The organism is Dactylosporangium sp. NPDC000521, from assembly GCF_042898305.1.
GTDB lineage: Bacteria > Actinomycetota > Actinomycetes > Mycobacteriales > Micromonosporaceae > Dactylosporangium.
Genome location: NZ_JBIAYW010000024.1, coordinates 1 through 56,724, shown reverse-complemented (window position 1 = coordinate 56,724; position 56,724 = coordinate 1). Strand labels below are relative to the sequence as shown.

54 protein-coding genes, 1 tRNA gene and 1 other RNA gene (1 of these 56 only partly in view) are annotated in these 56,724 nt (G+C 71.2%); 23 read left to right on the top strand and 33 right to left on the bottom strand.

The window, feature by feature from the left end; genetic code table 11:
- Both ACFY3L_RS45455 and ACFY3L_RS45450 read right to left on the bottom strand, forming a co-directional pair.
- On the bottom strand, positions 1–517 hold the 5' portion of the coding sequence (locus ACFY3L_RS45455) for a hypothetical protein (protein ID WP_389339523.1). The gene continues 2 nt to the left of window position 1, outside the view; only the first 517 of its 519 coding nucleotides appear in the window; the start codon lies at positions 515–517; its stop codon straddles the left edge of the window (only 1 of its three bases is visible, at position 1).
- An 82-nt stretch (positions 518–599) separates the two neighbouring features.
- The gene (locus ACFY3L_RS45450) at positions 600–1,382 is read right to left on the bottom strand and encodes a CAP domain-containing protein (RefSeq protein ID WP_389339521.1); all 783 of its coding nucleotides are present in this window, start codon (positions 1,380–1,382) and stop codon (positions 600–602) included.
- A gap of 227 nt (positions 1,383–1,609) precedes the next feature.
- On the opposite strand from ACFY3L_RS45450, the gene ACFY3L_RS45445 reads away from it, so the two are divergent.
- Positions 1,610–1,810: a PspC domain-containing protein gene (locus tag ACFY3L_RS45445; protein WP_389339519.1), complete on the top strand. Its 201-nt coding sequence runs from the start codon at positions 1,610–1,612 to the stop codon at positions 1,808–1,810.
- Positions 1,811–1,875: 65 nt separating this feature from the next.
- Positions 1,876–2,223, top strand: coding sequence for a DUF6401 family natural product biosynthesis protein (locus tag ACFY3L_RS45440; RefSeq protein ID WP_389339517.1), 348 nt, complete (start codon positions 1,876–1,878; stop codon positions 2,221–2,223).
- 223 nt (positions 2,224–2,446) lie between these two features.
- On the opposite strand, the gene ACFY3L_RS45435 is transcribed toward ACFY3L_RS45440, so the two are convergent.
- The 13 genes from ACFY3L_RS45435 to pdxH all read right to left on the bottom strand — a co-directional run bounded on the left by ACFY3L_RS45435 (position 2,447) and on the right by pdxH (position 16,479).
- On the bottom strand, positions 2,447–4,396 hold the full coding sequence (locus ACFY3L_RS45435) for an MFS transporter (RefSeq protein ID WP_389339515.1): 1,950 nt from the start codon (positions 4,394–4,396) through the stop codon (positions 2,447–2,449).
- A gap of 4 nt (positions 4,397–4,400) precedes the next feature.
- Positions 4,401–5,111: an LppX_LprAFG lipoprotein gene (locus ACFY3L_RS45430; RefSeq protein WP_389339513.1), complete on the bottom strand. Its 711-nt coding sequence runs from the start codon at positions 5,109–5,111 to the stop codon at positions 4,401–4,403.
- A gap of 78 nt (positions 5,112–5,189) precedes the next feature.
- The gene (locus ACFY3L_RS45425) at positions 5,190–6,665 is read right to left on the bottom strand and encodes a glycoside hydrolase family 3 protein (RefSeq protein ID WP_389339512.1); all 1,476 of its coding nucleotides are present in this window, start codon (positions 6,663–6,665) and stop codon (positions 5,190–5,192) included.
- Positions 6,666–6,751: 86 nt separating this feature from the next.
- Positions 6,752–7,216 (bottom strand): DUF4442 domain-containing protein, encoded by a 465-nt coding sequence (locus ACFY3L_RS45420; RefSeq protein WP_389339511.1) that lies wholly within the window; start codon positions 7,214–7,216, stop codon positions 6,752–6,754.
- 29 nt (positions 7,217–7,245) lie between these two features.
- Positions 7,246–8,304: a hypothetical protein gene (locus ACFY3L_RS45415; RefSeq protein WP_389339510.1), complete on the bottom strand. Its 1,059-nt coding sequence runs from the start codon at positions 8,302–8,304 to the stop codon at positions 7,246–7,248.
- Between the two features lie 57 nt (positions 8,305–8,361).
- A complete protein-coding gene (locus ACFY3L_RS45410; protein ID WP_389339508.1) occupies positions 8,362–9,681 on the bottom strand; it encodes an ABC transporter ATP-binding protein in 1,320 nt (439 codons plus the stop codon).
- 165 nt (positions 9,682–9,846) lie between these two features.
- A complete protein-coding gene (locus tag ACFY3L_RS45405; protein WP_389339506.1) occupies positions 9,847–10,713 on the bottom strand; it encodes a DUF4230 domain-containing protein in 867 nt (288 codons plus the stop codon).
- Between the two features lie 68 nt (positions 10,714–10,781).
- On the bottom strand, positions 10,782–11,942 hold the full coding sequence (locus tag ACFY3L_RS45400; protein ID WP_389339696.1) for an acyl-CoA dehydrogenase family protein: 1,161 nt from the start codon (positions 11,940–11,942) through the stop codon (positions 10,782–10,784).
- A 675-nt stretch (positions 11,943–12,617) separates the two neighbouring features.
- Positions 12,618–12,908 (bottom strand): type II toxin-antitoxin system VapB family antitoxin, encoded by a 291-nt coding sequence (locus tag ACFY3L_RS45395; RefSeq protein ID WP_033364898.1) that lies wholly within the window; start codon positions 12,906–12,908, stop codon positions 12,618–12,620.
- 67 nt (positions 12,909–12,975) lie between these two features.
- Positions 12,976–13,581 carry a nitroreductase family protein gene (locus tag ACFY3L_RS45390; protein ID WP_389339504.1) on the bottom strand — a complete coding sequence of 202 codons (606 nt, stop codon included), beginning with the start codon at positions 13,579–13,581 and terminating at the stop codon, positions 12,976–12,978.
- The gene (locus tag ACFY3L_RS45385) at positions 13,568–14,506 is read right to left on the bottom strand and encodes an aldose 1-epimerase family protein (RefSeq protein WP_389339502.1); all 939 of its coding nucleotides are present in this window, start codon (positions 14,504–14,506) and stop codon (positions 13,568–13,570) included. Before ACFY3L_RS45385 ends, ACFY3L_RS45390 begins: the two co-directional genes overlap by 14 nt.
- Positions 14,507–14,522: 16 nt before the next feature.
- On the bottom strand, positions 14,523–15,758 hold the full coding sequence (locus tag ACFY3L_RS45380) for an MFS transporter (RefSeq protein ID WP_389339500.1): 1,236 nt from the start codon (positions 15,756–15,758) through the stop codon (positions 14,523–14,525).
- Positions 15,759–15,837: 79 nt separating this feature from the next.
- Positions 15,838–16,479, bottom strand: coding sequence for a pyridoxamine 5'-phosphate oxidase (gene pdxH, locus ACFY3L_RS45375; RefSeq protein WP_389339498.1), 642 nt, complete (start codon positions 16,477–16,479; stop codon positions 15,838–15,840).
- A 162-nt stretch (positions 16,480–16,641) separates the two neighbouring features.
- Here pdxH and ACFY3L_RS45370 point away from each other — a divergent pair, with 162 nt between their 5' ends.
- The 4 genes from ACFY3L_RS45370 (at position 16,642) to ACFY3L_RS45355 (ending at position 21,269) form a co-directional block, all read left to right on the top strand.
- A complete protein-coding gene (locus ACFY3L_RS45370; protein ID WP_389339496.1) occupies positions 16,642–17,739 on the top strand; it encodes a citrate synthase 2 in 1,098 nt (365 codons plus the stop codon).
- 132 nt (positions 17,740–17,871) lie between these two features.
- Entirely contained in the window at positions 17,872–18,981 is a 1,110-nt protein-coding gene (serC, locus tag ACFY3L_RS45365) for a phosphoserine transaminase (RefSeq protein WP_389339494.1), read from the top strand.
- Positions 18,982–19,141: 160 nt separating this feature from the next.
- Entirely contained in the window at positions 19,142–20,257 is a 1,116-nt protein-coding gene (gene sepH, locus ACFY3L_RS45360; RefSeq protein ID WP_389339492.1) for a septation protein SepH, read from the top strand.
- A gap of 25 nt (positions 20,258–20,282) precedes the next feature.
- On the top strand, positions 20,283–21,269 hold the full coding sequence (locus tag ACFY3L_RS45355) for an aldo/keto reductase (protein WP_389339490.1): 987 nt from the start codon (positions 20,283–20,285) through the stop codon (positions 21,267–21,269).
- Between the two features lie 6 nt (positions 21,270–21,275).
- Here the strand turns inward: ACFY3L_RS45355 and thpR are convergent, their stop codons facing one another.
- The 5 genes from thpR to ACFY3L_RS45330 all read right to left on the bottom strand — a co-directional run bounded on the left by thpR (position 21,276) and on the right by ACFY3L_RS45330 (position 26,066).
- The gene (thpR, locus tag ACFY3L_RS45350; RefSeq protein WP_389339488.1) at positions 21,276–21,827 is read right to left on the bottom strand and encodes an RNA 2',3'-cyclic phosphodiesterase; all 552 of its coding nucleotides are present in this window, start codon (positions 21,825–21,827) and stop codon (positions 21,276–21,278) included.
- Positions 21,824–22,396 (bottom strand): hypothetical protein, encoded by a 573-nt coding sequence (locus ACFY3L_RS45345; protein WP_389339486.1) that lies wholly within the window; start codon positions 22,394–22,396, stop codon positions 21,824–21,826. Before ACFY3L_RS45345 ends, thpR begins: the two co-directional genes overlap by 4 nt.
- 1,108 nt (positions 22,397–23,504) lie before the next feature.
- Positions 23,505–24,281 (bottom strand): maleylpyruvate isomerase family mycothiol-dependent enzyme, encoded by a 777-nt coding sequence (locus tag ACFY3L_RS45340; RefSeq protein ID WP_389339484.1) that lies wholly within the window; start codon positions 24,279–24,281, stop codon positions 23,505–23,507.
- 34 nt (positions 24,282–24,315) lie between these two features.
- Complete coding sequence (locus ACFY3L_RS45335; protein ID WP_389339482.1) at positions 24,316–25,629, bottom strand: MFS transporter; 1,314 nt, start codon at positions 25,627–25,629, stop codon at positions 24,316–24,318.
- Complete coding sequence (locus ACFY3L_RS45330; protein WP_389339694.1) at positions 25,626–26,066, bottom strand: MarR family winged helix-turn-helix transcriptional regulator; 441 nt, start codon at positions 26,064–26,066, stop codon at positions 25,626–25,628. The genes ACFY3L_RS45335 and ACFY3L_RS45330 overlap by 4 nt, the downstream gene beginning before the upstream one ends.
- Before the next feature lie 105 nt (positions 26,067–26,171).
- On the opposite strand from ACFY3L_RS45330, the gene ACFY3L_RS45325 reads away from it, so the two are divergent.
- Together ACFY3L_RS45325 and ACFY3L_RS45320 are read left to right on the top strand one after the other, a co-directional pair.
- Positions 26,172–26,405 carry a DUF2530 domain-containing protein gene (locus ACFY3L_RS45325; protein ID WP_389339692.1) on the top strand — a complete coding sequence of 78 codons (234 nt, stop codon included), beginning with the start codon at positions 26,172–26,174 and terminating at the stop codon, positions 26,403–26,405.
- 9 nt (positions 26,406–26,414) lie between these two features.
- Positions 26,415–26,807: a VOC family protein gene (locus ACFY3L_RS45320; RefSeq protein WP_389339480.1), complete on the top strand. Its 393-nt coding sequence runs from the start codon at positions 26,415–26,417 to the stop codon at positions 26,805–26,807.
- Here the strand turns inward: ACFY3L_RS45320 and ACFY3L_RS45315 are convergent.
- Entirely contained in the window at positions 26,797–27,516 is a 720-nt protein-coding gene (locus ACFY3L_RS45315) for a DUF6597 domain-containing transcriptional factor (protein ID WP_389339478.1), read from the bottom strand. The two genes, ACFY3L_RS45320 and ACFY3L_RS45315, sit on opposite strands and share 11 nt — an antisense overlap.
- Entirely contained in the window at positions 27,503–28,354 is an 852-nt protein-coding gene (locus ACFY3L_RS45310) for a DUF3027 domain-containing protein (protein ID WP_389339476.1), read from the bottom strand. Before ACFY3L_RS45310 ends, ACFY3L_RS45315 begins: the two co-directional genes overlap by 14 nt.
- Positions 28,355–28,425: 71 nt before the next feature.
- Between ACFY3L_RS45310 and ACFY3L_RS45305 the strand changes: the two genes are divergently transcribed.
- The 3 genes from ACFY3L_RS45305 to ACFY3L_RS45295 all read left to right on the top strand — a co-directional run bounded on the left by ACFY3L_RS45305 (position 28,426) and on the right by ACFY3L_RS45295 (position 33,152).
- Positions 28,426–30,459 carry an MFS transporter gene (locus ACFY3L_RS45305; RefSeq protein ID WP_389339474.1) on the top strand — a complete coding sequence of 678 codons (2,034 nt, stop codon included), beginning with the start codon at positions 28,426–28,428 and terminating at the stop codon, positions 30,457–30,459.
- Positions 30,456–31,148, top strand: a complete 693-nt coding sequence (locus ACFY3L_RS45300) for a futalosine hydrolase (RefSeq protein WP_389339472.1) — start codon at positions 30,456–30,458, stop codon at positions 31,146–31,148. Before ACFY3L_RS45305 ends, ACFY3L_RS45300 begins: the two co-directional genes overlap by 4 nt.
- 1,185 nt (positions 31,149–32,333) lie before the next feature.
- Positions 32,334–33,152, top strand: a complete 819-nt coding sequence (locus tag ACFY3L_RS45295; protein WP_389339470.1) for a 1,4-dihydroxy-6-naphthoate synthase — start codon at positions 32,334–32,336, stop codon at positions 33,150–33,152.
- Positions 33,153–33,190: 38 nt separating this feature from the next.
- Here the strand turns inward: ACFY3L_RS45295 and ACFY3L_RS45290 are convergent, their stop codons facing one another.
- Entirely contained in the window at positions 33,191–33,589 is a 399-nt protein-coding gene (locus ACFY3L_RS45290) for a cold-shock protein (RefSeq protein WP_389339468.1), read from the bottom strand.
- A 50-nt stretch (positions 33,590–33,639) separates the two neighbouring features.
- Positions 33,640–34,278 (bottom strand): HAD family hydrolase, encoded by a 639-nt coding sequence (locus ACFY3L_RS45285; protein WP_389339690.1) that lies wholly within the window; start codon positions 34,276–34,278, stop codon positions 33,640–33,642.
- A 135-nt stretch (positions 34,279–34,413) separates the two neighbouring features.
- Here ACFY3L_RS45285 and ACFY3L_RS45280 point away from each other — a divergent pair, with 135 nt between their 5' ends.
- Positions 34,414–36,045, top strand: a complete 1,632-nt coding sequence (locus tag ACFY3L_RS45280) for a glycosyl hydrolase family 18 protein (protein WP_389339466.1) — start codon at positions 34,414–34,416, stop codon at positions 36,043–36,045.
- Positions 36,046–36,122: 77 nt separating this feature from the next.
- The gene (locus ACFY3L_RS45275) at positions 36,123–38,492 is read left to right on the top strand and encodes a helicase-associated domain-containing protein (protein WP_389339464.1); all 2,370 of its coding nucleotides are present in this window, start codon (positions 36,123–36,125) and stop codon (positions 38,490–38,492) included.
- 47 nt (positions 38,493–38,539) lie between these two features.
- Here ACFY3L_RS45275 and ACFY3L_RS45270 read toward each other — a convergent pair whose 3' ends face one another.
- Positions 38,540–38,791, bottom strand: a complete 252-nt coding sequence (locus ACFY3L_RS45270; RefSeq protein WP_389339462.1) for a hypothetical protein — start codon at positions 38,789–38,791, stop codon at positions 38,540–38,542.
- A 44-nt stretch (positions 38,792–38,835) separates the two neighbouring features.
- Positions 38,836–39,030: a hypothetical protein gene (locus ACFY3L_RS45265; protein ID WP_389339460.1), complete on the bottom strand. Its 195-nt coding sequence runs from the start codon at positions 39,028–39,030 to the stop codon at positions 38,836–38,838.
- 294 nt (positions 39,031–39,324) lie between these two features.
- Here ACFY3L_RS45265 and ACFY3L_RS45260 point away from each other — a divergent pair, with 294 nt between their 5' ends.
- Complete coding sequence (locus ACFY3L_RS45260) at positions 39,325–40,968, top strand: DNA repair helicase XPB (RefSeq protein ID WP_389339458.1); 1,644 nt, start codon at positions 39,325–39,327, stop codon at positions 40,966–40,968.
- A gap of 747 nt (positions 40,969–41,715) precedes the next feature.
- Here the strand turns inward: ACFY3L_RS45260 and ACFY3L_RS45255 are convergent.
- Complete coding sequence (locus ACFY3L_RS45255) at positions 41,716–42,777, bottom strand: aspartate-semialdehyde dehydrogenase (protein ID WP_389339456.1); 1,062 nt, start codon at positions 42,775–42,777, stop codon at positions 41,716–41,718.
- An 11-nt stretch (positions 42,778–42,788) separates the two neighbouring features.
- Entirely contained in the window at positions 42,789–44,054 is a 1,266-nt protein-coding gene (locus ACFY3L_RS45250) for an aspartate kinase (RefSeq protein WP_389339454.1), read from the bottom strand.
- A 120-nt stretch (positions 44,055–44,174) separates the two neighbouring features.
- Here ACFY3L_RS45250 and ACFY3L_RS45245 point away from each other — a divergent pair, with 120 nt between their 5' ends.
- The 4 genes from ACFY3L_RS45245 (at position 44,175) to ACFY3L_RS45230 (ending at position 48,553) form a co-directional block, all read left to right on the top strand.
- The gene (locus tag ACFY3L_RS45245) at positions 44,175–44,978 is read left to right on the top strand and encodes a hypothetical protein (protein ID WP_389339452.1); all 804 of its coding nucleotides are present in this window, start codon (positions 44,175–44,177) and stop codon (positions 44,976–44,978) included.
- A gap of 158 nt (positions 44,979–45,136) precedes the next feature.
- Positions 45,137–46,843, top strand: coding sequence for a 2-isopropylmalate synthase (gene leuA, locus ACFY3L_RS45240; protein ID WP_389339450.1), 1,707 nt, complete (start codon positions 45,137–45,139; stop codon positions 46,841–46,843).
- 321 nt (positions 46,844–47,164) lie between these two features.
- Positions 47,165–47,815 carry an HNH endonuclease family protein gene (locus ACFY3L_RS45235; protein ID WP_389339688.1) on the top strand — a complete coding sequence of 217 codons (651 nt, stop codon included), beginning with the start codon at positions 47,165–47,167 and terminating at the stop codon, positions 47,813–47,815.
- 483 nt (positions 47,816–48,298) lie between these two features.
- Positions 48,299–48,553 (top strand): hypothetical protein, encoded by a 255-nt coding sequence (locus ACFY3L_RS45230; protein WP_389339448.1) that lies wholly within the window; start codon positions 48,299–48,301, stop codon positions 48,551–48,553.
- A 6-nt stretch (positions 48,554–48,559) separates the two neighbouring features.
- Here the strand turns inward: ACFY3L_RS45230 and recR are convergent, their stop codons facing one another.
- The 4 genes from recR to ffs form a co-directional block, all read right to left on the bottom strand.
- Positions 48,560–49,153, bottom strand: a complete 594-nt coding sequence (gene recR / locus ACFY3L_RS45225) for a recombination mediator RecR (protein ID WP_389339446.1) — start codon at positions 49,151–49,153, stop codon at positions 48,560–48,562.
- 9 nt (positions 49,154–49,162) lie between these two features.
- Positions 49,163–49,483, bottom strand: a complete 321-nt coding sequence (locus tag ACFY3L_RS45220) for a YbaB/EbfC family nucleoid-associated protein (RefSeq protein ID WP_389339686.1) — start codon at positions 49,481–49,483, stop codon at positions 49,163–49,165.
- Between the two features lie 206 nt (positions 49,484–49,689).
- Positions 49,690–52,863: a DNA polymerase III subunit gamma and tau gene (locus tag ACFY3L_RS45215; RefSeq protein ID WP_389339444.1), complete on the bottom strand. Its 3,174-nt coding sequence runs from the start codon at positions 52,861–52,863 to the stop codon at positions 49,690–49,692.
- A gap of 97 nt (positions 52,864–52,960) precedes the next feature.
- An RNA gene (ffs, locus tag ACFY3L_RS45210) (signal recognition particle sRNA small type) lies at positions 52,961–53,054 on the bottom strand.
- Between the two features lie 55 nt (positions 53,055–53,109).
- Here ffs and ACFY3L_RS45205 point away from each other — a divergent pair.
- From ACFY3L_RS45205 to ACFY3L_RS45185, 5 genes are all read left to right on the top strand, one after another.
- A tRNA-Ser gene (locus ACFY3L_RS45205) sits at positions 53,110–53,194 on the top strand.
- Positions 53,195–53,639: 445 nt separating this feature from the next.
- Positions 53,640–53,909 (top strand): helix-turn-helix domain-containing protein, encoded by a 270-nt coding sequence (locus ACFY3L_RS45200; RefSeq protein ID WP_389339442.1) that lies wholly within the window; start codon positions 53,640–53,642, stop codon positions 53,907–53,909.
- 130 nt (positions 53,910–54,039) lie between these two features.
- The gene (locus ACFY3L_RS45195) at positions 54,040–54,198 is read left to right on the top strand and encodes a hypothetical protein (RefSeq protein WP_389339440.1); all 159 of its coding nucleotides are present in this window, start codon (positions 54,040–54,042) and stop codon (positions 54,196–54,198) included.
- Between the two features lie 842 nt (positions 54,199–55,040).
- A complete protein-coding gene (locus tag ACFY3L_RS45190; RefSeq protein ID WP_389339438.1) occupies positions 55,041–55,961 on the top strand; it encodes a helix-turn-helix domain-containing protein in 921 nt (306 codons plus the stop codon).
- Positions 55,962–56,012: 51 nt separating this feature from the next.
- The gene (locus ACFY3L_RS45185) at positions 56,013–56,216 is read left to right on the top strand and encodes a DUF397 domain-containing protein (protein ID WP_389339436.1); all 204 of its coding nucleotides are present in this window, start codon (positions 56,013–56,015) and stop codon (positions 56,214–56,216) included.
- 65 nt (positions 56,217–56,281) lie between these two features.
- Here ACFY3L_RS45185 and ACFY3L_RS45180 read toward each other — a convergent pair whose 3' ends face one another.
- The gene (locus tag ACFY3L_RS45180; protein ID WP_389339433.1) at positions 56,282–56,476 is read right to left on the bottom strand and encodes a DUF397 domain-containing protein; all 195 of its coding nucleotides are present in this window, start codon (positions 56,474–56,476) and stop codon (positions 56,282–56,284) included.
- Positions 56,477–56,724 lie beyond the last annotated feature (248 nt).

Genomic DNA, 56,724 nt, shown 5'->3' with positions numbered 1-56,724 from the left:
ACGTTTTCTTGGTGATCGCTTCCTGGAGCGTACGCAGCCGGGCGACGACGGCGGGCGCGTCGGTGATGCTGCCGCCGCCCTGGTAGTACACGAACGACACGCGCACGACGAGCTCGCCGCTGGCGGCCTCCACGTACGCCTCGCCGCCATCGGCGAACGAGAACGTCGTCGCGTCGATCTCCTTTGCGTCCTGCACCGCGTTCCTGTCGTAGGCCACCTGCTGCGCGGCGCCTGACGAAGGCCGGACCAGCGTCAGGAACAGGTAGAAGTCGCCGGAGGCGCCGTCGACCGCGCACGCCTTGAGCGAGTCGGTGTCGCGGCGCTCCTTGGTGCCCGGCGCCTCGCCGAGCGCCGCCTTGAGCTGGTCGTCGGTGGCGATGCCGCACATATCGGCGGTCTCGTAGACGGCGCCGTTGCGCTTCGCGTCCTGCGGCTTGCCCTGCCCTGCCGGGTCGTCGCCGCAGCCGGCGAGCGCCAGCACGACGCCCGCCGACAGCACGGCTTTACGAATGGTCACGCAGTGTTTCTACACGGTCCTTGCCCTGGCCTCCAGGCGCGGTTTCAGACGCGGCTCCAGGACCCGGCCTTTGGGCGCGGCCTCAGACGCGGCCGAAGTCCTGGGTCCAGTACGGGGTCCCGTCGGCCTTGTACGCGAGGCCGACACCGACCGCGACGCTGCTGCAGTTGAGGATGTTGGCCCGGTGGCCTTCGCTGTTGATCCAGCCGGTGACGACGTCCTGCGGCGTCCGGTAGCCCCAGGCGATGTTCTCCGCCGACGCCCCGGTGGTGTACCCGGCGGCGACCTCACGCTGCACGAACGTGCTGCCGTTGGACCCGGTGTGGCTGAAGAAGTTGTTCGTCACCATGTCGGTGCTGTGGTTGCGCGCCGCCGCGACCAGGCGCGTGTCGATGCGCAGGGCGCCGCAGCCGTTGGCCTTGCGGTAGTTGTTGGTCAGCGTCACGACCTCGGTCTCCAGCGAGCTGCTCTCCACCGGCTTGGTGGCGGGCGTCGTGGGCGCGGTGGTGGGCGTCTTGGTCGGCGCGGTCGTGGGCTTCTTGGTCGGCGTGGTCGTGGGCTTCTTGGTCGGCGTGGTCGTGGGCTTCTTGGTCGGCGTGGTCGTGGGCTTCTTGGCGGTCGACTTCTTCTTCTTTTTCTTCTTCTTCTTGGACACCGCGGCGGCGACGTTGGCACTCGCGACCGCGTCACCGGCGGCGGTGACGACCTGCGCGGCGGCGGGGGCGGCCGTCGCCGCGGTGGCGGGGGCGGCCGTCGCCGCGGTGGCGGGGGCGGCCGTCGCCGCGGTGGCGGTGAGCGTGAAGCCGAGCGGCGCCGCGAGCAGCACGGCGGCGAGGATGGTGGCACGGCGAGGGAACCGGGTCACGGTGGGAGAACCTTCCGTCGGTGAGCTTGACGGAGTTGGTATCGGGTGGCTCACACCGCTCGTGAGCAGGTCAACGAGCCCGCAACGGTCGGCAACCGATCGGCTACCCGTGCGGGTGGGTCCCTAGTGGACCGGCCGCCGAAGTTCGGTCAAAGGTTGGAGGGCGGCGCCTCCGGGCATTCCTACCGTTGAGCTACAACAACGATCCGCCCGTCGAAGGAGCAGCAATGTCCAGTCTGGTCAGGCCCCGGGACAACCGTTGGATCGCCGGCGTCTGCTCCGGCCTCGCCCGCCGGTTCGGCATGTCGCCCAATGTCATGCGGCTCATCTTCCTCATCTCGTGCCTGCTGCCGGGCCCGCAGTTCGTGGTCTACATCGTGCTGTGGGTCCTGATGCCCGACGAGTCGAAGTCGCCCAGTTACAACTGAGGTCCGCACGGGTGCGCTCCGGGTTCACCGGTCAACCGGCCGACTGACCGGTCGAACTCGGAGGCATGTTCAAAGACCTCGCCGAAGCCACCCGCCACACCGCCGCCCGCGCGACCCTGAACGGCTTGATGACCTGGCTCGGCGAGTCAGGCCTGGCGGCCGCCGCCGCCTCGGCCGGCCTCCAGGCCGCGGTCGACCAGCACGCCGCCTCGGTCCGCGACGCCCTCGGCGACCCGGAGCACGGCCCGAACGCCGTCGCCCTCGCCAGCTACGCAACCGGCGTCCGCGACGCCCTCATCGAGGCCCAGTGGCAGCTGTCACCGACCGCGGAGCTCGACTGGTCGAAGGCCGAGTGGCCCACGGTCCGCCTCATCGCCATCTGCGCCCTGGCCCGCTCCGCCGGCCACGTCTGACCCAGCTCCCCACACCCGCGAGCCGCCACCCCGCTTCTGCGTCCTGGCCCGCTCCGCCGGCCACGTCTGACCCAGCTCCCCACACCCGCGAGCCGCCACCCCGCTCAGGCACACCACGCCGCCGGCCACGGTGCGGGGCGTGGCCGGGATCCGGACGACGTTGCGCCGCCCTGGGTGCACAGCCTCTTCGGCATCACGCTCCTCGGCATCACGCTCCTCGGCATCACGGCGAGCCGGATGGCGGCGAGGCTGAGGGCTTGCGTGGGGCGCCGAGAAACGCGGCCGCGACGGCACCCGCGAGGCAGACGGCCGCGGTGATCAGGAAGATCTCGCGGTACTCGGTGTGCAGGGCCGACTGCAGCGCCTTCGCGTACGCGGACATCAGCCGCTGCTGCTCCTCGGCCGGCTTGCCGAAGACCAGCGGGAAGTCGAGCTTCGCGGTCAGCTCGTGGAAGCGGTGCAGCCCCCAGGCCGTCAGGGCGGCGACCCCGATCAGCATGCCCATCGTCCGCGCCACGACCACCGCCGACGAGGCCACCCCGTGCTGCGACGCCGGGGTCGCCCGCAGCGCCGCCGCCGACAGCGGCGCGATGACCAGCCCCAGCCCGAGCCCCGCGAGCGCGAGGTCGGTGTCCAACCGGGGCAGGATCCCCAGGTGCCGCGCGGCGAGCACGTCCTCCGGCCAGCCCGCGATGAGCAGATACGCGACCGCCGCCAGCACCAGCCCACCGACGGCGACCGCCCGCTCGCTCACCCGCCCCAGCCCCGCCCCCTTTGGTGTGTCCTCCGCCAGGGTGCCGGATGCCGCTGTCCCGCCGGCACCGGCACCGGCCTCGGCGCCAGGATCGGCATCGTCGGCACGGATCGCATCGCCCGCGGCCGGGAGGTCGGCAGTGCCGAGGGTGCCGGTGACGGGGCCGCCGGAGCTGAGCCGGCCCTCGCCGGCGAGCGTGGCGGCCGGGTCGAGCGTGGCGGCTGGGTCGAGCGTGGCGGCCGAGTCGAGCGTGGCGGCCGGGCCGAGCTTGGCGGCCGGGTCGAGCTTGGCGGCCGGGTCGAGCTTGGCGGCCGGGTCGAGCGCCCCCGCACCGGGAAGGACGTCCCGCATCTTCGACGGGCGGGACGGGCGGAGCAGCAGGCCGCCCAGGACCGCCCCGACGGGGAGGGCGACCAGGAAGCGGGTCAGGACCAGCGTGGCCTCGACGTCGGACTTGCGCAGGAGGGTCTGCGCCACCAGTTCCACGTCGACCAGGGTGACCATGAGAGCGACGCCGGCGCACCAGCTCGCCACGAGAACCGCGACGAACGGCAGCTTGGCGGCGCCGGTCAGGTCCAGCAGGCGGGTGCTGGCACGGCGCTCCCACAGCGCGAACAGCACCGTCACGACGGCGGCACCGGCGAGGACGGGCCAGCCCCACGAGGGCAGGACCGAGTGCTCGGGGTCGGGGTTGTACAGAGCGGCGACCACCGCGCCGAGCGCCACCGCCAGGAGCAGCCCGCCGACCAGGTCGGTCTTGCGGGGTGCGGACGAACGCAACGGGCCGCCCGGCACCGCGCGCCAGACGAGGACGATCGCGACGGCGACGAGCGGCAGGTTCAGCCAGAAGATGCCGCGCCAGGTGCCGAGGGCGGCGGCGACGGTCACCCCGTACAGCGGACCGAGGACACTGCCGAGCTCCTGCGCCGCGCCGATGTTGCCGAGGACCAGGTGGCGGCCGCGGTCGGGCCACAGGTCGCTGACGAGGGCGACCGTGACGGGCAGCAGCGCGCCGCCGGCGATGCCCTGCAGCGTACGACCGCCGGTGAGCAGCCAGATCTCACCGCCGGAGGCGGCCGTGAGCACAGATCCGGACGCGGCGGTGAGCGCGGAGCCGGCGGCGAACCCGAGCAGGCTCGCGACCAGCAGCGCCCGCCGGCCGAAGCGGTCGGAGAGCGACCCGAGCAGCGGCATCCCGGCGACGTACCCGAGCAGGAAGCCGGTCACGACCGGGGTGACCCGCTCCAGCCGGGTGTCGGCGATGTGCAGGGAGTCCATGATGTCGGTGAGGACCCCGACGACCACGTAGGCGTCGAGCGCGGCGAGCAGGACCGCCACCCCGCCCACGCTGACGGCGAGCCGCCGCCGTCCGCCGCCGGGCCCGGACACCGCCGCGGACGCCGGCGCAGTCGACGTCATCTGGCTACTTCGGCGGGGCGATGGTGACCGGGGCGTCGAACTCCTTGAACGTGATGGTGACCGTGCCGCCCTTGGCCTCGCCGACGGCGGGCAGGGTGAACGCGGCCTTCAGGAGCTTCTTGCCGTCCTTGGCGATCCAGAACCTGCCGGGCACGGAGCCGGTGACGCCGGGCACCACGTTGGCGAGGGTCTGCGAGGAGTTGTCGGTCGAGACTCGGTAGGACTCCTGACCGTCGACGCTCTCGGTGGCCTCGGTCTTGCCGTTGGTGGCGGTGCCCAGGACCTTGGCGATGCCGCGGTCGGGCGAGAGGATCGCCGACGGGTCATAGACCGACGCCGCGAGGGCGAGCGGGAGATGCTGGTAGTCGCCGGTCGGCCCCTTCAGCCACATGGTCTGCCCCACGATGGTGAACGCCATGTCGACCGTCGCGCCCATCTGCTCGACCTGGGCGGTGCCCTGCGCGTTGCCCTCCTTGGTCAGCACGCCATCGGCGCGCTTGAGTGCCACGCCGGCGATGGTGCCGTCGGCCGTGATGAGGAACTTCGCGGACGTGATCCCGCCCATCGCGGTCGCGGACTCCTTCAGCAGCCCGTCAGCGGCCGGCAGGTTGGGATCCGCCTTCCCGGCAGTGTCCTCATTGGACTTGCTGGTGCAGCCGGTCAGGACGAAGAGCACGGCCGTGAAACCGGCCAGCAGAGCACGAGTGCGGGGCATACCGGCATGCTAGACCGCGCAACGAAACAACGGGCGAGCCGTGACCCTGAGCAACGCGGATCTCACCGAACGACGGGTCTACCGCCCGGCGAGCAGCTCCGCGACCGCCCGGCCGGAGGCGGCCGTCGCGCCGAACGTGGCGATGTGCAGGTCGCCCCGCGGCACGGCGGGCACGCCCATCTCGACCACGACCGCGTCGGGGCGCACGGCGAGGGCGGCGTTCAGCGCGTCGGTGATCCACGGGTACCGGTGCGAGTCCCGCACCACCAGCAGCAACGGACGACCGATGGACGAGCGCAGCGCGTCGGGCAGGCCTTCCTCCGACGACAGCCGCACCCCGGAGGTGTCCGGCACCAGCTCGGCGAGCGGCGCGATGAGCCCCCATGGCGTCTCCGGCGCGATCGCGAAGTTGAGCTCCGGCTGGAACTCGATCACGTATGCGGGCGAGGCGAGCGGGAATGCGGCGTCCGGTGCGGTGATGCGCAGCGCCCGGCGGGCCGCGGACAGCCCGAGCGCGCCCGCCTGCGGGTCCGGCGGCGTGCGGGACGCGCCCAGCGACCAGGCGGCGAGCCGCGCGACCCGGGCGGCGGCGTCGGCGAGCCGCGACTCGGGCAGCTCGCCGGAGCGCACGGCGGCGACGATCGCGTCGCGGAGCAGGTTGGCCGTGTCCTCGTCGGCGTGGTCGCCACCGACGCAGATCGCGTCGGCGCCCGCGGCGAGCGCGAGGACGGTGGCCTGCGCGAAGCCGAAGCGGTCGGAGATGGCCCGCATCTCGATGCCGTCGGTGACGATCAGGCCCTGGAAGCCGAGCTCGCCGCGGAGCAGATCGGTCATGATCCGCGGGCTGAGCGTGGCCGGCAGGTCCGGGTCGAGTGCGGGGACGCGCAGGTGGGCGCTCATGACGGCGCGCACGCCGGCGGCGATCGCCGCACGGAACGGCACCAGCTCGGTCGCCTCGAGGTCGGCCCGCCCGGCCCTGATGATCGGCACGTCCAGGTGCGAGTCGACGCTGGTGTTGCCGTGCCCGGGGAAGTGCTTCGCGCAGGCGGCGACGCCCGCCTCCTGCAGGCCGGTGATCCACGCGGCGGTGTGCCGGGCGACGCGCTCGGGCTCGGCGCCGAACGCGCGGGAGCCGATGACCGGGTTGTTGGGGTCGGAGTTGACGTCCGCGTCGGGCGCGTAGTCGAAGGTGATGCCGACCGAGGCGAGGTCGCGGCCGATGTGGCAGGCGACCTCGCGGGTCAGCGCGGTGTCGTCGACGGCGCCGAGGGCGAGGTTGCCGGGCCACGGGCTGCCGCTGTGCGCATCGATACGGGTGACGTCGCCGGCCTCCTCGTCGATGGCGACGATGACGTCCTCGCGCTCGGCGCGCAGCGCCGCGGTCAGCTCAGCGACCTGGTCACGGTCGACGACGTTGCGAGCGAAGAGCACGACGCCGCCGAGCCCTTCGGCGAGGCGGCGGCGGACCCACGGCGGAGGCTCCTTGCCCACGAACCCGGGCTGGAGCACGGCATTCGCCATGCCGACCAGGTCGTCCCCCGTGCTTGCGTCCATGCGTCAACCACCCTTCGCGCCTGGCGAGAATGGTCACATCACAGCTCGGTAATAGTCAAGAAACCTTCCAGTAGTTAACGGCCCCGTCATCGATGAGGACGGATGGTCCAAACCACCGTCATCTCGGTCGTCACGGCACCGTCAGCCCTGGTGACTTCGATCGCGACGGGAAATTCGGGGCGCTCGCCGGCGGCCAGTTCCGCCAGGACCTCGCCGACGGGCCGGCCGAGCCGGGCGACGGCCTGGACCGGCCCGGCGGCCAGCTTGCGGTACGCGATGTCGGACCGCACCGCGAGCGGGGTGCCCAGCGCGAGGTGCTCGCCGAACGCCGCCATCACGACGGCCCCGGACGCGGTCTCGCCCAGCGTGAAAATTGCGCCGGCGTGCGGCCCGGCGACGTGGTTGTGCAGCCGCTCCTCGTCCGGGAGCGTGGCGGTGGCACTGATGTCGTCGCCGTCCACGCGCACGTCGGTGATCTCGATTCCGACGGTGCGTGCGAACGGGACTGCGGCGGTCAGATTGGTCGCCAGGGCCTTGGCATCAACGGTCATGCGCCGAGGTTACCGGCTGGTAGCAACCCTCAGAAGAGCTCGCCGATCGTGTGGATGATGTTGACGTAGAAGTTGCCCTCGATCGGCCGGAACACCTGGAACGGCTCGTGCGGCTCGCCGACGAACGGGCGAAGCGTCCACGCGAGCTGGGTGCCGACGAAGCCGAAGAGCAGGATCCAGACGTGCAGCAGCGTCATGCTGGCCGGGCGCTCGCCCGGCGCCAGGGCGACGGTTCCGGTGCGCAGCGCGGGCAGCGGCGGCGCCACCGGCAACGCGTAGCGGCCGTCGGGCAGCAGCAGCGACTGCTTCGGCGGGTACACCACCGCCGGCGCCGCCGCGGCCTGGACCGCCCCGTTGGCCTGCGGAGACGATGCCGCGGGCCCGGCCGACACCGACGCGGCCGGGACAGCCACCTTGTCATCGTTCGCGGCGTCGGTACCGGTGGGCGCCGGCGACACCGGCGCGTCCTGCGACACGTCGGCCAGCTCGGCCAACGCTTCCGCTTCGGCCCGCTCCCGCGCCTCCCGTGCCTCCTGCTCCGCGCGCCTCGCCGCCGCGACCGTGGCCGTGTGGGCGTTCAGCGCGTGCATGCCGCTGGTGAGGAACTTCAGCCCGACGAACGCCGTCATCGCCAGGATCGCCACGTTGAGGATCTTGTAGAACGAGTAGCTGAACGCCGTCAGCAGGAAGAACAGGCTGATCGGCGCGAACGCCAGCGAGAGCACCGCGGTCACCGTGATCGTGACCATGACCAGCGCGAGCGCCTGCCGGACCTGCAGCCTGGCGCCGAACACCAGGTTGAACAGGTACAGCGTCGGCAGGCAGATCGCGAGCGTCATCAGGAACAGCAGTGGCAGCTTCAGCGCCGACAGGCCCGCCTGAGCGAAACTGTGCGAGGCACCCAGCACCGCTCCGTAGCAGGCGAGCGCCAGCACTGAGCTGGTGAGCATCTGCAACGTCAGCTTGCCGAGGTCCCGCTCCTCACCGATCTGGCGCCAGATCGAGTCCCGGTCGCGGAGGATCCGCTCGATGATGAGCAGTCCGCTCCCGGGTTGTTGACCGCCGCCTGTCGTGCCGTAAGCCGCCATCGGAGCAATCCCTACTTCGGAGGGCCAGATCGCCGCAGGCTAGAGCAGCGGCATCACTCAGCGCCACCCCACATCGATGCGTTGTCCCCTTTCATCGAAAAAGTGCAGTGCTTCCATGCGCACGGCGACGGTCAGTGGGTGACCATGCGTAACCGCCGGGTACGGCGCGAGGCGCACCGCGAGCTCCGCCGGGCGGCGGTGGTGCCGGCCCGGGTCGCTCAGGACGCTGTCGCGCTGGGGAGCGCGCCGCCCGCCGCGGCCGTTGCCGGCGCCGACCAGCTCCAGGTCATCGGAGGTGCCGCGGCCGGTGAGCTTGCTGACGAAGCGCTTGAGCCCGCCGCCGTTGATCGGGATGTCGGTCGGCGGCGCGCCGATCTCGTCGACGATCACCGCGGTCGCGCCGATGTCCAGGAACGCGAGCGACTCGTGGCCGTGGTGCTCCAGGTACCGGATGCGCCCGCGCAGCACGTCGCCGCCGGTCGTGTCCGGCACCGGGGTCAGCGCCTCGGCGCGCACGCCGATGACGATCCGCTCGCCGTGGAAGTGCGCGACCTGACGCGAGCGCAGATCGTTCCACGGCAGGTGGAGCACCTGGTCGCCCATGTGCAGCGCGATGTGGCGGTCGAGGTGCACGTAGACCTCGGCCTCGAGCAGGTTCATCCGGGGGCTGCCCAGGAACGCGGCGACGTAGAGCGTGGCGGGCCGCCCGTACACCTGCGTCGGCGTCCCGACGTCCTGCAGGACGCCCTTGCGCAGGATCGCGACCCGGTCCGCCATGGTGAGCGCCTCGGCCTGGTCGTGGGTGACGTAGATGGTGGTGACGCCCAGCTCGCGCACGAGGCCGGAGATCTCCGCACGCAGCTCCGCCCGCAGGCCGCTGTCCAGGTTGGACAGCGGCTCGTCCATGAGGAAGAGCTTCGGGCGGCGCACGATGGCGCGGCCCATCGCGACCCGCTGGCGCTGGCCACCGGACAGCTGCCCGGGCTTGCGGGCCAGCACGTCACCGATGCCCAGCGCGCTGGCCACCTCGGCGACCTGCTCGGCGCGCGGCTCCGGCTCCACCCCCGACAGCCGCAGGGGGAAGCCGATGTTCTCCCCGACGGTCATGTGCGGGTAGAGCGCGAAGTCCTGGAAGACCATGGCGACCCCACGCTCACGCGGCGGGAGGTCGTTGGCGAGGTCGCCGTCGAGCATGATCGCACCGGAGGTGGGGTCCTCCAGGCCCGCGACCATGCGCAACAAGGTCGACTTGCCGCAGCCGCTGGGACCGAGGAGCACCATGAACTCGCCCTGTCCCACGTCAAGGTTCACTCGGTCGACGGCCACCGTGCCGTCGGCGAAGACCTTCATCACATCTTTGAGTGCGACGGTAGCCACCGTCACCTCCACCCCGAGTCAGCAGTGCATTCGCGGATAACTCAGTCACCCCGAGTCAAGTACTGTGACGAGGGGCACGCAAGTTGGTCCATCGGGTAAATGACCAGTGTTCAGCGTGTTACCGCGCAACTACTGGTAGGAAAGTTGGCAGTGACGGCCCGCCGCTCACGACGCGGGGAAGTTTACGGTCACCGACGTGTACCCGAGCGCCCCGAGGAACTGCTGCAGCATCTTCCTGGTGTTCTCCTCGGCCCGCTTGCTGAGACCGGCCTCCTTGGCGGCCGTGCCGATCTTGTCCTCGGCGAGCTTGTAGACCTCCTGCAGCCGGTTCGGGTCCGACTTGAAGGCGTCCGCCAGCCGGTTGAACAGCCCGCGATCCTCCTGGTAGACGTAGCTGCGGTCGTTGTTGATCCGCACCGGGCGCAGCTGCGGCGCCGGCAGGGTGATCTCGACCGTCCGCCGGTCCTCGGACTCCTTCACCGCGCCCTGGCCGATCCCGGCGAAGTCGACATAGACCTCCACCGACCCGGCGGCCACGAACAGGATCCGCTCGTTGAGCAGGAAGTCCGGGATGTACTTGCGGTCCTTCTGCACGTCGACGATGACCTCGAAGTTGCCCTCGGCCGCCACGTACTGGCTCAGGTCCTGCACCGACTTGAGCAGCGCGGGGCCGCTGCGGTCGGTCTGCTCCTTCGCGAACGGGTTCTTCAGGTCCGGGAACAGCCCGATCGTCTTGGCGCCCAGCACCAGCGCGACGATCAGCCCGATCGTCGCCACCAGCCAGAACAGGCCACGCATCGCCCCGCCGCCGGCCTTGACCGGCACGACGATCGGCGCGTCCCGGCGATCATCGCGCTCGCGGGGGTCGACCGGGTCACCGATCCTGGGCGACCAGCCCTTGGTCCTGCTCTCGCCGTCGGCCGGCCCGGACGCGATCTCGGGGTATTCGGAGGTTTTCGGGTCCGGCCCGCGCCGTTGCGTCGGCACGTCGTCCGAGTCGTCGGGGGTCACGGTGTCGTCGTTGCGGGCCATGCTGACTCCTCCGGGAGGATCTTCTTGCTATCACGGTAGAGGGGTCCGCAAAGAGCCGCGAATCGATCTCAGCCGAACGCCGCCAGCCCGGTCAGCTTCTGCCCGATGACCAGCTGATGGATCTCCGAAGTCCCCTCGTACGTCAGGACCGTCTCCAGGTTGGCCGCGTGCCGCATGACCGGATACTCGGCGCTGATGCCGTTGGCGCCGAGCACGGTCCGGCACTGCCGGGCGATCGCGAGCGCCTCCCGCACGTTGTTCAGCTTGCCGACGCTGACCTGCTCCGGCCTGAGCACCCCGGCGTCGGCCCGGCGCCCCAGGTGCACCGCCAGCAGGTACCCCTTCTGCAGCTCGACGGCCGCGTCGGCGAACTTCGCCTGGGTGAGCTGGAACCCGGCGATCGGCCGGCCGAACTGCTCCCGCGCCCCCGCGTAGTCCAGCGCCGTGTGCAGGCTGTCGCGGGCCGCCCCGAGCGCGCCCCACACGATGCCGTACCGCGCCTCGGTCAGGCACGACAGCGGCGCCTTCAGCCCCTTCGCCTCCGGCAGCAGCGCCTCCTTCGGCAACCGCACCCCGTCCAGCACGATCTCGCCCGTACACGAGGCCCGCAGCGACAACTTGTGCCTGACCTCGCGCGCCGTCACCCCCGGCGTGTCCATCGGCACCACGAACCCGTTGACGCCCACGTCAGTCCGCGCCCACACCACCGCCACGTCCGCGACCGGCGCGTTGGTGATCCACATCTTGGTGCCGTCGAGCACCCAGTCGTCGCCGTCCCGGCGGGCACGGGTGGTCATCGAGCCCGGGTCGGAACCGTGGTCCGGCTCGGTCAGCCCGAAGCAGCCGATCAGGTCACCCGCGGCCATGCCGGGCAGCCAGCGGTCCTTGTGCTCGGCGGAGCCGTACTTCCAGATCGCGAACATGGCGAGCGAGCCCTGAACGCTGACCAGACTCCGGACACCCGAGTCGCCGGCCTCCAGCTCCAGACACGCCAGCCCGTATGCGACGGCGCTGGCCCCAGCGCACCCGTAGCCGCTCAGGTGCATGCCGAGCAGCCCGACGGACGCGAACTCCTTTGCGAGGTCGCGGACCGGCACCTGCCCGCGCTCGTACCAGCCGGCCACGTTGGGCCGCACGTGGTCGTCGACGATCCGCCGCACCACGGCACGGATCGCCAGCTCTTCCTCCGAGTGCAGCGCGTCAACGTCCAGCAGGTCCAAGGGCCGCATCGTCATAACTAACACTGTAAGTCAACCGCCCACCCCCTGACCGCCACAGCCACCTCGGAGACGGCACGATCGACCTCCACCAAGAACGCACGCAGCACGCGCGAGGACACCCGGCGCGGCCGAGAAGGCAAGCGTGCAGGTGAGAACGCACAGCGCCGAGGGGAGGCAGGCGCGCGGACAGGAACACACCCAGCGCCGGAGAGGAATGCAATCGGGCGGCCAGGAACACACCCACCGCCGCCAAAGACACACCGCGCGGGTGAGAAGGCAAGCGCACGGGCGAGAAACACAACGCCGAGAACACGACCACGGCGGGCGAGACGAACGTGGACACACAACACCGCCACGAACGCGCACCACGGACAAGAACGCGGCGGCGCCGCACCAGCGGCGGGCGGGGCGAGACGGGCGGGGACACACGGCGGCGCCGAGGACGCACCGCGGGCAAGGACGCGCAGTGCGAGCCCTGGAGCGTAAGCGGCCGGGGTCGGACAAGGACCGCCTGGAAGGCGCGACGGCCCGACATGACGACCGCACGGGCAAGGCTGTGTCGACGGGGAACTCACACCACGCCGAGCACGGGCAGGGCCGGAGCGGAGGCGGCCGCCGGACACAGCGACCGCCCCCACCCGCACTGCTCGCGCCGTCGGGCCCGCCCGCACCGGGGCGCGGGCCTCAGGCCTGGAGGACCCGTGCGTGGATCGAGGTGCGTTGCTGCAGCGCCGCGCGTAAGGCGCGGTGCAGGCCGTCCTCCAGGTACAGCCCGTTCTCCCACTGGACCACGTGCGGGAACAGGTCGCCGTAGAACGTGGAGTCCTCGGCGAGGAGCTTGTCGAGCGCCAGCTCCCGCTTGGTGGTGATGAGCTGGTCGAGCCGCACCGGGCGCGGTGGGATCTCGGACCATTGTTTCAGCGTCAGCCCATGTTCCGGATAAGGCCGACCGTCGCGGACCGCCTTGAAGATCATGAACGTCTCACCCCCCTGACCGTGCCAGGGTACCGACTACGTACGACAGAATTGACGCCGAGCGCGCTCAAGACCCCCAGCGGCCACGGTGCGTGACGGTGACGGACTCCCGGCGGCCACGTTTGAGTGACGGCGACTTCGCGTCCGGGGCCCGGTAGCCGATGGTCATGGCGCCGATCGGCGTGTACTCCGCGGGCACCCCGAACGCCGCGCGGTAGGCCGCGTCGGAGGCGGGCGGGATGCCGAAGAAGCACGCGCCCAGGCCCTCGTCGACCGCGCCCAGCAGCACCAGCAGGCTCGCCATCCCGGTGTCGATGTGCCAGTAGGGCACCGGCCAGCGGGCCTCGTCGCGGTCGGACCAGCCCTTGTCGGGCTCGGCGTAGCGGTCCAGGTACGCGTCGCGGTGGCTGTGCGGCACGACGATCACCGGCGCCCGGCTCATGCCGTCCAGCCACGAGGTGGTGGCCGTGTCGGGCGGGGAGGTCGCCGCCCAGAACCTGGCCCGGTCCTCGTCGGAGGTCAGGACCAGGAACTCCCAGCCCTGCGAGAACCCCGCCGAGGGGGCGTGCGTCGCGTACCCGAGCAGCTTGTCGATCACGGCCGGGTCCACCGGCCGCGACGGGTCGTAATTACGGACCATCCGCCGCCGGCGGATCGCCTCAGACAGTTCCACGGATCCCCCAAACCCCGCGCCAGGACGCTCCCGGCTCCAGGGTCACCACATCACGCCCGGACCGGAACGCGTCAGGGGGGCAGGTCATCGGCTCGATGGCGAGCGCCTTGCGCAGCCGATCGGCGGGAAGCGTGTCGGAGGAGTACACCTGCCACCAGCCGAACGACGAGTCGGCCCAGACCGTGACGCCGCGGCCGTCCGGGGCGGTGACCGTGACCTGCGAGCCGCCGTCGGCGTCGGGATCCACGTCGCCGAACGCCGTGTCCAGGATGGTGCTGCCGAGCCGGCGGCCGTCGAGGAAGTCGTACTCGCTGCCGGCGACCCGGGCGGCGCCGATCGGCAGGAGGCGCGCGTCGACGAGCAGCCGGCTGCGGGCCGGGACCTTCAGGGTGAGGTCGTCGACCGCGACGCCCGGCACCAGCACGTACGGGTGGGTGGCCAGCCCGAACGGCGCGTCCTCGGCGCCGACGTTCGTCACCTCGTGCTCGGCCCGCAGGCCACCCGCGCCGACCGACCAGGTCGTGCGCAGGCGCAGCGGCCACTGGTACCCCGGCTGCGGCACGAGATCGTGCTCGACGGTCACGCTGTCGGGCGCGGCGTCGACAAGGCGCCAGCGGACCCAGTTGACCAGGCCGTGGATGGCGTTGTGGCGCTCGGGCTCGGTCAGCGGCAGCTGCAGGTGGTCGCCGCCGAACGCGTACTGCCCGTCGCGGATGCGGTTGGGCCACGGTGCGAGGACCTGGCCGGCGCAGCCGACCGCGTGCTCCTCCTCGGCGTAGCCGGCGACGACGTCGGCACCATCGACGGTATAGCTGCGCACGCCACCGCCGACCTCGACGATGACGGCCTCATGGCCGCCCGAGACGATCGTCCACTGTGTACCGGAAGGGGCGTGCGAGAGCTGCGCGGCGGCGGCTGTGTCCATGGCCGCGACAATATCGTCAGTCCGACCGGTCGGTGTACCGAAGGAGGACGGGAAATGTCAGGCCCAGCACCACGGCCACCGCGGCGGCCGCGATCCCGCCGCTGACCCAGGAGAAGGTGGCACTGGTCGCGTCGGCCATCGAACCGGCCCGAAGGTCACCCAGACGTGGACCTCCTGCGACGACGGCGAAGAACACCCCCTGCAGCCGCCCACGCATCTCGTCGGGCGCACTGAGGAGCACCGTCTGCCGGTACACCCCGCTGATCATGTCCGCCGCACCGGCCAGCGCCATGAAAGCTACACACGCCCACAGCCACGGGACCGCGCCGGCGGCCGCGACGGCGAGCCCCCAGCCGACGACGGCGAGCACGAGCGCGACGCCCTGCCGGTGCACGCGGCCGATCCAGCCGGACGTGAGGCCGGCGAGGGTCGACCCGATGGCGATCGACGCGTACAGCCACCCCAGCGACGCCGGGCCGTAGCGCTGGTCCGCGACGACCGGGAACAGGGCCTTCGGCATCGCGAGGACCATCGCGGCGATGTCGATCGCGAACGTCAGCAGGATCAGCTTCGACGCGCCGAGGAACCGCAGGCCGTCGCGGATGTCCCGCAGCCCGCCCGTGGTGTTCGCGACCCCGGCCGGTGGCAGGGGCGGCAACCGTAGCGCCGCCCACAGGACGATCGTGAAGAGGACCGCGTCGACGGCGTACGCGACGGAGAAGTCGGCGTTGGCGATGACCAGACCGGCGCCGACCGGACCGAAGATCGAGGAGATGCTGGAGGCGGTGAAGCTCAGCGTGTTGGCCGAGGCGACCTCGCCCTCGTCGATCAGCGCCGGGATGATCGCCTGCCGGACGGGGCTGTTGACGCCGAACGCCGCGGACTGCGCCGCGATCAGCGCGAGCATCAGGTAGGCGTTGTCCACGTGCAGGACGGCCTGCGCGAGCAGGCCCAGCGTCGTCAGCCACATGAGGGTCGAGCTGGCCAGCAGCACCTTGCGCCGGTCGAACGCGTCCGCGATCGCGCCGCCCCAGATCGAGAACACGATGAGCGGCACCAGGCCGACGAAGCTGGCGATGCCGACCCACAGGGCCGACTTGGTGATCTCGTACACCTGCACCGGCACGGCGACGGCGGTGAACTGGACGCCGAAGAAGGACACCGCGTTGCCCACGAAGAGCCGGCGGTAAGCCACGTGCCGCAGCGGCCGGACGTCGATCACGTGCTTGCGCAGCGACTCCTGCAGCGTCACGCGCCCTCCGCTCCGCTCCGGCCCCGCGACTGGACGCCGAGCCCATGGTGAGCGGCCGCTCCGCTGCGCTCCGGGCAGCTCACGGTGCGAGTCTTTCGACTTTGCCGCCGATGTACCGGAGGCGGTCGTGCAGCCTGCTGGGGCGCCCCTGCCAGAACTCGACCTCGTCGGGGCTGACCCGGTAACCGCCCCAGTGCGGCGGCGCCGTCAACGGCCCCTCGGCGGCTTCGATCGAGGCGACGAGCGCCTCCAGCTCGTCGCGGGAGCCGATGACCCGCGATTGTGGACTTGCCCACGCCCCTACCTGGGCACCGTGGGGGCGGATCGCGAAGTACTCCTCGGTCTCCTCGCGGGACACCTTCTCGACCGATCCATTGACGACGACCTGGCGGTGCAGCGGGTACCAGGGGAACACCAGACAGGCCCTCGGGTTGGCCGCGATGTCCTGCCCCTTGCGCGACTCGTAGTTGGTGAAGAAGGTGAATCCGCGCTGGTCGTAGCCCTTCAGCAGCACCGTCCGGGCGCTCGGCCGCCCGCTGCCGTCGGCGGTCGCCAGCAGCATCGCGTTGGGCTCCGGCAGGCCCGCCTCGACCGCGTCGGCGAACCACGTGGCGAACTGCTCCAGCCACGTCCCGGCGAGTCCTTGCTCCGTCAACTCGCCGCTGTACTCGTTCCTCATCCGCGATAAATCTTGCGGCGATGTGCTGGGTCTCACGCTCACATCCTTCCTCCGGCGATCGCAAATGCGTGAAGATGTGTCACGGAAGACACATTTGAGCCCCCGTTCAGTCAGCGCTGGCAACAAGCCGGGGCGAAGATGTCAAAGGGACCACCGGCGGGTAACAAACCTAGTCAGACACCCCCGAACCAGCAGGAGTGCGAGATGTCCGATTTCAAGCCGGGACTCGAGGGCGTCATCGCCTTCGAATCCGAGATCGCGGAGCCCGACAAGGAAGGCGGCGCGCTGCGCTATCGCGGCGTCGACATCGAGGATCTCATCGGCCAGGTGTCCTTCGGCAACGTTTGGGCACTCCTGGTCGACGGCAAGTTCGGCCCTGGCCTGCCGCCGGCCGAGCCGTTCCCGGTGCCGGTGCACTCCGGCGACATCCGGGTCGACGTGCAGTCGGCGGTCGCCATGCTCGCCCCCTACTGGGGCCTCGGTCAGCTGCTGGACATCGAGACCCCGCAGGCCCGCGAGGACCTCGCCCGGGTCAGCGTCACCGCCCTGTCGTTCGTCGCGCAGGCCGCCCGCGGCCTGGGCCTGCCGGCCGTGCCGCAGAAGGAGATCGACAAGGCCGACACGATCGTCGAGCGGTTCATGCGCCGCTGGCGGGGCGAGCCCGACCCGCGGCACGTCAAGGCCGTCGACGCCTACTTCATCTCCGCCGCCGAGCACGGCATGAACGCCTCCACGTTCACCACCCGGGTCGTCGCCTCCACCGGCGCCGACGCCGCGGCCTGCATCTCCTCGGGCATCGGCGCGCTCTCCGGCCCGCTGCACGGCGGCGCGCCGTCGCGCGTGCTGGGCATGATCGAGGCCGTCGAGCGCAGCGGCGACGCCGAGGGCTACGTGAAGGGCGTCCTCGACCGCGGCGAGCGGCTCATGGGCTTCGGCCACCGCGTCTACCGTGCCGAGGACCCGCGCGCCCGCGTGCTGCGCCGCACGGCCAAGGAGCTCGGCGCGCCGCGCTTCGAGATCGCCGAGGCCCTGGAGAAGGCGGCCCTCGCCGAGCTGCACGCCCGCCGCCCCGACCGGGTCCTCGCCACCAACGTCGAGTTCTGGTCCGCGGTCGTCCTCGACTTCGCCGAGGTCCCCGCGCACATGTTCACGTCGATGTTCACCTGCGCCCGGGTCGCGGGCTGGAGCGCGCACATCCTCGAGCAGAAGGAGCTGGGCCGCCTGGTCCGGCCGTCCGCGACGTACGTGGGCCCCGGCCCGCGCAAGCCGCAGGACGTCGAGGGCTGGTCCAACGTGGCGTGACGCGCCGCGCGTCCGGTGTGACGCGCGTCGCCCTCGACGCTGAATCGACCTGGACAGCGGCGGCGGAAGTGGCAGGATTCGCGGGGTACCCGTACCTGCCCGCCCGCCGCCGCATCCCGGAGTACCCACATCATGGTCGACATCCGCATTCCCGATGAGCTGAAGCCCGCCGACGGCCGCTTCGGTTCAGGCCCGAGCAAGGTCCGGCCCGAGGCCGTGCAGGCCCTCGCCGGTGTCGCGACCTCGTACCTCGGCACCAGCCACCGGCAGAAGACCGTCCGCGACGAGGTCGCCCGCCTCCGCCGCGGCTTCGCCGAGCTCTTCAGCATCCCCGACGGCTACGAGGTCGTCCTGGGCAACGGCGGCAGCACCGCGTTCTGGGAGATCGCGGTCTTCGGCCTGATCCGCGACCGCGCGCAGTTCGCGAGCTTCGGCGAGTTCGGCGCGAAGTTCGGCAGCGCCGCGAAGAAGGCGCCGTTCATCGGCGACCCGACGATCATCAAGGCCGACCCGGGCACCGCCGCGTTCCTGCGGGCCGAAGAGGGCGTCGACACGTACTGCTCCCCGCAGAACGAGACCTCGACCGGCGTCTCCGTGCCGGTTCAGCGCGTCGGCGAGGGCGCACTCGTCCTGACCGACGCCACCTCGGCCGCCGGCGGCCTGGACGTCGACATCTCGCAGACCGATGTCTACTACTTCGCCCCGCAGAAGTGCTTCGGCTCCGACGGCGGCCTGTGGATCGCGATCATGTCGCCGGCCGCGATCGCCCGCGCCACGGAGATCAAGGAGTCCGGCCGGTACATCCCCGACTTCTTCGACCTGCAGACGGCGATCGACAACTCGCGGCTCGAGCAGACCTACAACACGCCGGCGCTGTCGACGATCTTCCTCACCGCCGAGCAGGTCGACTGGATGCTGGCCGGCGGCGGCCTGTCGTTCGCGACCAAGCGCAGCGCCGAGTCGGCGTCCATCCTGTACGGGTGGGCCGAGCGCTCGGCGGTCGCGACGCCGTTCGTCGCGGACGCGTCGATCCGCTCCAACGTCGTCGGCACCATCGACTTCGATGACTCCGTGGACGCGACCGCGCTGGCCAAGGTGTTGCGCGCCAACGGGATCGTGGACACCGACCCCTATCGCAAGCTCGGCCGCAACCAGCTCCGGATCGCGATGTTCCCGACCGTCGACCCCGCCGACGTCGAGGCGCTGACGGCGTCGATCGATTACGTCATCGAGCGGCTTTAGTTTGTGTGTACGAATGCCCGCCGCCTGTTTCCTGAGGTGGCGGGCGTTCCTGTTTGCTTTCTGTCGGCGCGGCACGCTTCGTTCCAGCTAGGGTTACGCGTACTGTGACCGAGTGGTGCCGGGAAAGTCGGCGCCGATGCGGGTGGGACGGAGGCACGCTATGCGGCCTGTGCGATTCGTCGCCCTCTCCGAGGACGGCCAAGCGTTCGTCCTCGCCGATGAGGTCGGCCGACTGCTTGCGCTCCCGATCGACGACCGGGTCCAGAGCGCGCTGCGTCCCGACCAGGGCCATGCGGCCGCGACGATGGAGACCGCCGCCTCGCAGCTCGCGCCGCGTGACATCCAGGCACGCATCCGCTCCGGCGAGTCCGCCGAGGAGGTCGCCCGGGTCGCCGGCGTCCCGGTCGACCGCGTCCTGCGCTACGCCGGCCCCGTCCTGCAGGAGCGGGCGATGCTCGCCCAGCACGCCCGCCGCACCCGGCTGAAGACGTCCGAGAAGGGCTCCTCGCTCGCCGAGGTCGTCGACGCGCGCCTCGGCCAGCACGGCATCGACACCGAGAAGATCTCCTGGGACGCGTACCGGCGCGAGGACGGCACCTGGCGGATCACCGCGACGTGGCCGAGCGGCAAGGCGACCGCGCAGGCAGTGTGGGAGCTCGACAAGGCCCGCCAGCAGGTCGCCCCGCACGACGACATGGCGCAGTACCTGTGCACCGAGCGCGCCCCGCACGTGCTGGGCCAGGAGCCGCCGGCGCCGGACCGCGCCCTGCCGAGCCGCGGCGAGACCAGCCGCGGCGACCTCGGCGTGCGCCCCGACCCGCTGCGGCACGGCAGCGGCGGCCACGACCTGATCCGCCCGTCCAACGTCCAGCCGTCGACCGGCCAGCTGGAGCGCCGGGGCCGCGGGCTGGGCGCGCTCAACAACGACCCGATCCGGGCCGGTCGGGACGCGCTGCTCGCGTCGCTCGACCGTCCGCTGGGCGCCGCCCCCGGCTCGTCCGACGAGCCGGCCGCACCCGCCCCGGTCGCGCAGGGCGAGAGCCGGGCCCGCGGTGCCGCCGCGCTGATCGGCCGCTCCCCGTTCGACGACGACAGCGACCAGAGCAAGGAGATCCCGGCGGTGCCGTCGCTCGCCGTGCTCCGCCCGCGTCGCAACACGCCTTCGGCGGCCTCGCCCGAGCAGCCGACCGCCGCGGAGAAGCCGCGCAAGCGCCTGCCCAGCTGGGATGATGTGCTGTTCGGCGGGGCGCCTTCCGCCGCTCGGGAAACCAGCTAGGTTCCCGCGGGATAGGTTGGTGGTCATGGAGTACACCAACCTCGGGCGGACCGGCCTCTCGGTCAGCCGCCTGTGCCTGGGCACCATGAACTTCGGGCCGAAGACCAGCGAGCCCGACAGCTTCGCGATCATGGACCGGGCCCTGGACCACGGCATCAACTTCTTCGACACCGCCAACGTCTACGGGTGGAAACTCGGCGAGGGTGTCACCGAGCAGATCATCGGCCGCTGGATCGCCCAGGGCGGCGGCCGGCGCGAGAAGGTCGTCCTCGCCACCAAGGTCTACGGCAAGATGCAGGAGTGGCCCAACGGCCAGGGCCTCTCGGCGCGGCACATCATCGCCGAGGCCGACGCGTCCCTGCGCCGCCTGCAGACCGACTACATCGACCTGTACCAGATGCACCACATCTCCCGCAGCACCCCGTGGGAGGAGATCTGGCAGGCGATGGAGGTGCTCGTCGCCCAGGGCAAGGTGATCTACGTCGGCTCGTCCAACTTCGCCGGCTGGCACATCGCGCAGGCCCAGGAGTCGGCTCAGCGCAGGCACTTCCTCGGCCTGGTCGCCGAGCAGTGCATCTACAACCTCCTGGCCCGCACGGTGGAGCTGGAGGTGCTGCCCGCCGCCCGCCAGTACGGGCTGGGCGTCATCCCCTGGTCGCCGCTGCACGGCGGCCTGCTCAGCGGCGCCATCGCGAAGGCCGCCGCCGGCTCCGCCGGCCGGTCCGCCGAGGGCCGCTCCGCGGAGGGCCTGGAGAAGCACCGCGCCGCGATCGAGGCCTACGAGAAGCTCGCCGCCTCGCTCGGCTCCGACCCGTCGAACCTGGCCCTCGCGTGGCTCCTGGCCCAGGACGGCGTCACCGCCCCGATCATCGGCCCGCGCACCATCGAACAGCTCGACTCGACGCTCGGCGCCCTGTCGCTCTCGCTGGACGAGGCGACGCTGCAGCGGCTCGACGAGCTCTTCCCGCCCGTCGGCAACGGCGGCCCCGGCCCGGAAGCCTGGGCCTGGTAGCGCAGCTCACGAGTCCCGGGCCGTGGCCAGCACCTCGTAGGTCGGTCGCGGCCCGAGTTCGCTCTTCATCAGCCGTACGTCGTCCACACGCCATTGCGGCCCCTGGTATCCGCGCAGCGTCTCCAGGTCGTGCTCCAGCTCCCCCGCCGGCAGCCTGTCCCCGGGCCGGGCGATCGTGACGTGCGGCAGCAGCGGCCGCCGGTCGAACGGCAGCCTGCGCTTCTTCAGCTGCCTGCGCACCACCTCGCCGAGCGGCTGCACGTCCCCGTCGACCTTCGCGACCAGCGTGGTGAACTTCCCCCGCCCGAACCTGCCGCCCCCGGCGATCCGCACCACCGGCCCCTGCTCCCGCAGCCCGTGGACCAGCTCGACCGCGTCGTCCCTGCGCTCGTCCTCGACCTCACCGAGGAAGGCGAGGGTCATGTGCCACTGCCCGGCCGGCACGAGCCTGACGGAGCGTCCCTCGGGCATCGGCCTGGCCACGTGCAGCCCGCCGACCATTCCCGCGAAGTGCCGCTCGACCTCCGCCGGCAGGTACGCCGCGATGAACAACCTCACCGCTGCCCGGTCTTCGTGTCACGCAACGCCAGCCCCGCGCGCTGCAGCTCACCCTCGACCCGCAACCGCTCGACGTCCAGATCGACCCCGCTCACCTCGTCAAGGTACTGGTCGATCCCCAACTGCCCGCACGCGACCCGCAACGCTTCGTCATAGGCCCGCTGCACCGCGTTGAACCACACCGGCGACCTGGTCGCCACCCCCACCCGCAGCCTGTTGAGCCTGCGCAGGTCCCCCGCCAGCTGCTCGATCGGCGGCCCCGTCGGCGCCGGCGGGCTCTGCGCGGCCACCGTGTGCAGCGCCCGGCCGGCCCAGCTCAGATGCCACCACCGCCGCACCCGCCCGTCCTGCCACTCGGCCTCCCCGGCCTCGCCGACCTGGCCGACCTGGCCGGCCTCGCCGGCCTTCCGGGCGAGCACCTTCCTGATCCCCCGCCCGCCCCGCTTGACCGCCCGCACTCCCCGCTCCAGGATCTCGTCCGCGGAGATGAGCAGCAGGCAGACCAGACACGGCGCCACGGCGATCAGCCCTATGGCACCGACGACCAGCAGGCCGCGCAGCACGCCCACACCCCGAGGCTAAGCCCCCACAGACAGCGACCGCCACCGATCAACCCAACTTCGGCACCGACTCGCAACCATCCGCGGCACTACCCACCAAGCCCTCGCCGAATCCGGGGCGGTCCGGTGGCACCCCTCGTCGCCACCGGACCGCCCGCCGACCGGCCCTCGATCATCCCTACCCCGGTCAACCCACGGCCTTCCCCCAGCCCAGCGGATCACCGTGGCACCCGCACTGACACGGCCACCGCCGCGGTGACCGAAGGCCGGCTCCAACCGCGGCCCGAGCGATGTCGATCAGCCGGACATGAGGATCGGGACTGCGAGCCCGGCGCCCGGATTCGCTGATCACCGCTGCTCACGCGAAACCGGCGGTGGCTCGCAAACGACCTGATGAACCCTCGGACTGCAGCTGGCGGCCCGTCCTCGGGCGCCCCCTCCTCCGGTGGCCTGTCCTCGGGCGGCCCCTCCTCCGGCGCCCTCGTCCGGCGCGGCAACCGCTGCGGCTGAGCCCACCGCTCCGTCTCTGTCTGCGGCTCTGGCGACCGCTCCGGCTGCTGCGGCGGCGGCTGCAACTCTGGCTACCGCTCCGTCACCTGCTGCGACTCTGACTGCGGCGCGGCCGCCCCCGGCAAGCCCGGGGCGGGCCGCCGGAGCGCCGTCTCTGCTCTGGCTGCGGCTCCAGCTGAACGGCATGAGGCATCGGACTGCCACGGGACGCGATGCCGCACGACGGCGACCTCGCTGCTCGATCGGCCGCCCCCGTCGGTCGGCCGACCTCGCCCCACCAGCAACCCCACCCTGCTGCCGCTCGCACCCCTCCCTTCTGAAGCAACCACCCCTTCTGAAGCAACCGCCCCACCTGCATGCCCTGCCCCGCGACCCCAGGCGAGTCGACCGCCACCCAAGCGCTTCAGCCCGCTCGACCCCGTCCCTGCCTGGCTACTGTCGCGCCTGAGCGGCATTCACCAGGCGCCGCGCTTGCCCAGCCGTGCACCGACCCGACCTGGCAGCCCGACCTGGCGACCAACTCGGCCACCGACCTGACGATCCCCACGGCGGGCGGGATGACGACCGGCCCGCACGCCCTGACGGCGGGTGGGCCAGAGCAGGATGGCTACTGCGTCGAGGCCACCAGCAGCCCGCGCAGCTCGGTCAGGGTGGCGTCGTCGCCCTCGGCCACGACCTCCGAGACGCCTGAGGACTCGCGGGACCAGAGCCAGCGCAGCACCCCCGGCGCCGTGCCGCTCACCGTGGCGTCCAGGAGCATGGTGGCGGCGGCCGACGGGTCGGCGTCGGTGACGGTGGCGCCGCTCGGGTCGGTGCGGAGGAGCCAGCCCGGCCCGCCGTTGACGCCGACGATCACCGTGCGGCCCTTGGCGTCGGCGAGGACCGGCTCGAAGTCCTCCCGCCACGCGTGCGACCCGTAGTCGACGAAGAGCTTCAGCACCTCGTCGATCCCGTCGATCGCCAGGTCGTCGGGAATCTCGGCGACCGGCACCCCGAGCGCCAGCTCGGCGTCGAGGCGGTGGATGACGGTCTCCTGCGCCATCCGCCGGATCCAGAAGCCGACGGTCTGGTCGGGCTCGTGCCAGGTGGGCGAGGGGTCCTCAGAGGCGTGCGCCGCGAACTCGGCGGTGAGAGCGGCATAGCCGCGGTCGAGCAGCGCGATCGGCTCCTCGGCGTCGAGGCCGGCCGGTGGCCAGGGGTCGGGAAAGGCATTGAGCCGCATGCAGTCAGCCTTGTGCAGGTAGACCTGGGCCACGTGCCTGACCAGGTCGGCAACGGTCCAGCCGGGGCAGCTCGGCACCGCCGCGGTCAGGTCCGACGCCGCCACCTCCCGAAGCCGCCCGAAGTCAGCGGCGAGACACTCCAGCAATCGCGATCGCTCCATGCCCGCGACCTAACCACATGGGTACGACAAAAAATCAGCGAACGGCCGGGACCCGCAGCTCAAAGGCCGGGGTGTCCTTACGGGCCGGTTCGAAGACGTGCAGGTGCGGGCTCGGCCGCAGGTGCACGCGCACCTTCCCGCCGGCCCTGCGCAGCTGCAGGGCGGCCATCACGAGGGTGGCGAGGAGCGACACCAGCCCGCCGACCCAGATGCCGGAGCGCGGCCCGAACCGCTCGGAGCACCAGCCGAGGAGCAGCGCACCCAGCGGCGTGGTGCCCATGAAGACCAGGACGTACAGCGCCATCACGCGCCCACGGAACTCCGGGTCCGTCCCGAGCTGGACGCGCTGGTTGGCCGCCTGCGCGAAGTACATCATGAAGAACCCGGTAGGCAGGAGGAGCAGCACGGCCGTGACGAACGTGGGAGCGAACCCGACCAGCGTCTCGAACCCTCCGAAGAGCACCGCGGCGGCGAGCACCATGTAGGCGGAGGGGCGGGCGCGGCGGCGGGAGCTGGCCAGTGCGCCGGCGAGCGCGCCGACGGCGAGCGCGGTGGTGAGCAGGCCGAAGTACGCCGCGTCGACCTTGAACTCGACCTTGGCGAGGACCGCGAGGGTGAGCTGGAAGTTGAAGCCGAACAGGCCCACGAAGAGCACCAGGATGATGGCGAGGCTGAGGTCCGAGCGGTGCTTCACATAACGAAGTCCGTCGATGGTGCGGGCCTCACTGGCCGTCACCGGCGGCCGGTCCACCCGGAACAGCTCGGCGGTGCGCATGCGCGTGAGCCCCACCAGCGGCGCGAGGCACAGCCCGGCCGTCATCAGGAAGATCGGGCCGGTACGGTCGTGCAGCAGCCCGATGACCAGTCCCGCGATCGCCGGCCCGACGACCCGCGCGGTGTTGAACGTTGCGGCGGACAGCGACAGCGCGTTGGGCAGCAGCTCCGCGCCGACCAGTTCGGAGACGAACGACTGGCGCACCGGCGTCTCGATCGCGCTGATCACGCCGAACAGGGCTGCCGTCACGAAGACCCACCAGAGGGTCACGACGCCGGTCACGACCAGCACCCCCAGCAGGGCCGCCACCAGGGCCGAACCGGCATTGGCGAAGAGGAGCAGACGGCGCTTGTCGAACCGGTCGGCGAGCTGCCCCCCGTACAGTGTCAACAGCAGCACGGGAGTGAACTGCAGCGCCGTGACGACACCCAGCGCGGACGGGGAATTGTGCGAGAGCTGCAGGACGAGCCAGTCCTGCGCGACGAACATCATCCATGTGCCGAGCAGCTTGACCAGCTGTCCAGTGGTGAACAACCGGTAGTTGCGGACCTTCAGCGAGCTGAAGACGCTCATACGCTGCGGCCTATTCGCCCCAGGATCTCGGCCGCTCTCGCGAGCGTCTCGCGCTCGTCCGGGGTGAGCGCGGCGAGCTGCTTGGCCAGCCACTCGTCACGGGCACGGCGGTGCTCGACGACGACCGCCCGGCCGGACTCGGTGGCGGCGAGGATGACCTGCCTGCCGTCGGTCGGATGCGGGGTGCGCTGCACGAGGCCGCGCTCCTCCAGCTTCGCGACGATCTTGGTGAGCGTCGGCGGCTGCACGCGCTCCACGTCGGCCAGCTCGCGGGGCGTCAGCGCGCCGTTGAGTTCGAGGCTGGTCAACGCGGACAGCTGGGTGATCGTCAGGTCGCCGATCGGCCGCGCCTGCCGCAGCCTGCGGTTGAGCCGCGTGATGCTGTCCCGCAGCGCCGCCGCCAGCTGCGCGCCAGTGATTTTCGGAGTTCGCACCATCACAATCGTTAGCCTACCTAATAAGCCAGGCTAACGACCTGTGTTCACGCTCACGGGGGTACCGTGTGCGGCGTGACCAGCCAGCCGAAGCCGCTCGACCCGCCGATGGTGCCGTTCGCCCTCGCCGGGATCGGCCTGTGGATCCTCGCGGTGCTCGTGATGCTGCCGTTCCGCGACGAGCTGGCCGAGGCCGGGCACGGCGACTGGTTCGGCATCGCGGTGGCCGGCGTGCTGTGGGGCATTCCGGGCGGGCTGACCATGGTCGTCCACGACCGGAACCGCAAACGCCGCCGGGCGGCGTCCGATTCGTTCAAGACCGGGCAGACCGGTGACGCCTAGCCTCGAGGCATGGCACCCACACTGAACTACATCGGCATCGTCGTGACGGACATGGCCAGGTCGCTGGCGTTCTACCGGCAGCTCGGGCTGGACATCCCGGCCGATCAGGACGCCGCCCCGCACGCCGAGTGCCCCCTGGGCGGCGGCATGCGGATCGCTTGGGACACGGAGGAGACGATCCGCTCGTTCGACCCCGAATGGGCGCCGCCGGTCGGCACCGGACGGTCCGCCATCGGCTTCGAGTGCGACACGCCCGCCGAGGTCGACAAGGTCTACGACTCGCTGATTTCCGCGGGGTACGACGGGCACAAGGCACCCTGGGACGCCTTCTGGGGCCAGCGGTACGCGATCCTGCACGACCCCGACGGCAACCCCGTCGATCTCTACAGCACTATCCGATGACCTCCCGCAGCGGCGCGCCGGCCAGCGCCTTCACCTCCCGCGAGAGGTGCGCCTGGTCGGCGTAGCCGCTGGTGGCGGCCACCAGGCCGAACGGCATGCCGCCGCGCGCCAGGTCCAGCGCCGCGTTGACGCGGAGGATCCGGGCGAGGGTCTTCAGCCCGTACCCGAAGAGGCCCAGGCCACGGCGGTGCAGCTGGCGCTCGCTGATGCCCACGTCCGCGGCGATCTCCGCGACCGGCCGCTGCGCCCTGAGCCGCTCGACCACCGCCGGCACCCAGATCTCGCCCGGTTTGTCGTTCCTTTCGGATGCCGCCCGCCCGAACGCCGCCTCGAGCGCACGGGCCGGATCGGCCGCCTCGTCGAGCAGCTCGGTGAGGCGCCTGACACGCGCCGAGGGCCACAGCGCCGCCAAGGGCACCCGCTGGTCGCGCAGCTCGTCCGCGGGGACTCCGAGCAGGCCGGGAGCAGTCCCCGGATCGAAGCGGATCCCCGTGTACGAGAGGCCGGCCGGGCTCTTCCCGAGCTTCGCGACCGTGTCGGGGCCCGCCACGAGCAGCTCGCCGCCGCGCTGGTGGATGACGTCCATGCAGCCGTCGGGCAGGATGCGGAACTCGCTGTCCTCGTCGTCCGTGCCCGGGCTCAGCCGCCACACCGTCGCGGCCAGCAGCCGCGACGGTCGCTCCTGGTAGCCGGACTCAGCCGTGCCCATAGGGCTCGGCGGGCTCCGACTCGTCGACCGAGCCGTGCGCCCGGCTGACCGACACCGACTCGACCTCGCTGTCGTCGAACACCGTGGGCAGCTCGTCGACAGCCTGGGGCTGCTCGATCAGCACCTCGGAGTGGGCGCCGCAGCCGTGGTCGACGGAGACGACCTGGCCGTCGTCGGGGGCGTACTCGTTGCCGCACACGCCGAACGCCTGCCGCATCGACCCGGCGAGCTGCAGGTAGAAGCCGCACGACCCGCACCGGGCGGAGCTCGGCGCGGCCACGGAGATGGGGGCGTTGGGGCCCCGGTCGCCGTCATACCACCGCTGCGCGGCGTCCAGACGCCCCTCGCGCGACAGCACGCGGACACGGCCGAGGCCGAGCTCCCAGTTGGCCTCCTCGACCGCCGGGTCGTCGGACTGCACGTAGCCGGGCGCCAGTCGTACATCGTCCGGCGCCGTCGGCAGGAGATCACCGACGCCCAGGTCACCGGGCTGCAGCCGCTCCTGCCAGGGCACCCATTCGGGAGCGCGCAGCGCGTCAGGGCCGGGCAGCAGTGTCGACTCGCAGATCGTCACCTGCTTGCTGCGCGGGATCCTGGTGACGCTCACCGCCCAGCGCCAGCCTCGGTATCCGGGCAGGCTGCAGGCGAAGAAGTGGGTGACGAGCCGCTCACCTTCGGCGACGACGCCGAGATGCTCACCGATGTGCTCCGGATCGACGACGTCCAGCCCGAGGCGGGCGATCTCCACGGCGTCCGCGCAGACCTGGTCGGGCTTCGCGGCGCGGCCGCTGGTGCGGGTCTGGGCAGTCGAGGCTGTCACCCCACCATTGTTCCTCATCGCCACGCCCGGCGAGCACGGTGGCCCCGGCGTGGCCGGAAACTGTCGCACCCATGGTTCAGGATGGGGGCATGTCGGTGATTCGAGGTGTGGCGCAGACCGTGGTGACGACCGCGCGGGCAGCACGGGTCGCCACCGTCGGCGGCGCCAAGGCCGGCCGCTTCGTGGGGCGCAACCTGCTGCGCGTCCGCCAGAAGGGCGCCGGCGGCGAGACCGGCATGCTCCGCCTGCTCGACCTGCACGCGACCTCCTGCGCCGGCGACACCCTCGTCGCGCTCGGGCTCGCCGGCACCATCTTCTTCTCCGTCCCGGCGGGTCAGGCCCGCGACCGGGTCGCGCTGTACCTGATCGTGACGATGCTGCCGTTCGCGCTGCTGGCGCCGATCGTCGGGCCGGTGCTCGACCGGTTCCGCCACGGCCGCCGCTATGCGCTCGCCGTCACGATGCTCGGGCGGGCCTTCCTCGCCGTCCTGATCTCCGAGCACCTCACCGGCTGGGCGCTCTATCCGGCCGCGTTCGGCATGCTCGTGCTGTCCCGGGCCTATGGTGTGGCCCGCAGCGCCGCGGTCCCCCGCGTGCTGCCCAAGGGGCTCGGCCTGTCCGAGGCCGGCGCCCGCGCCTCCGTCTACGGCACGTTCGCGGGCGCTCTGGTGCTGCCCATCGGCCTGGTAGCAGCCCAGTTCGGCCCCCAGTGGCCGCTGCGGCTGTCGATCATCGTGTTCTTCTACGGGATGGTCACCTCCCTGCGGCTGCCGCCGCGCGCCGACTCCGACCCGCCCGAGCAGGTCCCGCGCGTCCTGCAGCGGCCGAGCCACCGCGGCGCGAAGGTGCTCGCCGGCCAGGTCGTCATCAGCGCCCTGATCGGCAGCGCGATCCTGCGCGCGCTCTATGGGTTCCTGACGCTGTTCCTGGCGTTCGCGATCAAGGAGCGTTCGCTGCCGGTCGGCCTCGGCCCGTGGCAGCTGTCCGAACAGGTGGCGGTCGTGGTCGTGGCCGGCGCGCTCGGCGTGGGCTCGTTCCTGGCCACCGCCGTGGGCACCCGTCTGCGCATCCATCGGCCCGCGCTGCTGCAGGCGGTCGGCATCGCCCTGACGGCGTTCGTGGCGCTGATCGCCGCCGACCGCGGCTCGCTCGGCGCGGTCGCCCTGCTGTGCCTGGTCACGGCCATCGCCAGCGGCCTGGCCAAGCTCGCCGTCGACGCCTCAATCCAGGAGCGCGCCGACGAGCAGGTGAGGGCCAGCGCCTTCGCCCATTCCGAGACGCTGCTCATGGTGGCCTGGGTCCTGGGCGGCGCCGTCGGGCTCATCCCGTTCACCGGCGGCTGGGGCATGATCGTGGCCGCCGTGTTCATGACGCTCGGCGCGGTCAGGGCCGTCTGGTCGGCGGTCGCCCTGCGCAAGGAACGCCTGCGCGGCGCCCCTCTCGACCACGACGAGCAGCCCACGGACCCTGTCGCCGCCGGCGGACCCGGTGCGGCGGGCGCCGGCTCCAGTTCCGGCGGCTCGGGCCCGGGCGGCGGGGCGGGCGGTTCCGGCGGCGGGGCGGGCGGTTCCGGCGGCGGATCCGGGCCCGGCCAGCGGGGCGGCTCCGATGCCACCACCGTGCCCCGGCCTGCCGGCGCCAGTTCGGCACCGGGCGGCGGGACAGGTGGCGCGACACGTGGCTCCGGCGGTTCCGGGGCAGGCGGCGGTGCTGGTGTCGGGGCTGGTTCTGGGGCTGGGGCTGGGGCGACCCGGCGGATGCCGTTCCAGTCCCGCACGAGCGACGAGACCCAGACCGTCGATCAGCGTGCCGGGGGCGACGGCTCCCGCCGCCGGTTCGGATGGCGCCGCCGCTCGGCCGACCCCGCGAGCACCCCGGCCGGCACCGGCCCAGCTGCCGGCTCCGGCACAGGCGCGGGCCCGGGTGCCGGCTCCGGCTCACCGGCACGGGGCGACTCCCCGGCGGGTGGTCCGGTCGGGCCGCGCCGGCCCACCGATGCGACGCGGCGCATGCCCGCCGTCGACGTTGACGACGAGACGGCGCCGCTCGCACCCCCGGGCTACACGCTGTACCGGCCCTCCGGCATCGACTCGACCAGGTCCCTGGAGGATGACGACCGATGAGACCGTTTCTGGGACACGACCGCGCGCTGATCGTCACCGCTGTCGAGGTCGAGCGGGCCGAGGTGCTCGCCGGCCTCGGCATCACCGACCCGCAGCCCGACGACCTCGAGTCCGGCGCCCCGATCGTCGTCGTCGCCGCCGGGGTCGGTCCCGCCGCCGCGGCGGCCGTGACCGCCCAGTTCACGACGACCGCCGTCAACGACGGCCGGCCCTTCGGCGTGGTCATCTCCGCCGGGATCGCCGGCGGCTTCGCCGGGCGCGTCGAGATCGGCGGCCTCGTCGTGGCCACGGAGAGCATCGCCGCCGACCTGGGCGCCGCCGGCACCGACGGCTTCGAGAGCGTCGACGACCTCGGCTTCGGCACCGCCCGCTACGACGCCGACCCGGCCCTGCTCCGCACCCTGCGTCAGGCCCTCCCCGAGGCGGTCGGCGGCCCCGTCCTCACCGTCTCGACGGTCACCGGCACGGCCGAGACCAAGGAGGCTATCCAGAAGCGCCACCCCGACGCCGTCGCCGAGGCCATGGAGGGCTTCGGCGTCGCCACCGCCGCCCGCCTCTGGCCAGGCACCGCCTTCGGCGAGATCCGCACCGTCTCCAACGCCGTCGGCCCTCGCGACCGAGCCGCCTGGCGCATCCCCCAAGCCCTCGAAACCCTCCGCGAAGCCTTCGCAACCCTCGCCCGCCGCTGACCCCCGCACCACCCACAGCCCAGACCCGATCACGCCACACCATACCCCGCCACGCCTCGGCCACCCGACGTCGCCGAGGCCGCGAAGGACCTCAGCGCCACCGTTCCTCCCTGGCCAGGTACCACTTCGCCGCCGCCCAGCTCTGGCCACGCACTCCATCGGTGCCACCGTCCGCCTCTGGCCGGGCACCACCTTCGGCGAGACCCGCACCGTCTCCAACATCGTCGGCCCTCGCGACCGAGCCGCCTGGCGCATCCCCAAGCCTCGAACCCCCTCCGCGAAGCCGTCACAACCCTCGCCGCCGCTAACCCGCACCACCAGCCCAGACCCGAACACGCCACCCCACACCCACCACACCCCGTCGACCACCCGACGCCGTCGCCGAGGCCGCGAAGGACCTCAGCGCCACCGTCCCCCTCTGACCAGGCACCACCTTCGCCGCCGCCCAGCTCTGGCCAGGCACTCCATCGGTGCCACTGCCGCCTCTGGCCGGGCACCGCCTTCGGCGAGACCCGCACCGTCTCCCAACATCGTCGGCCCTCGCGACCGAGCCGCCCAGCGCATCCCCCAAGCCCTCGAAACCCTCCGCGAAGCCGTCACAGCCCCGCCGGCCGCCAACCCGCACCACCCACGCCTCCTCGGCTGCCCCGACGCCGGTCAGCGCAGCCCGGTCTCCGCTGCCAGCGCCGCTGAACCCGGTCGCTGCCAGCGCAGCCATGCCTCTGCCGCCAGTGCGGGTAGGGCCTCTGCCGCCAGTACAGTCGGAGCCCGCTGCCAACCTGCGTGGCCAGGCTCCGCAGCCGCCGGCAACGGGTCATCCCTGCCGCGATGGCGTGCGAACCCGCTCCTGCCCGGTCCGCCATCTCCAGCTCGCTGCTGTGCTGCGCGCCGCCCGTCGATACCGCGAACGGCGCCGCGTTGGTGGCATGGCGCCGGGGCCGGCCGCGGGTGGCAGGTGACTCCGTGGCCGCGGTGATGTCGCCCACTCTTCACCGCGGATGATCAATGGCGCCGCGGCCGCCAGTACATCGCCGCCTGGCGCACATCGTCGGCCGGTAGCCGACGAGCACCACGGCACCCTTGCCCGAGCGGGGGATTCACGGGTGTCGACTGCGTAGTAAGGGTCACACTGGGCGTTTCGCGACTCGTCGTGCGGCAGGGACGAACGGCGTTAGATTCGGGGTTGTGACGCTCTCGCTCGCCTTCTCGCCGTGCCCCAACGACACGTTCGTCTTCCATGCGCTCGCGCATGGGCTGGTGCCGGGGGCGCCCGCGTTCGACGTGACGTATGCCGATGTCGACGTCACCAACACCGCCGCCGAGCGGGGTGAGTTCGACCTGGTCAAGGTCAGCTACGCGGCGCTGCCGTGGCTGCTCGACAAGTACACGCTGCTGCCGTGCGGCGGGGCGCTCGGCCGGGGGTGCGGGCCGCTGGTGCTGGTGAAGGACCAGGCGATCACCAGCCTGGAGGGCAGGACGGTGGCGGTGCCGGGCGACCGGACCACCGCGTACCTGCTGATGCGCCTGTGGTCGGCCGGGGCGCCGCCGAAGAGCGTTGAGATCGTGCCGTTCGCGGAGATCATGCCGGCGGTGGCCAAGGGCCAGTTCGACGCGGGACTGGTGATCCACGAGGCGCGGTTCACGTTCCAGCGACACGGCCTGCACGCGCTCGCCGACCTCGGCGAGTGGTGGGAGGGTGACACGGGGCTGCCGATCCCGCTCGGGGCGATCATCGCGCACCGCGACCGCGTCGACCCGGAGCAGGCGACCGCGTGGATCAAGGAGTCGGTGCGACAGGCGTGGGCCGACCCGGCCCGCAGCCGTGACTACGTGCTGGCGCACGCCCAGGAGATGGAGCAGTCGGTCGTCGACCAGCACATCAACCTGTACGTCAACGAGTTCACCTCGTCGCTCGGCCCGGATGGCCACGCAGCCGTCGACGCTCTGCTGAGCAGGGCCGCCGCCGAGGGGCTGGTCCCAGCCACACCCCTCGTCGGCGCCTGAACAGGCAACAGAACGGCAGCAGAAACGGCAGCGGCGACCTAGACTTCCAGCTCCCGCGCCACGAGGTGCACCGCCTCGGCGACGGTCCTCGCGGTCTTGCGGTCGGGGTAGCGCCCTCGCCGCAGGTCGGGCTGGATCTTCGCCTCGAGGACCTTGATCATGTCCTCGATCAGGCCGTGCAGCTCGTCCGGCTGGCGGCGGCTGGCGACGGCACGGGCCTCGGTCACGGAGGGCGGCGCGTCGACGAACTTGACGTGCATCGCCTGGGCGCCCTTGCGGCTATCGACCACCCCGAACTCGACCCGCTGGCCGGTCTTCAACTCACCCGCACCCGTCGGCAGTGCCGCCTTGTGCACGAAGACGTCGCCGCCGTCGTCGCTGGTGAGGAACCCGAAACCCTTCTCCTGGTCGTACCACTTCACTCGACCCGTCGGCACGCTGTCCTGCTCCCCAGTGATTGACCCGTCCCACCCACAACACCTCAAGGCTAGTCACCGCTTCCCGGTCGGCCAACCGAGATCACGCCCCTGAGAAACGGTGGGAACGCGTGCAGGTCGGCGGCCACGGCCGTCGCGCCCGCGGCCTGCAGCTCCGCGGCAGAGCAGGGTCCGGTGGTCACGCCCAGGACGGGCACGCCGGCCAGGACGCCGGCCTGCATGTCAGCGACATGATCGCCGACGTACGCCGTCGCACCCACCGCCTTCAGTACCGACGACTTCTCCGCGGCGAAGACGTCACCGTGCACCTCGTCGACCGGAATGTCCAGATGCGCGAGATGCAGTGAGGCGAGCCTGCCGAGCTTCGAGGTGATCACCACGACTCGGCCTCCGGCTGCGCGCACCGCCGCGAGGGCAGCCAGCGCACCGGGCAGGACCAGCGCCGGGGCGATCGCGTGCTGCTCGTACAAACTCCGGTAAATACTGACAGCCTCCTCAACCGACTCCGGCGGGAACCATTCGGATATTTCCGTCCTGAGCGGTGGTCCGAGGCGGGACACCGCGAGATCGGCGTCGACATGAACGCCAGTACGCGCCGTAAGCGCGCGATACGCAGCTGCAATCCCCGGCCGAGTGTCGAGGAGCGTCATGTCAAGGTCAAAGCCAATGACAACCGGTTGTTGAGACACCCTTAAGGATGCCCAGGTCACGATAGGTAGGCCATCGAAATACCCACCGGTCACCAGTTGACGAGGTGAGACTTCGGCCACTAACGTCTCCAACACTTTTAGGAAAGTTTCCTAAAGGATCATCCAGGAGACGCGATGAAACGATCCGTCCGCAACGGCCTCATCGTCGCCGCCGCGCTGGCAGTGGCCGGGGCCGTCGTCCCAATCGTCACCACTACCGCCAACGCCGCCGGCAACCTCAGCGCAACGTTCACGGTCGACCAGGACTGGGGCAGCGGCTGGGGCGCCACGTACAAGATCACCAACGGCACCTCAAGCGCCATCAACGGATGGACTCTCGAGTTTGACCTGCCCACGGGCGGTCAGATCACCAGCTTCTGGGACGCCGACGTCGTGCGTACCGGTCAGCACTACGTGGCGAAGAACAAGTCGTGGGCCTCGACGCTCGCCGCCGGCGCCAGCTTCAGCTGGGGCATGAACGGCAGCGGCGCGAAGCCGCCGACCAACTGCAAGATCAACGGCGTGGCCTGTAGCGGTGGCACCCCCACCACCAACCCGCCGACCACGACGCCGCCGACCTCCAAGCCGCCGACGTCGAACCCGCCCACCTCGAACCCCCCGACCTCCAACCCGCCGACCTCGAACCCCCCGAGCGGCCAGAAGGTCGTCGGCTACTTCGCGGAGTGGGGCGTCTACGGCCGCAACTACCACGTGAAGAACATCGACACGAGCGGCTCGGCGGCGAAGCTGACGCACATCCTCTACGCGTTCGGCAACACCACCGGCGGCCAGTGCTCCATCGGTGACAGCTACGCCGACTACGACAAGGCGTACACGGCGGCCGACTCGGTCGACGGCGTCGCGGACACCTGGGACCAGCCGCTGCGCGGCAGCTTCAACCAGCTGAAGAAGCTCAAGGCCAAGTACCCGCACCTGAAGGTGATCTGGTCGTTCGGCGGTTGGACCTGGTCCGGTGGCTTCACGCAGGCCGCCGCGAACCCGACCGCGTTCGCGAACTCCTGCTACAACCTGATCAACGACCCGCGTTGGGCCGGCGTCTTCGACGGCATCGACATCGACTGGGAGTACCCGAACGCCTGTGGCCTGCAGTGCGACGCCAGTGGCCCGGCCGCGTTCAAGAACGTGATCTCGGCGCTGCGCGCCAAGTTCGGCACCAGCAAGCTGATCACCGCGGCCATCACGGCTGACGGCAGCAACGGCGGCAAGATCGACGCCGCGGACTACGCCGGTGCGGTCGGCAGCCTCGACTGGTTCATGCCGATGACCTACGACTACTTCGGTGCCTTCAACGCGCAGGGCCCGACCGCCCCGCACTCGCCGCTGAGCTGCTACTCGGGCATCCCGCAGGCCGGCTTCTGCTCCGAGGCCGCGATCGCCAAGCTGAAGTCGAAGGGCGTGCCGTCCAACAAGCTGCTGCTCGGCGTCGGCTTCTACGGCCGCGGCTGGACCGGCGTCACCCAGGCCGCCCCCGGCGGCACCGCCACGGGCGCCGCGCCCGGCACGTACGAGGCGGGCATCGAGGACTACAAGGTCCTGAAGAACACCTGCCCGGCCACCGGCACCGTCGGCGGCACCGCGTACGCCAAGTGCGGCAGCAACTGGTGGAGCTACGACACCCCGGCCACCATCGCCGGCAAGATGAGCTACGCCAAGCAGCAGGGCCTCGGCGGCTCCTTCTTCTGGGAGCTCTCGGGCGACACCACCAACGGTGAACTGATCACCGCGGTGAGCAACGGTCTGAAGTAAACAACCCCTTCGAAAGAGGGCGGGGCCGTCGGCCCCGCCCTCTTTTGTCATACGGGGCGGTTAGCGTATGAGGTGAGATGACTACCTCGCTCGCAGACCATTTCCGCGCCCTGCCCGACGACGGGCTGATGGCGCTCATCCGGTTGCGCCCGGATCTGGTCATCCCACCGCCGTCGGACTTCTCGGCGCTGGCACACCGCGCCCAGTCCAGGGTGGCGGTGGCCCGGGCCCTCGACGGGCTCGACACGTTCACCCTCGAGATCCTCGACGCGCTGCGGTACACCCGCGTCGGCCACACCACGTCCACCGAGGCCGTCCTGACGCTCACCGCCGCTTCCGGCGTCGAGGCCGCCAGGGTGCGCAGCGCGATCGACCTACTCCTGCAGCACGGCATCGTCTTCGGGCACGACAGCGCGCTGCGCATCGTCGGCGCCGTCGACGAGGTCTGCTCGCCCTATCCGGCGGGGCTCGGCCGGCCCGCCGCCGAGCTCGACCCACTCGCCGGCGCCCTGGTCGCCGACGCCGCGAGGCTGCGCCGCACGCTGCTCGCCGCGCCGCCCGCCGCCCGCGCGGTGCTCGACCGGCTCGCCGCCGGCCCGCCCGTCGGCACCGTCACCCCGGCCAGCCTGCGCTCCGACCCCGACTCCCCCATCCGCTGGCTGGTCGAGCAGCACCTGCTGGTCGCCGTCAGCCGGGACGCCGTCGAGCTGCCCGTCGAGGTGTCGCTCGTCCTGCGCCGCGACGGCGGCCCCCTCGGCCAGCTGCATCCCGATCCGCCGCAGGTCGACACGCCGACCCGCGACGCCGCCCAGCTCGACCGCGCCGGTGCGGGCCAGGTCCTGGAGCTGGTGCGCAATCTCGAGGCGCTGATCGAGGCGATCAACGCCGACCCGCCGTCGGTGCTGCGCTCCGGCGGCATGGGCGTGCGCGAGCTGCGCCGCTTCGCCAAGCTCGTCGGCGTCGACGAGCAGGCCGCCGCCCTCATGGTCGAGCTCGCCGCCGCTGCGGGCCTGCTCGGCGAGGAGATCATCGACAACAAGCGGGTCGAGAGCGTCTTCCTGCCGACCGTCGCCTATGACGTGTGGCGGGCGTGCGGGATCGCCGCCCGCTGGCACCGCGTCGCCATCACCTGGCTGACGATGACCCGCGCCCCGTCGCTGATCGGCCAGCGCGACGACCGCGACCGCCCGTTCAACGCGCTCGCGCCCGAGCTGTCCCGCCCCGGCGCCCCCGCCCAGCGCCGCGCCGCGCTGCAGGTCCTGGCCGAGCTGCCGCCGGGTGCCACCATCGCCCCGTCCGACGTGGTCGAGCTGCTGTCGTGGCGCACCCCGCGCCGGGTCTCCCGCACCGCCGCCGCGGTGGTGGAGGCCAATCTCGCCGAGGCCGCCCTCCTCGGCCTGATCGGCTATGACGGCCTCACCGGCTATGGCCGGCTTCTCCTCGACGAGGTCACGTCGGGCAGCGTCGACACCGACGACCCGCTCGGCCTCAACGCCCCCGACGGCACGGCGCTCACCGGCTCCGCCGCCCTGCTCGACACGCTCCTGCCCGCCCCGGTCGACCACGTCCTGCTGCAGGCCGACCTGTCCGTCATCGTCCCCGGCCCGCCGGAGCCGACCCTCGCCGGCGAGCTGGAGCTCCTCGGCGTGCAGGAGTCTGCGAGCGTCTTCCGCATCACCGCCGACTCGGTCCGCCGCAGCCTCGACGCCGGTTACAGCGCCGCCGACCTGCACGCGCTCCTCGCCCGCCGGTCCCGCACCCCCGTCCCGCAGACCCTCACCTACCTCATCGACGACATAGCCCGCCGCCACGGCGGCATGCGCATCGGCTCCGCCAACTCCTATGTCCGCAGCGACGACGAGTCCCTGATCGCCGAGGTCCTCGCCGACCGCCGCCTCCAGCCGCTGACGCTGCGCAGACTCGCGCCGACCGTCCTCGCCAGCCGCCACACACCCGCGAGGCTCCTGGAGGCCCTCCGCGACGCCGGCTACCCGCCCGTGCAGGAGGACTCGACCGGCGCCGCCGTCCTCACCCGCCCGAAGGCCCGCCGCGGCCCACCCCGCCCCAGCTGGGCACACCGCGGCATCGAGGACCCGGCCGCCGCGGCCCGCCTCTCCACCCCGCGCCTCGCCGGCGTCATCGAGCAGATCCGCAGGGGCGACGCCGCCGCCAGGGTCGCCCGCCGTGCCCCGGTGACCGTCCGCGCCGACGGCGCCACCACGGCCTCCCACACCGAGGCGCTGGAGATCCTCCAGCAGGCGCTGCGCGACAAGACCCGCGTCTGGGTCGGCTATGTCGACTCACACGGCGCCACCGCGTCCCGCCTCGTCAGGCCCGTCTCCATGGGCGGCGGCTACCTGCGCGCCGAGGACGAGCGGACCGAGATGCTGCACACGTTCGCCCTCCACCGCATCACCGCCGCCGCGCCGGAGGAGGGCTCCGTGTAGCCGGTCCTTCATGGCTCCGGTCCCCCGGCCACCGCCAACGTGGCGCGTCAGCCGCGGCCGGTGGAGTCCGTTGCGCGGGCGGCGCCGATGATGGAGACGATCAGCAGGATCACGGCCAGGCTGCCGACCGTCTCGCCGATCGCGTCGGTGAGCGGGCTGCCGAGCACGAGCCACGAGACCAGGAACCACGTCAGGCCCAGGACGGTGACCGTACCGACGCCGCACAACGCCAACAAGGAGAAGCCAGACCGGGCGTCATCGCCGACGGCCGATGCTTGCGTGCCCTCCAGGTCGGTCACCTTCCACAGCGTACCGACTCATCGCCCACTGTCACGGTTTGACATCAACCGCGACGGATGGAGCCGACCACCGAGACGACGAGCAGGAGGACGAGGATCGCGCCGAGTGACTCGCTGACAGCGGTCGCCACATCGGTGTGCGCCACCTGGGAAGACAGCAGGAACCAGCCGACGGCCACCGCCACCGCGGCGAACCCGCCGAACGTCAGGGCAGCCCTGTCACCCAACCGCCGGCCCACACCGACCAGTCTAGGAGGTGAAGCGGACGCCGCACCCACCCCCGATCACTGACCGGAAGGCAGCGGTCGCCAGCCCCCGCGACCACACCGCCGTCTTCCGATCCGAACGCGGACGTCCGGCTCCACCACCGACTTGCGGGCACTGCAGTGACGAGACAGCGACGGAGGCGAATCTGATCGCATCCATCGCGTGGCCGTCATAAGCACAGACGCAATCTGACCCCCGGAAGGTTGCAGCGTTTCCAATCCTCCCACATATCGGGAACTGTCAGAGGTGCGTGCGACACTGGTGCGGTGCCCGAAGGTCCATTGATCGTCCAGTCCGACAAGACCCTGCTGCTTGAGGTCGACCACCCCGACGCGCTCGCGTGCCGGATGGCGATCGCGCCGTTCGCCGAGCTGGAGCGCTCGCCGGAGCACGTGCACACCTATCGTCTGACGCCGCTCGGCCTGTGGAATGCGCGTGCCGCCGGGCACGACGCCGAGGGGGTCGTCGACGCGCTGCTGCGGTTCTCCCGCTATCCGGTGCCGCACGCGCTGCTCGTCGACATCGCCGAGACGATGGACCGCTATGGCCGGCTCCAGCTGCTCAACGACCCCGTGCACGGCCTCGTGCTGCACGGCCTAGACCGGGCGGTGCTGATCGAGGTCGCGAAGAGCAAGAAGCTCGCCGGCATGCTCGGCGCCAACATCGACGCCGACACCGTCATCGTGCACGGGTCTGAGCGCGGGCGCCTCAAGCAGGCGCTGCTGAAGCTGGGCTGGCCGGCGGAGGACCTCGCGGGCTATGTCGACGGCGAGGCCCACCAGATCGACCTCGCGGAGGACGGCTGGGTTCTGCGCTCCTACCAGCGCGAGGCGGTCGACTCGTTCTGGGCCGGCGGCTCCGGCGTCGTCGTCCTTCCCTGCGGTGCCGGCAAGACGCTCGTCGGCGCGGCCGCGATGGCCGAGGCCAAGGCGACCACCCTGATCCTGGTCACCAACACGGTCGCCGGCCGGCAATGGAAGCGCGAGCTGATCGCGCGGACCAGCCTGACGGAGGAGGAGATCGGCGAATACTCCGGCGACCGCAAGGAGATCCGCCCGGTCACGATCGCCACGTATCAGGTGCTGACCACCCGCCGCGGTGGTGTGTTCCCGCACCTGGACCTGTTCGGCGCCCGCGACTGGGGCCTCATCGTCTATGACGAGGTCCACCTGCTGCCCGCCCCGATCTTCCGGTTCACCGCCGACCTGCAGGCCAGGCGCCGCCTCGGCCTGACCGCCACCCTCGTCCGCGAGGACGGCCGGGAGGGCGACGTGTTCTCCCTGATCGGCCCGAAGCGCTACGACGCACCGTGGAAGGACATCGAGGCGCAGGGCTGGATCGCCCCGGCTGAATGCGTCGAGGTCCGCGTCACGCTGACCGATGCCGAGCGGATGGCCTATGCGGTCGCCGAGCCCGAGGAGCGCTACCGGGTCGCCGCCACCGCCCGCACCAAGCTGCCCGTGGTCCGTGCCCTCGTCGAGCGCCACAAGGGCGAGCAGATCCTGGTCATCGGCGGCTACATCGACCAGCTGCACCAGCTGGGCGAGTTCCTGGAAGCACCGATCGTGCAGGGCTCGACCACCAACAAGGAGCGCGAGCGCCTCTTCGACGCGTTCCGCACCGGCGAGCTCAAGACTCTCGTCATCTCCCGCGTCGGCAACTTCTCGATCGACCTGCCCGAAGCCGCCGTGGCGATCCAGGTCTCCGGCAGCTTCGGCTCCCGCCAGGAAGAAGCCCAACGCCTCGGCCGAGTCCTGCGCCCGAAGGCCGACAAGCGCCAGGCCCACTTCTACACGGTCGTCGCCCGCGACACGATCGACACCGAGTACGCCGCCCACCGCCAGCGCTTCCTGGCCGAGCAGGGCTACGCGTACACCATCACCGACGCCGACGACGTCTTAGCCCCGTAGCCGCTACCTCCCCGATTCCGACAATCAGCGACCCCGCCTCCTAACCTCACCGCCCAGGTCCCGCCCCATCTCCGACCCCGCCCCTACCGGCCTCGTGGCAGCCTGGCCCGTGGGGCTGGTAAGCGGCGGCCCGGCTCGAACTGGCCGGCTCGAACTGACTGGCTCGAACCGGTCCGGCTGGTCTGCACCGGGTGAAGCGGCGGCCGTTCAGGCTGCACCGCTGAACCAAGTCCGCACCGGCCCGGCGTCAGGGCACTCGAACCGACGGCGCCGCGCTCGAACTGGCACGCCCAACCGGCTCGCCACTCACGGCGAGGCCGTCGACAGCCGACTCGATCCGGACCAGGTCGGACCAGGTCGGACCAGGTCGGACCAGGTCGGACCAGGTCGGACCGGCGGACTGGTCGGACCGGGTCGGACGAGGCAAACCAACGGACCAGCCGAAGCAGGTCCGACCAGGCAAACCAACGGACCAGACGAAGCAGGTCGGACCAGCCGAAGCAGATCGGACCAGACGAACCAGCGGACCAGAGCGGACCAGGGCGCCTGACCGCCCGAACCACACGGGGTCGTGAGGAGTACCCCCGCTCAGCCATCGCGGAGGGCGACCACCGGATGCGGCGCGCATGCGCCGCTTCCCCTGCCTCGCGCCTCAGCGCGGGTAGTGCGCCGCGGAGCGGCGCATTGGGGTGCGGGTGAGAATCCCCGCCGGGCCCCGCCGCGACAGCGGTGGGGGGAGTTACAGCACTACAGCGTCTGGAGCTCGTTGGAAAGGAGCTCGGCGATCTGGGCCGTGTTGAGGGCGGCGCCCTTGCGGAGGTTGTCGCCGGTGACGAACAGGTCCAGGGCGCGCGGGTCGTCGATCGAGCGGCGGATGCGGCCGACCCAGGACGGGTCGGTGCCCACGGCGTCGATCGGCATGGGGAACTCGCCGGCGGCGGGGTCGTCGACGAGGATCACGCCGGGGGCGTGGCGGAGGACCTCGCGGGCGCCCTCGGCGTCGACCTCGACGCCGAAGACGGCGTGGACGGCGACGGAGTGGCCGGTGACGACGGGGACGCGGACGCAGGTGGCGGAGACCTTGAGGTCGGGCAGGCCGAGGATCTTGCGGGACTCGTTGCGCATCTTGAGCTCTTCGGACGACCAGCCGGCGTCGCGGAGGGAGCCGGTCCAGGGGACGACGTTGAGCGCGAGCGGGGCCGGGAAGGGGCCCAGGTCGTCGCCGACGGCCTGGCGGACGTTGCCGGAGCGGGAGCCGAGGCTAGGGTCGCCGCTGACGCGTTCGAGCTGGCTGAGCAGGGTGTCGACACCGTCTTTGCCGGCGCCGGAGACCGCCTGGTAGGACGCCAGCACCAGCTCCTTGAGCCCGTACTCGCGGTGCAGGGGGGCGAGCGCCACGATCATCGCGAGGGTGGTGCAGTTGGCGTTCGCGATGATGCCCTTGGGGCGGTTGCGGGACTGTTCGGGGTTGATCTCCGGTACGACCAGCGGAACGTCGGGATCCATGCGAAACGCGCCGGAGTTGTCGACCGCGATCGCGCCGTAGGAGACCGCGACGGGGGCCCATTCGGCGGAGACCTCGTCGGGGACGTCGAACATCGCCACGTCGACGCCGGCGAAGACCTCGCCGGACAGCTCCTGGACGACGACCTCCTCGCCCCGCACGACCAGGGTGCGGCCGGCGGAGCGTTTGGAGGCGACGAGGCGGATCTCCCCCCACACGTTCTTGCGGGAGGAGAGCAGCTCACACATGACGGTGCCGACGGCGCCGGTCGCACCGACGACGGCCAGCGTTGGTAGGGCGCCCATAAAGAGCGAACCTACCGTCCGGTCCCCGCATAAACCACGGCTTCCTCGGAGCCGCCCAGCTCGAAGGCGTCGTGAATGGCACGGACGGCCACATCGAGGTCGGTGTCGCGGCAGACGACGGACACCCGGATCTCCGAGGTGGAGATCATCTCGATGTTGACGCCGGCCTCGGCGAGCGCGGCGAAGAGCTTGGCGGCGACGCCCGGGTTGGAGCGCATGCCGGCGCCGATGAGCGAGACCTTGCCGATGTGGTCGTCGAACAGGATGTCGCGGAAGTCGACGGTGGCCTTGGCGCGCTCGAGGGCGGCCTTGGCGGTGGCGCCGTCGGTCTTCGGCAGCGTGAAGGAGATGTCGGTGCGGCCCGTGCCCTCGGTCGACACGTTCTGCACGATCATGTCGATGTTGGTCTCCGCGGCGGCGACCGTCTGGAAGATCCGCGCGGCGACACCGGGCTGGTCGGGCACGCCGACGATGGTGATCTTCGCTTCGCTGCGGTCGTGTGCGACGCCGGTGATGAGCGCTTGCTCCACGGAAAGGTCCTCCATCGATCCGGTGACCATGGTGCCGTTGGCGGTTGAGTACGAGGAACGCACGTGGATCGGCAGGTTGAACCGCCGGGCGTACTCGACGCTGCGCAGGTGCAGCACCTTCGCGCCGCAGGCGGCCAGCTCGAGCATCTCCTCGTACGTGATCTGCTTGATGTGTCTTGCGTTCTTCGCCACCCGCGGGTCGGCGGTGAAGATCCCGTCGACGTCGGTGTAGATCTCACACACGTCGGAGCGCAGCGCCGCGGCGAGCGCGACCGCGGTGGTGTCCGAGCCGCCCCGGCCGAGCGTGGTGATGTCCTTGGTGTCCTGCGACACACCCTGGAACCCGGCGACGATGGCGATCGCGCCCTCGTCGAGCGCGCCGCGGAGGCGACCCGGCGTCACGTCGATGATGCGGGCCCGGCCGTGCGTCGACGTGGTGATCACGCCGGCCTGGCTGCCGGTGTACGACCTTGCCTCGTACCCGAGGTTGTTGATGGCCATCGCGAGCAGCGCCATGGAGATGCGCTCACCGGCGGTGAGCAACATGTCCAGCTCCCGCCCGGCCGGGACCGGGCTGACCTGCGACGCGAGGTCGAGCAGCTCGTCGGTCGTGTCGCCCATGGCCGAGACGACCACGACGACCTCGTTGCCGGCTTTCCGCGTGTCGACGATCCGCTCGGCGACGCGCTTGATGCGCTCGGCGTTGGCGACGGACGACCCGCCATACTTCTGCACGATCAGCGCCACGCCGTCGAGCTCCTTTCCACCCGTACGGGCGATGTTGACGCAGCCGAGCGTACCGGCGACGGGTATCCCCCGGGAGTGGCGTTCCCACGATCCGGCCGCACGACAGGGGAGAATACGCACGTGCGCGCACGTAGGGGCCGGGTATCCGCGATCACTGTGACCACCGGCACGGCGCTCGCCGCGGTCACCGGGCTGCTGCTGGCCGCCTGCAGCGGGGGTTCGCCGGTCGACGCGGCGTCGGACCCGGCGACCGGGGTGCCCGCGCAGCCGGACCCCCGCGGCATGCTCGCCGCCCGGGTCGCGGTCGCCAAGGACCAGCGGTACGTCGCCGCGTACACCCTCGTCGTGCAGGGCAAGGCGCCCCGGTCGGTGCTGGTCACGGTCGCCAAGGACCGCACCTGGCGGGTCGACGTCCAGGGCGGCGCCCTCGGCGGGACGGCGGACGTCGCGATCGCCAACCGGCCCGAGGGCGTCTACCAGTGCGCGATCAACCCCGCGACCGGCTGCGTCAGGGTCGGCGCCACCAACAAGAAGCTGCCCGCCTCGATCGACCCGAGGCTGCAGTACGTCTTCATCGCCTGGCTGGACGTGCTCCTGGACCGGCAGGTCCCGCTCGCGGTGGCGCCGGCCGAGCCGCTGGCGGGCACGTCGGCGCCGTGCTTCGCGGTCGAGCCGGGCGTCACCGCCGTACAGCCGCCGATCGACGCCGGGGTGTTCTGCTACAACGACCGGGGCATCCTCGCGGCCGCCAGGATCCCGCTCGGCCAGCTCATGCTGACCGGGGAGCCGGCGCCGGCCCCCGACACGATCACCCTGCCCGGACCGGTCGTCACCACCGCGCCGCTGGGCACGTCGGCGCCGCCTCCGCCGAAACCGTCGTCTTCGTCACCCTCGGCCGCACCGTCGATCTCACGCTCCCGTTGAGTGGTAGGCTGGCGCTCGACATGTGGCAGACGGTTCTCCTTCTTCGTCGCCGCGACGAGGCCCGACAGGCCGGCACCTCGTCGCGGGGTTGAGTCGCGTCTGCGCTCCTGCCGGTCGACCCTTTCTGGTCCCGACCACCTTTTCAGGAGCATTGAGCCATGTCCGAGATCGCCAATCAGACCGCCAGCCGGATGCCCGTCGAGCGCTACCGGCCGTTCAGTGAACAGTTCCCGGTCCCGCTGACCGATCGCCAGTGGCCGTCCCGTGAGGTCACCGTGGCGCCCCGCTGGTGCGCGGTGGACCTGCGCGACGGCAACCAGGCGCTGATCGACCCGATGTCCGTGGAGCGCAAGCGTCGCATGTTCGCGCTGCTGGTCCGCATGGGCTACAAGGAGATCGAGGTAGGTTTCCCGGCGGCGTCGCAGACCGACTACGACTTCGTGCGGACGCTGATCGAGCAGGACCTGATCCCCGAGGACGTCACGATCCAGGTCCTGACCCAGTGCCGCGACACCCTGATCGAGCGGACGTTCGAGTCGCTGCGCGGCGCGAAGCGGGCGATCGTGCACTTCTACAACTCGACCTCGACGCTGCAGCGGCGGGTCGTGTTCGGCCTGGACAAGGCCGGGATCACCGACATCGCGACGAGCGCGGCGCGGCTGTGCCAGAAGTACGCCGAGGCGATCACGCCCGACACCGAGATCTACTACGAGTACTCGCCGGAGTCGTACACGGGGACCGAGCTGGACTACGCGCTGGAGGTCTGCAGCGCCGTCATCGACGTGCTGCAGCCGACCCCCGACCGGCCGCTGATCGTCAACCTGCCGGCGACGGTGGAGATGGCGACCCCCAACGTCTACGCGGACTCCATCGAGTGGATGTCGCGCAACCTGCCGCGACGCGAGTCGGTCGTGCTGTCGCTGCACCCGCACAACGACCGCGGCACCGCCGTCGCCGCCGCCGAGCTGGGCCTGCTGGCCGGCGCCGACCGGGTCGAGGGCTGCCTCTTCGGCAACGGTGAGCGCACCGGCAACGTCGACCTGGTCACCCTGGGGCTGAACCTGTTCTCCCAGGGCATCGACCCGCAGATCGACTTTTCGAACATCGACGAGATCAAGCGGACCGTCGAGTACTGCAACCAGCTGCCCGTGCACGAGCGCCACCCGTACGCCGGCGACCTGGTCTACACGGCCTTCTCCGGCTCCCACCAGGACGCGATCAAGAAGGGCTTCGAGGCGCTGCACCGCGACGCCGCGGCCGCGGGCGTCGACGTCGACCGCTTCACGTGGGGCGTGCCCTACCTGCCGATCGACCCGAAGGACGTGGGCCGCTCCTACGAGGCGGTCATCCGGGTCAACTCGCAGTCCGGCAAGGGCGGCGTCGCCTACGTCATGAAGTCCGAGCACCACCTGGACCTGCCACGCCGCCTGCAGATCGAGTTCTCCGGCGTCGTGCAGCGGCACACCGACGACGAGGGCGGCGAGGTCAGCCCGCAGGCCATGTGGGACTTCTTCTCCGGCGAGTACTTCTCCGACAAGCGGTTCACGCTGCAGGGGTACGAGGCGGCGACGGTCGACGGCAAGGTCACCCTCACGGCTGACGTCGCGGTCGACGGCGTCGTCCGGTCGGTCACGGCCACGGGTAACGGCCCGATCGACGCGTTCGTGCACGCGCTGGGCGACTTCGGCGTCGACGTGCGGGTCCTGGACTACGCCGAGCACGCCCTCACCGCGGGTGAGAGTGCGCAGGCCGCGGCGTACGTCGAGTGCGCCGTCGACGGGCAGACCTTCTGGGGTGTCGGGATCGACGCCAACATCGTGACCGCATCGTTGCGAGCCGTGCTGAGCGCCGCGAACCGCGCCTGAGCCGCCGACGCGGCTCAGGCTGCTGTGGCTGCTCAGGTTGCTTGGTGAAAGGCCGGCCCCCGCAATGGGCCGGCCTTTCCGTCTATGTGGGTCCTGCCCAGGTCTTCGTCGTCATGCCACTGATCCTGCGGGTTCTGGTGTCCCGCGCGACAGGGACACCGGTCCCGCCTTGCGGTCCCGTCCGTTTCGTGTGGATTGTCGCCGTTCGTGTCTGGAATCGCACCGTGGCGCTGCGAGCGGGGCGTGCGCCGATGCCGCACAGTGGTGGGCGTGCGCCCCTCCAACGGCAAAGCCGTCCTCCTCACCCTCGCGCTAACAACGGTGCTCACTGGCGCCGCCAGCTGCGAGGTCTCCTCCACACCGGGTGCGGCAGCGCCCAGCTCGACGTCAACGCCCGGCAACGGTGGCACCACCGGTGCGACGAAGCCGCCGGCCGGCAACCCGGCCAACGCCACGGCCGCGCTCGAGCAGCTCACCGTCGCGGCCGCTGGGTCGATGGCCGGCTACAGCCGCGAGAAGTTCACCCACTGGATCGGCCAGGGCGACGGCTGCGACACCCGTGACGTCGTGCTCAAGCGCGACGGCAAGGGCGTCAAGGCCGACGCCGAGTGCAAGATCACAGCGGGGACCTGGTACAGCCCGTACGACGACAAGACCCTCACCGACCCGAAGGCCCTCGACATCGACCACATGGTGCCGCTGGCCGCCGGCTGGCGCTCGGGTGCCAGCAAGTGGACCGATGAGCAGCGTAAGCAGTTCGCCAACGACCTGACGCGCCCGCAGCTGTTCGCCGTCAGCCTCCAGTCGAACCGATCCAAGGGTGACCAGGACCCGTCGACGTGGAAGCCGCCGAACAAGGCCTACTGGTGCACATATGCGCAAGACTGGGTAACGGTGAAGAGCTTCTACAAACTGACCGTCACCACCGCCGAGAAGTCGGCGCTGACGGAGATGCTCGCGACCTGCAAGTAGGGTTCTCTGACCGGATTCTCGCGCGATTGAAGGGCGGCCGATATGGCAGACGTAGCACCGGTGCCGGGAGCGGTACCGGTCACTCCGCAGGCACCGGCCGCCCCTGCCGCAACCCCGCCGGCGGCTCCGGCCGCGACCCCGGCGGCTCCAGCGGCGACCCCGGCGGCGGCTCCAGCCGGCACTTCGACGTCGGCCGCGACGCCGGCTTCGGCCCCGGCATCCGGCGCTCCGGCGGCGGGCGCCGCTCCGGCGGCGGGCGCCGCTCCGGCGGACTCCGCTCCGGCGGACTCCGGTGCGCCAGCGGCATCCGGTGCACCAGCGGCGGCCGCTCCCGCCGGTGCCGCTGCGGCCGAGGCCGCTTCCGCCGGGACCGCCTCTGCCGGGACCGCCCCTGCCGAGGCCGCTTCGGCCAAGGCTGCCCCGGCCGCGCCCGCGGCTGCTCAGGCTGCGACCGGCGAAGCGGCGGCGACCGGCGAAGCGGCGGTGCCCGCGCCGCTGACGACCGACATCATGGCGGGGCCCGGCGGGGTCATGACCGACGAGGTCGGCGTGGTCACCGGCGAGCTGACCCTGCGCTCCGAGGTTGACGCCACCGGTGCCGCGCTCGTCCGCGTCCAGTACAAGGACGCCGAGGAGTGGTACGTGGTGACCGGCACCAAGACCCACCTCGCCGACCCCGCCGACCTCGCCGCCGTGCACGCCGTGGCCGTCGGCATCCTGAACCGCCCGGAAGGCTAGCCCGGGCTAGATCGCCCGCCGTCCCTCGAACGCGCGGCCGAGCGTGATCTCGTCCGCGTACTCGAGGTCGCCGCCGACCGGCAGGCCGCTGGCGAGCCGGGTCACGGTGAGACCCATCGGCTTCACCAGCAGCGCCAGGTACGTCGCGGTGGCCTCACCTTCGGTGTTGGGGTCGGTCGCCAGGATCAGCTCCTTGCAGGTGCCGTCCGCGAGCCGCATCATCAGCTCGCGGACCTTCAGGTTGTCCGGCCCCACGCCCTCGAGCGGGTTGATCGCCCCGCCGAGCACGTGATACCTGCCCCGGAACTCGCCGGTACGCTCGATCGCCACGACATCCTTCGGCTCCTCCACGACGCAGTACACCTCGTCGCTGCGGCGCGGGTCGCGGCAGATCCGGCACAGGTCAGACTCCGCGACGTTGAAGCAGCGCGTGCAGAAGCGCACGAGCTCCTTCACCCGCGTCAGCGCCTGAGCGAGCCGCTTCACGTCCGACGGGTCGGACGACAGCACGTGAAACGCGATCCGCTGCGCGCTCTTCGGACCGACGCCGGGCAGTCTGCCCAACTCGTCGATCAGGTCCTGGATGGCACCTTCGTACATCTGCGGCGATTAGAATCCGGGCAGCCCGAGGCCGCCACCCAACCCGCCGAGGCCCGCGGTCAGCGGTCCCATCTTCTGCTCCGTCAGCTCCTTCGCCGCCTGCGCGGCGTTGTGCAGCGCCGCGACCACGAGGTCCTCGAGCGTCTCCACGTCGTCCGGGTCGACCGCCTTTGGGTCGATCTTGATGCTGACGACCTCCCCGGACCCGCGCACGACCGCCGTGACGAGACCGCCGCCGGCCGTGCCGGTCAGCTCGGCCTCGGCCAGCTCGGCCTGCGCGGCGACCATCTGCTGCTGCATCTTCTGCGCCTGCTTCATCATCTGCTGCAGGTTGGGCTGTCCACCGGGGCGCACGATCTGCTCCTCTTCGATATTCGGTCAATGCTCAGCTGGTCTTACCCTGGCACGCCCGGCCGGTATACCTCGGCCGCCGCGCCTGTCCTGCCGCCCGCCACGCCGAGCACCACGCCGTCCTGCCGCCCGACGTCTACCGCCGCCCCGCGCTGTTCCTCACGAGGCGCCACCCGGCGGCGGTCTCAGCTCGTGGTCTCGCCGATCTTCTCCGCCCCGAGCGCCTCGCTGAGCAGCCGTAACGCGGCTTCCTCGCTCGACTCGCGGACGGAGGTCGCATCGTCGAGCAGCTCATCCCCTGGGTCCAGCCCAGGAAACCGCGGATCGGCGACGGGCCTGTCGTACTCCGGGTCGTACGGCGGCTCGTCCGCCCCCGCGCCCTCCCACGCCGACTCGACCACCGGTGCGGCAGCCGCCCGCCGTGGCGCGTTCGCCGCTCTGCTCGCCGCCTCGCGGGCCTGCTCGATGGCGCTCCGCGGCCGCGCGCCGTTCTGCTGGCGGGCGCCGCCTGGGGTGCGCGCGCCGTTGGCCCCTTGGCCGCCGCCCGCCCCCGACAGGCCACCACCGTTCGGCGACGCACCCGCCGGCTGCCCGGCTCCGGGCTGCCTGGTCGCCACTTGCGCCGAGCCACCCGGCGTCGAGCCACCCGCCGCCGAGCCACCCGCCGCGGAGCCCCCGGGAGTGGCCGTGGCGGGCCACTCGCTCGCCTGCCCCTGGCCACCCTGGCCCGAACCACCCGGAGTCGCGATCGCGGGCCATCCGCCGCCGCTGACGTGCATCTGGTCGCCGCCCGCCGATCCTCCGGAGAGGCCGCGCGGATCAGCCAGCGCCCCACCCGAGGGTGTCCGAACCACCCCGCCGGGCACCGCCGTCGCCGGCCAGCCGTCCGGCTGCGCCGCCCCGCCGGGCACCGCGGGCGTCGGCCAACCCGCCTGCCCATCGCTCTGAGACGCCGACGCACCACCATGGGCCGCCGCACTGCCACGGGGAGCCGGGGCACCGCCGTGGGCTGCCGCCGCGCCGCCGGCAGGTGCCTGAGCGCCCGCGTGACCGGCCGGTGCCGGATGACCGCCCTGGACCGGGTGACCGCCTCCAGGGCCCGCGTGGGGCGCCTGGACGGTGGTCGTGGCGTGGGTCCCGTGAGCGCTGGTGCCGGGCACGGCCGCCGGAGTGGGCCAGCCGTCGCCCGCCTGAGACGGACCACCGGGCGAGGCGAACGCCCCTGACGGCCCCCCTGGTGACGCCATGGACGGACCGCCCGGTGGGGCGAACGCCCCGGACGATCCCCCCGCCCGCGCGTCGACGGGGACAGGCTCACCCGCGGGGCGGGCGGGCGTCGGCCAGGCCTCGGCGGCCTGCTGCGGGACCGCCGCGCTGCCGGGACCACCGCCGGACGGGCCGCCGAATCCCGGTCCGCCGCCTGGCGCCTGGCCACCCGGAGGGGCGCCGCCGGGGCCGGACGGCGTCGGGCGGGGCGGGGTGGGACGGGTGCCGCCGCCACCGCCGCCGGGCTGGCCGCCGACCTCGCACCTGACCTGCCACCTGCCGCCGAGCAGCTCGCTCAGCGCGGCGATGAGGACGTCTGGCGAGGCGTTGAGCATGTTGGCGTGGGCGGTGTGCTTGAACCCGAGCACGAGCGTGGTGCCCTCGACGTCCTGCACCGTGGCCTCGCGGACGATCGCGGCGGCCTTCTTCGACTTCCCGCTCACCAGGGACAGCACGTCGGTCCACACCCGCCGGACCGCACCGGCGTCGAGCGCCCCGACGCCCTGCGGGGGCACGGGGGACGCCGCCGGCTCGTACGCGACCGGAGCCCCACCTCCCGACGGCTGCGGCGCCCCATACGAATGCCCCGCGGCGACCTGCTCGGAAGCGTGGGCAACCGGCTCAGCGCCCGCACCCGGGGCCGAGCCGTAACCCGCCGCCGCAGCGGCGGGACCAGCCGCCGCGGAGAACGGACCAGCCTGCGCGGCCGCCGGACCTGCCTGCGACGCCGGACCTGCCGGCACGGAAGAGGGACCTGCCGCGGGCCCGGGGGCGTGACCGCCCCCGGAGGCGGGGCCTGCCGCCGGCGCAGGGGCATGACCGGCCCCGGAGGTGGGAGCCGCCGCCGGGGCCGAGCCGTGACCCGCGCCCGAGGCGGAGCCAGACGCCGGTCCAGAGACGGGGGCAGCCGCCGGAGCGGGGACGGCGCCGCCGGCGAGCAGGCGGCGCTCCATGCGCTCCAGACGCTGCAGGAGCGCGCTGCCGGAGTCGTCGGCACCCGGGAGCAGCATGCGGGCGGTGATCAGCTCCAGCAGCAGCCGCGGGGCGGTGGTGCCGCGCATCTCGGTCAGCCCGTTGTGGACGATGTCGGCATACCGCGACAGCGTCGCCTGACCCAGCTGGGTCGCCTGGGCGCCCATCCGCTCCAGCTGGTCGTGCGGGGCGTCGAGCAGCCCCTTGGCCACGGCGTCGGGCACCTGCTGCAGGACGATGAGGTCGCGCAGCCGCTCGAGAAGGTCGGAGGCGAAGCGCCGCGGGTCGTGGCCGGCCTCGACGACCCGGTCGATGACGCCATAGGCGCCGCGGCCGTCGTCGGCGGCCAGGGAGTCGCACATCTCGTCGATGAGGGCGACGTCGGTGACGCCGAGCAGCGCGACCGCCCGCTGGTAGGTGACGCCGTCGGGGCCCGCGCCGGAGATCAGCTGGTCGAGGACCGACAGCGAGTCACGGGCGCTGCCCGCGCCGGCGCGGACCACCAGCGGGAAGACGGCGGGCTCGACCTTGACGCCCTCGGACGTGGTCAGCTGCTCCAGGTAGGGGCGGAGCACCCCCGGCGGAATCAGCCGGAAGGGGTAATGGTGGGTGCGGGACTTGATCGTCCCCAGCACCTTCTCGGGCTCCGTGGTCGCGAAGACGAACTTCACATACTCGGGCGGCTCCTCGACGAGCTTGAGCAGCGCGTTGAAGCCGGCCGACGAGACCATGTGCGCCTCGTCGATGACGTAGACCTTGAACCTGCTGGAGACCGGCGCGAAGAAGGCCCGCTCCCGCAGGTCGCGCGCGTCGTCGACACCACCGTGGCTGGCCGCGTCGATCTCGATGACGTCGATCGAGCCGGCGCCGTCGGGCGCGAGCGCGCGACACGAGTCGCACTCGCCGCACGGGTCGGGCGTCGGGCCCTTCTCACAGTTGAGCGAGCGGGCGAGGATGCGGGCACTACTGGTCTTGCCGCAGCCGCGGGGGCCGGAGAACAGGTAGGCATGGTTGAGCCGCCCCGAGCGCAGCGCCTGCGACAGCGGCTCGGTGACGTGCTCCTGCCCGATCACCTCGGCGAACGTGCGAGGCCGGTACTTGCGGTAGAGCGCGAGCGCCACCAGCGGTCCCTCCGTTCGCGTCTCTCAATCGGGCCGGCACCACGGTACCCCCAGGCACCGACAAAAAGCTGCGCCGCGACCGACCGGGGGCGGACATGAAGGCGCCACCCGTGCACCCGTCAGAGCTCACTTATCCTTGCTGCCTTCCGGCCCTGGGGAGGTTCGTAAGATGACGCCGCACGAGTGGCTTGAGGAACACAATACCCCGTAGCGCGGAGCCCGTGAGGCATGGGTATCCTGGCGCACGGAGGATTCGCCTAGAGGCCTAGGGCGCACGCTTGGAAAGCGTGTTGGGATAAAACCCTCACGAGTTCGAATCTCGTATCCTCCGCCGGCCTGACCAGGCAAAACGCCGGGACGCCCCACCAGGGCGGCCCGGCGTTTCGGTTTGCCGGGCGCTCACGGGCGTGGCGCCGCCGGCCGACGCTGCCACCGAAGCGCGACACCCGGGGTCACGACCGGCGGCGCCCGAGCCTCCCCCAGGGGAGGACTCGAGGACGCCACCCAACCCGGCGGCGTTCATGGCCACATGACCATATGGCCATTCAGACGGCACGATTGAGGCTTGCCGTCACTCCAGGCACTCGAGGATCTCGACCATGCGGTGCCGTACCGGGAAAGCGCAACCGAGGACGGGATCATCGACGATGCCGCCAGCCCTGCTGCGACTCGGCGGAGACCTCCCGCATGCCGCCACGAGCCCCCTGCCTGCAATGTCGCTGGTAGGCATACGTCCCTTGGAGGGGCTGGACATGGCATCGGGTGATACTCCCGCCGTGGCCCGCCGCGCCGTCCGCCTGGCCATCAAGGACGCGCGGACGGCGAAGGGGCTCACCCAGTCGCAGGTCGCAGAGGCCATGGAATGGTCGCTGTCCAAGGTGATGCGCATCGAAAGCGGCGAGGTCACCATTTCGCAGAATGACCTGCGCCCCCTGCTGAGCCATCTCGGAATTCGCGACAAAGCGCGGGTCGACGAGCTCGTGCAGGCCGCCAAGGCATCAAAGCAGCGACAGCAGTGGTGGGACCACAAACGCTACGCCGAATGAACACCTAGAGCAGGACGCGTCGACCCCCTCCCGGAAAGGAAGAAGTGTGGTGCAACCGTCGAACGGCATGCCCGGCCCACCGTCCCCATCGGACACTCCGCACACATCCCGGTGGATCTGGGTCGCGTTGATGATCTCGATTGCATGCATCGTCGGCGGCGTCGCCGGGCTCCTCGCCCACGCAGGCGGCAGCAACGTGCCGAACGCCATCCTGACCGGCGGAGGGGCATTCGCCGGCACGATGGCGCTGCAACTGGGGATCGGACACTTCGCCGGCCCGAGACAGTGACCCGTGCAGAAGCGATGCCCGTGCCCGCCGGCGGCGACCAGCAAAGATTTCCGCAATGGGCGCGCAACCAGCCATATGGCCGAGTGCAACCTAGCGCATCGTGACACCACATGGGACGATGAGTATGGCCAGCCGGCCAGGGGGCGAGAAAACACAACAGCACCCGGCGGCCACCGAGTGCTGTTTGTGATCGCTTCCACCTCTACGACTACGCGGAGGGTCAGCGGTGATACCCACAGCAATCCTTGCGCATCCGTCACCCCTCCGCAAGACCGAGAGGGGAAAGGAGATGCGCACCTTCTACCGGAGTCCGGACATCCTGGTCACAAGCGACCATTTTTCCGTCCTCCGCCCGAGCCCCGTCCAGTTCCGGATCAGGAACCTCAAAGATGCCTACATCGTCCGGCACGGGCCGCCCTCACTGCGCCCTCAGCTGGAGATCCGCGCGGCTTACGGGGCAGACGACGTCCGGCTCTTCATGACCACCGACTCACGGACCTTCGGACAGGTCCGTCGCGCACTCATCCGCGCCCTTGAGCAGAGCAAAGCAGCACGCAGTTAGGCCCCAAATGACCGCGCGCGAGCCGAACGGCCTCGCGCGCGGCATCTTGGGTTCATCAAGATGATGCAGAAGTGCAACTTGCAATATCGCTACCTGGTGGATGGCTTGTCGTTAGCATCCCCGGGGCGGCGAGCGGAGCGACCCACCCGCGAGCGACCTCCCCGGAGGTCGGTGCGAGGTATAGCCTGTATTTTGGCATTCACCACATCCGCCCAACCGTCTGCGCGTAGCGTCACGAAGTGGCTCCCTACTTGCAATGTCGCTGGTAGGCATACGTCCCTTGGAGGGGCTGGACATGGCATCGGGTGATACTCCCGCCGTGGCCCGCCGCGCCGTCCGCCTGGCCATCAAGGACGCGCGGACGGCGAAGGGGCTCACCCAGTCGCAGGTCGCAGAGGCCATGGAATGGTCGCTGTCCAAGGTGATGCGCATCGAAAGCGGCGAGGTCACCATTTCGCAGAATGACCTGCGCCCCCTGCTGAGCCATCTCGGAATTCGCGACAAAGCGCGGGTCGACGAGCTCGTGCAGGCCGCCAAGGCATCAAAGCAGCGACAGCAGTGGTGGGACCACAAGCGCTATGCCGGAATGCTGACGCCGGCGATGAAGCAGTGGTTCAGCTATGAGGCTGAAGCCAGCTCCATGCGGCTGTTCTACTCCGCGTACTTTCCGGGGTTCCTGCAGACCCAGGAATTCGCGCGTGTTCTACTTGAGTTCTTCGTCGACGACCTCACACAAGACGAGATCGCGGCGCGCATCGAGACGCGGACACAGCGTCGCCAGGTCCTTGAGCAGCGAAGAGGTCGACCCGACGTCCATCTGCTGCTCGACGAGTCAGTGCTCCGCCGCACCCTCGGCCTTCCGGAAGTGCTGGGTCGACAATTGTCCGCCGTGCTCGACGTCATCAACGAGGGCTGGCTGACGGTCCGCGTCGCACCATTCACCGTCTTCAACATCGCTATCGGAAACTGGGATCTCTTCTATCTCGGCTCCGAGGATCTCGACCATGCGGTGCTCTATCGTGAGAACGCCACCCGGGACGAAATCATCGACGACGCCGTCAGCCTGCAGCGACATCTTGTCCAGTGGGACAAGATCTGGCATGCGTCGTATGACGAGACCCACAGCAAGGAAATGATCGAGAGTCGCGCCCACGAACTTCTCGCCATTCATAATTCCCCAGGACGCGAGCCTGCGGGATAGGGCACCTCAAGCCTGAGGTGTCGACTCCTTTTCCGAGAGGAAAGAAGTATAGTGCAGCCTACTGTGGCGCCACTTGTGTGGCGCAGAAGCCAGGCGTGTGCCAGCTCGGCATGCGTCGAGGTCGCAGAACACTCGAGCTCATTCTTCGTCCGCGATTCGAAGAATGCAGAGGGCTCGGTGCTGACCTTTGGTCGGGCGGAGTGGGGCGCGTTCATCACCGGCATCAAGACCGGCGCGCTCACGACGTCCGTTTGACATAACGAATGGTGAGGTTGAGTGCGACGAACGTCCAACACGCCGCAGCGCCCAACCTCACCGGCTCATTCGATTCGCCCCTCACGCACCGCCCCGATGAACGACGCCCAATCTTCGGCGCCGAATCCCAGGCGAGGGCCTTCAGGATTCTTCGAATCGCGGACCAGAAAGCGGTCCTCGGCCCGCGCCACCTCGACGCAGGCGGCACTTGCGCAGGACCGGCTCTTCCGCCAGGTCAACCCGTTCGCACCATCGGCCACAGGGTCCTCCTCCCTTTGGACCTGGCATCCAGGATACGGACGGCCACGGACGGCGCCACCGAGATTTCGTCGATTTGCATGAGTTTGGCATGTGTGAATGCCTCATTCATGTGCAAACCGGGGCCAAAAGGCAGCGATCGTGGCGCCCCCGCTTTTTTAAAAACACGCGGCCCCATTCCAACAGCCCCCAAAAGGGCGGGGGGGGCCCCCCGCAACCCCCCGCGAAGCCGCCCCCACAGCCCCCCGCC

What these genes read in the sequence shown, in the direction of transcription:
- ACFY3L_RS45445 (WP_389339519.1), top strand. Translation starts at nt 1,610, where the DNA reads ATGTCCAGTCTGGTCAGGCCCCGGGACAACCGTTGGATCGCCGGCGTC.
- ACFY3L_RS45440 (WP_389339517.1), top strand. Translation starts at nt 1,876, where the DNA reads ATGTTCAAAGACCTCGCCGAAGCCACCCGCCACACCGCCGCCCGCGCG.
- ACFY3L_RS45435 (WP_389339515.1), bottom strand. Translation starts at nt 4,396, where the DNA reads ATGACGTCGACTGCGCCGGCGTCCGCGGCGGTGTCCGGGCCCGGCGGC.
- ACFY3L_RS45430 (WP_389339513.1), bottom strand. Translation starts at nt 5,111, where the DNA reads ATGCCCCGCACTCGTGCTCTGCTGGCCGGTTTCACGGCCGTGCTCTTC.
- ACFY3L_RS45425 (WP_389339512.1), bottom strand. Translation starts at nt 6,665, where the DNA reads ATGGACGCAAGCACGGGGGACGACCTGGTCGGCATGGCGAATGCCGTG.
- ACFY3L_RS45420 (WP_389339511.1), bottom strand. Translation starts at nt 7,216, where the DNA reads ATGACCGTTGATGCCAAGGCCCTGGCGACCAATCTGACCGCCGCAGTC.
- ACFY3L_RS45415 (WP_389339510.1), bottom strand. Translation starts at nt 8,304, where the DNA reads ATGGCGGCTTACGGCACGACAGGCGGCGGTCAACAACCCGGGAGCGGA.
- ACFY3L_RS45405 (WP_389339506.1), bottom strand. Translation starts at nt 10,713, where the DNA reads ATGGCCCGCAACGACGACACCGTGACCCCCGACGACTCGGACGACGTG.
- ACFY3L_RS45400 (WP_389339696.1), bottom strand. Translation starts at nt 11,942, where the DNA reads ATGCGGCCCTTGGACCTGCTGGACGTTGACGCGCTGCACTCGGAGGAA.
- ACFY3L_RS45395 (WP_033364898.1), bottom strand. Translation starts at nt 12,908, where the DNA reads ATGATCTTCAAGGCGGTCCGCGACGGTCGGCCTTATCCGGAACATGGG.
- ACFY3L_RS45385 (WP_389339502.1), bottom strand. Translation starts at nt 14,506, where the DNA reads ATGGACACAGCCGCCGCCGCGCAGCTCTCGCACGCCCCTTCCGGTACA.
- ACFY3L_RS45370 (WP_389339496.1), top strand. Translation starts at nt 16,642, where the DNA reads ATGTCCGATTTCAAGCCGGGACTCGAGGGCGTCATCGCCTTCGAATCC.
- serC (WP_389339494.1), top strand. Translation starts at nt 17,872, where the DNA reads ATGGTCGACATCCGCATTCCCGATGAGCTGAAGCCCGCCGACGGCCGC.
- sepH (WP_389339492.1), top strand. Translation starts at nt 19,142, where the DNA reads ATGCGGCCTGTGCGATTCGTCGCCCTCTCCGAGGACGGCCAAGCGTTC.
- ACFY3L_RS45355 (WP_389339490.1), top strand. Translation starts at nt 20,283, where the DNA reads ATGGAGTACACCAACCTCGGGCGGACCGGCCTCTCGGTCAGCCGCCTG.
- ACFY3L_RS45340 (WP_389339484.1), bottom strand. Translation starts at nt 24,281, where the DNA reads ATGGAGCGATCGCGATTGCTGGAGTGTCTCGCCGCTGACTTCGGGCGG.
- ACFY3L_RS45335 (WP_389339482.1), bottom strand. Translation starts at nt 25,629, where the DNA reads ATGAGCGTCTTCAGCTCGCTGAAGGTCCGCAACTACCGGTTGTTCACC.
- ACFY3L_RS45330 (WP_389339694.1), bottom strand. Translation starts at nt 26,066, where the DNA reads ATGGTGCGAACTCCGAAAATCACTGGCGCGCAGCTGGCGGCGGCGCTG.
- ACFY3L_RS45325 (WP_389339692.1), top strand. Translation starts at nt 26,172, where the DNA reads ATGGTGCCGTTCGCCCTCGCCGGGATCGGCCTGTGGATCCTCGCGGTG.
- ACFY3L_RS45320 (WP_389339480.1), top strand. Translation starts at nt 26,415, where the DNA reads ATGGCACCCACACTGAACTACATCGGCATCGTCGTGACGGACATGGCC.
- ACFY3L_RS45315 (WP_389339478.1), bottom strand. Translation starts at nt 27,516, where the DNA reads ATGGGCACGGCTGAGTCCGGCTACCAGGAGCGACCGTCGCGGCTGCTG.
- ACFY3L_RS45310 (WP_389339476.1), bottom strand. Translation starts at nt 28,354, where the DNA reads ATGAGGAACAATGGTGGGGTGACAGCCTCGACTGCCCAGACCCGCACC.
- ACFY3L_RS45305 (WP_389339474.1), top strand. Translation starts at nt 28,426, where the DNA reads ATGTCGGTGATTCGAGGTGTGGCGCAGACCGTGGTGACGACCGCGCGG.
- ACFY3L_RS45300 (WP_389339472.1), top strand. Translation starts at nt 30,456, where the DNA reads ATGAGACCGTTTCTGGGACACGACCGCGCGCTGATCGTCACCGCTGTC.
- ACFY3L_RS45280 (WP_389339466.1), top strand. Translation starts at nt 34,414, where the DNA reads ATGAAACGATCCGTCCGCAACGGCCTCATCGTCGCCGCCGCGCTGGCA.
- ACFY3L_RS45275 (WP_389339464.1), top strand. Translation starts at nt 36,123, where the DNA reads ATGACTACCTCGCTCGCAGACCATTTCCGCGCCCTGCCCGACGACGGG.
- ACFY3L_RS45255 (WP_389339456.1), bottom strand. Translation starts at nt 42,777, where the DNA reads ATGGGCGCCCTACCAACGCTGGCCGTCGTCGGTGCGACCGGCGCCGTC.
- leuA (WP_389339450.1), top strand. Translation starts at nt 45,137, where the DNA reads ATGTCCGAGATCGCCAATCAGACCGCCAGCCGGATGCCCGTCGAGCGC.
- recR (WP_389339446.1), bottom strand. Translation starts at nt 49,153, where the DNA reads ATGTACGAAGGTGCCATCCAGGACCTGATCGACGAGTTGGGCAGACTG.
- ACFY3L_RS45195 (WP_389339440.1), top strand. Translation starts at nt 54,040, where the DNA reads ATGATCTCGATTGCATGCATCGTCGGCGGCGTCGCCGGGCTCCTCGCC.